This is a genomic window from bacterium, assembly GCA_009926305.1.
Classification (GTDB): domain Bacteria; phylum Bdellovibrionota_C; class UBA2361; order UBA2361; family RFPC01; genus RFPC01.
Window position 1 is genome coordinate 1 of the sequence record RFPC01000013.1, and the last position, 44520, is coordinate 44520.

The following is a 44520-nucleotide window of genomic DNA, read 5'->3' on the forward strand; positions in this document are numbered from 1 at the left end:
CAGAGGCCAGGTCATCAGAAGGACTTGCCTCAGCAGCCTCTACACTTTCCGACCGGTCTCGACTTCGCCGCCGAATGACATTCCCCTTGCGCCGCTCAACAACTGTCTTCGTCTCGCCTGTATCTTTATCGACACGACGACGAATTACTTCGCTAGACTTTTTCTCTCCCGCCGCACTCCGGAGCAAAGCCCGTCGAATCTGATCGGCATCAAGCGGATCGAGCGAATTCGAGTGTGAGCGCACTCCGGCTATTCCTAGCTCCTGCGCTTTCGTAATAACTACCTTATTTTCTACTCCAAGCTCTTTTGCAAGCTCGTATACACGCATCTTTGCCATATTAGTCCATCGCCTCTCTTTTTATCTGTGCATTTTCCCTGAGCTTTACCTGACTACTGACATCAAATCGTGTCGTTGCAGACGTTGCGTTGTCGTATCCTTCCCCCTTTACGACAATCAGTTTTAGTAAGTCTTGTGCTCGTTGTTCAGAAATATTTTCTCGAAAAGCTCGCTGCAAGCGTTGGGGCAAGCAGGCACGTTTGGTGCATTCTATTGAATCATGCACATAGGCCGTTCGACCTGTTACCCACGGTGGACGTCTCCATGTAACAGATGGTCGGAGCACTCCCCAAGTACGGCCGCTGCATGACGATGCTCCGAACTGAAGCTTGCAATCATTCTTTGACGGCATGGGCTGATAGTTGTTCTGCTTCAGCTGATCCAGAGAAATTGAAAAAATCTGTATCAGACTGCCCTGTTCAGCCCTTTCTCGACAGCCGAGGCACATGCGAGTAGGCGGTTGAGCTAACGACGCACCTCCATATGGCGATACCCGAAAAACGCGTGGGGCGTTTCCTCCAGACACTGCCAGCACGGGTAACTCCCGTTCATCTCTGTCCAGAGTATAATCGATTGCTTGTTTCGCCATCCTACCCTTCTAAATCCGCGCTTCGTTCTCACGATGTCCGTACCACTCAGTGAACTATCTCGATGCTACAGCAAACGAGAGGTTGAGCCTGAGCGAAAGAACGTATTCGTGGCTTCCTTGATTTCTTCTAGCTCTTGTTCGCCGACGACTCCTCTTTCCAGCAGCTCCTCATAATCTGCACTTACAAGACTCTGAATGGTTGAGTACCCAGATTCAACGAGCTTTTCCTGAAGCTCACTCCCCAGCATAAGCCGATCAAGATCAGAGAGAGTTTCCAATGGCTCCGAGGTTTCGCCCAGCTCCAGTGGGTCTGTGGCTGCATCTACCAGCTCTTTTGCCGAGGCCGAGACTGCCTCGGCAAGCTCTTGTGAAAATCCATCGATTTCTGCGATGTCTTCAATCGAGGCCTCAGCAACTTCTCGTACCGTCCTATATCCTTCTTGGAAGAGGCGCTCAGACTGCATAAAATCAAGGCCTGGTATCGCCTCTAGAGCGGTACGTGCCCTCTTCGCTTCCTCCTCTGCTACGGAAACGCTCCGAACATCTATTCTCCATCCACTGAGCTTGCTCGCTAGCTTCACGTTCTGACCCCGACGACCGATGGCAAGCGACAGCTGATCATCTGCCACAATGACCTCCATCGAGTGCTCATCTTCATCAACAACAACCCGGCTGACTTCAGCTGGAGAAAGTGCTCGCGCAACAAACGAGGGTTCATCGGGAGTCCATGTAATAATGTCGATTCGCTCTCCGCGAAGCTCCTGCACTACCGCCTGTACCCGAGATCCCTTCACACCAACACATGCACCGACTGGATCAATGCTCGTTTCGTTCGAATGTACTGCAATCTTCGCTCGTTCTCCCGGCTCTCTAGCGACGCCTTTGATCTCTATGACTCCCTCACTAATTTCTGGCACCTCTAACTTGAAGAGCTCTTTAAGAAAATCTGGATGCGAACGAGTAAGAATAATCTGTGGTCCACGAGCAGATGGATCAATATCAAGAATCATTCCTCGAATTCGGTCCCCTTGACGGTATCGCTCCCGAGCAATCTGTTCTCTCCGTGGGCACACCGCTTCCGTACGACCCAGATTGACAATAAGGTTTCCACGATCATATCGCTGAACGATACCGTTTATGAGATCTCCCTTGCTGTCTTTATACTCTTCAAAAATAACTCCACGCTCTGCATCACGTACTTTCTGGATGATAACCTGCTTCGCAGTTTGCGCCGCGATACGCCCGAGCAATTCAGTATCAAGCTTACGCCCGAGTTCATCACCAACCATTGCATCGGGGTCATATTCGGCTCGAGCTTCCTCTAGCGTAATCTGAATATCAGGATCTTCGACTTTTTCCACCACTGTCTTAAAGACCAACACCTCAACCGTACCCAGCTCCGCATCGTACTGAGTCTCTAGGTTTAGGTTGTGTCCGTAATGTTTGCGAGCAGCTGAAAGCATCGCCGACTCGATTACTTCGACCAGTATTTCCTGATCTATGCCTTTATCTCTTCCTAGCTGCCCAATAACAGCTCTTAGATCATACGTCATTGTCTCTTTCCCTTTTTCTCAGGTGTAGAAAAATCAAAATCTATTCTTGCTGACGAAATATCAGCAAATGGAATCTTCCAAACTTCGGCGTTCGACTGCTCCTTCAGTTCAACCGTCTCAGAATCTGCAGCTAAAACGAATCCAGTAATTGTGCGGTCTCGTCCCTCTGCATCAATAAACGCCTTTATTCGTACACGTTCTCCGATAGCCGCCTTAAAATGTTTAAGCGTCCTAAGCTTTCTATTCACTCCCGGACTTGAAACCTCCAGAAGCGAATGCTCTCCCAGAAATTGATCAAACCGGTCTAACGCCGACAGTTTTCGTGAAATCGAAGCGCAGTCATCCAACGTTACGCCCCGATCCCCTTCAAGGGGAGCGCGCTGTGGTTGCCTGTCAGATGAGCATTCAACCTGAACCCTATCAGACGCCTGACCATCGCCAGTTGGACGACAAAGATAGACGCGAATAACAGTTCTTCCACCAGATGAGGACGGGGAACTCCGCTCTATGTCATAGAGCTCAAGACCCTCTTGAAGCACTACTGGCTCCACAAGTTCCCACAACTCTTGAAATGTATGGCCTACCTGATTCATCTCCAAACTTCTTTTGTACACGACTCCCATTATGCAACGTTCGACAGCCGCCTCCTTCTCCTCGCGACAAAGATGCTCCGGCAATGGGGAGTTAGCGGCACTGTTTCGCCTCTCACTCACCCTTCCCAGACAAACCTCAGCGAAGAGAAAGAGGACACCTAAGCCCTCAGATTGTATCTTGAGAATTCAGGGTCCAGCTTATGCGATTCAAAAGTAGTAACAGCCTCCAGAGTGACAAGGTCCCTGGCCACCTACCACGCTCAACCCGACATCTCTGCGAGTTGAAATCCCATAAGCTTGGCTTGCTTATCGAACAGCAAACCGGTGATGCGTACGAGAGTAAAAGTCCTCTCCATCACCACGAAATTCTAAACAAAATAGGGAACTTGTCAATAGAATCGAAACTTTCGGTGCGGTCGCTCTCCCCTCTCAACGATGAGACTTCCAGCATTCATCGCGTTGCCCGCTCATACCTCTTCATGAACAGACGCTTGCACCGTAAAATAACACATTCAACTGTATTTCCAGCATGTTAGAGCCGACTTGCAAGCGCGCTCACGGCTGGCCACAATGACTGCTCACAACTACTCAAGTACGAAAAGAACCTCAACAACTACTTCTCACCAGCCCATTCAGTATGAAAGACACCTTCTCTATCCACTCTCTCGTATGTATGTGCCCCAAAGTAGTCTCGCTGCGCCTGAATCAGATTTTGCGGCAAAAATGCAGTCGTAAACGACTCTAGGTAGCTTAACGCAGAGCTCAATCCAAGAACGGGAACGCCTGCCAGTGCGGAAGTGGCGACAACTTTTCTCAATCCAGCTAGGGAATCCTCGAGCTGCTTTTGTAGGGTCCCTGCAAATATCAAGTTTGAAAGCTTAGGAGATTCTCTAAAAGCTTCAGAGATTTCAGAAAGAAGTGCAGCGCGAATGATGCATCCTCCTCTCCATAGCTTCGCAATGCGATCTAACTTCAGGTTCCAGTTATAAACTCGAGAGCTTTCCTGAATAAGTGCCATCCCCTGTGCATACGCTATCACCTTACCAGAGAAGAGAGCCTGCTCTATGCAATCAACTTCAAGCGATTCCAGATCTTGATTTGCCAGATCTTGATTTGACTGTAATTTATCAAATCGACTCGCACCCTCGACTCTCAATTCCTTTAACGCACTCATTCCGCGAGCATCCACTGCCGCAGAAATTGTCGGGATTGGGACCCCCAACTCTAAACTTGCCTGAACAGTCCATCGACCAGTTCCCTTTTGCCCTGCCTTGTCAAGAATCAAATCAACAAGTGATTGAGACGAGTCCTCTGACTTCTTTCTTAAAATATCTACGGTGATCTCCATCAAATAAGAATTGAGTCTCCCCCTATTCCATTTGCTGAAAAACGAGGCTATTGATTCATTATCAAGTCGCAATACCTCTTTCATAAAAAAATAGGCCTCGGCTATCAGTTGCATATCTGCGTACTCAATGCCGTTGTGTACCATCTTTACAAAATGCCCAGCTCCTCCAGGCCCAACATAGTCAGTGCATGGTTCACCATCGACTTGTGCCGCAATTTTTGCAAAAAGCTCTGAGCAGTGCTCCCAAGTTTTTTGACTGCCTCCCGGCATAATCGAAGGTCCACGCAAAGCGCCTTCTTCTCCCCCTGAAATTCCGACTCCTAGAAACTCAATGCCGTTTTCGGCACAGGTTTGCACCCTCCGCTCAGTATCAGTGTACAGAGCATTGCCCCCATCGATTATAATATCTCCTTTTTCAAGATGTGGTATCAGCTCATCAAGAACATGATCCACTGCAGGGCCCGCCTTGATCATTAAAATAATACTCCGTGGAGAGGCAGTCTTTTCAATAAGCTCCTCAATCGAAAAAGCACCGATAAAGCGTTGATCTGGGAATCGATTAAGGAATTCCTCTGTAACCTTCGCGGTACGGTTATAGATTGTTACCGGAAATCCTCTGCTTTCTATATTACGGGCGAGGTTTTCCCCCATTACCGCTAGTCCGAATACTGCTACGTGGGGAAATGGAGTTGTTGTCATGATTCTCCTACGAATGAAAGCCACTACCGTACGTGTGTCCATACGGCCTAATTAAACTTGCACAGATAGCACCTCGAGTATACTCCTAGCCAAAATTTTTTTCATGAGCGACTACCAAACCCAACTACGGTAATGGCCAATCAATTCCCTCTTCAACAAATGAGGCTACCTTCACTTCGCTTTTTCCGTATTCTATCTGATAGAGCTCCCCTTCGCTTAACTCTATTGCGGTGAGTTTACTGCCATATACAAGTCCAGTGTCGATCCCTATTTTATAAGGCAAGTGAAACTTCACCTGTTCGAATGGGGTATGTCCGTAAATAATTATTTTGCGAAACGAATGAATATTACTTATGAATTCGTTCCGTATCCAAAAAATATCATCGTCAATCTGATGAGAGAGTGGACGTAGCGCGTTCAGTCCCGCATGCACAAAAACAAACTTTTCTGATACAATATACCGAGTTAATTGCTCGAAAAATTGCATATGGCTCTTAGGAATCTGAGTAAGAGCATCCTCTGGTCTTGGGTCACTCTTCAGGCCATAGCTTTCAAGACACTCTCGTCCACCGTTGTGAAGGTAGGAGGAGGCTGATTCACTCCCCTCTTCAAAGAGCCAATCGAGAAGCATCTCTTCATGATTTCCCTTCAAGAAGTAGTTATCTGACTTCAGACGACTTTTCAAACTCAAGAGGCATTGAATAACCTCCTTGGATGCTGGGCCTCGGTCAATATAGTCACCAATGAATATTAAAGCATCGCCAGCGCCGAGATCTTTCTCTCTCTCGATAAAATCTACAAGGGTGTTTAGCTCGGCAACACAACCGTGCACATCTCCTATAACAAACACTCGACGCCCATTAAAAGAACAGGTGAGGTGCTCCGCATCAGCTTGAAGATCGCTATCTTGATCATCTACGTCCGAGTATGAGCCCTGCTTTTTGCGCCCTTTTGAAACGTTTGTTTTGCCAGCGGTCATAAACCCCTTCCAATGAGTAACGATCACAGATTCTAGCTGCCGCACCTCCAGCATATGCCGATTGTAGGGATATGAGCTAGGGAAGAATACTAGCCGTCATTCAGTTTGAGTACAGCAAGAAATGCCTCCTGAGGAATACTTACTTTCCCCACCTGCTTCATTCTTTTCTTTCCGCGTTTTTGCTTTTCTAAAAGCTTTCGCTTCCGAGTAATGTCCCCACCATAACACTTAGCAGTCACATTTTTTCTCAAGGCCTTCACTGTTGAACGTGCAATAATCCGAGTTCCGATTGCAGCTTGAATCGCCACATCAAACATCTGACGCTCAATGACCTCTTGGAGCTTCTCTGTAAGCAATTTTCCGCGTTGATAGGCGGCTTCACGATGAACGACAACACTCAGGGCATCCACCACATCACCATTGAGCATTACATCGAGCTTCACGAGCGGAGCAGCTTCATAGCCTACCATTTCATAATCGAAAGAGGCGTATCCTTTGGTCGCACTCTTCATCCGATCATGAAAATCAAGCACTATTTCACTCAAAGGAAGATTGTAATGAACTACTGCTCGGTCAGCTACTGGAAAGCTGAGATTTGTCTGACGGCCGCGCTTCTCCTCACAAAGTCCTAAGACGGCACCAAGATACTCTTTCGGACAATGGATAGTAGCATCAACACGAGGCTCTTCGATTATGCTCATCTCCTGAGCTGGAGGTAACATACTTGGATTATCTACAAGAATTATTTCTCCTGATTCTGTAGTCACACGCAGGACGACAGAAGGAGCCGTAGTAATAAGATCGAGTTCAAACTCTCTCTCAAGCCGCTCTTGTATAATCTCCATGTGGAGCATACCTAGGTATCCACATCGAAATCCAAAGCCAAGAGCTACTGATGTCTCGGGCTCAAAAGTAAATGAAGCATCATTTAATCGGAGCTTATCAAGAGCGGTACGGAGTGATTCATAATCGGCAGCATCAACCGGAAACAAGCCACCAAAAACCATAGGCTTTACTTCCTTAAAACCTGCCAGCGGCTCCGCAGCCAATCCTTTAAGATGCGTGACGGTGTCTCCGATCTTTACGTCCTGAAGGGTTTTTATTGCGGCTGAGAAATATCCCACATCGCCAGCAGTGAGTTCTGGAACTTCAACCGGGTGCGGCGTAAAGACTCCCATTTTATAGACTTCATACTCTGCTTTCGATGAGAGAAACTGAATCTTATCCCCAGGACGCAATGTTCCAGAAACAATACGGACTTGCACCACGACACCTAAATACGAATCAAACCATGAGTCATATACCATAGCTCGAAGAAGTCCGTCGTCGAATGGCTCTTTCGGAGGAGGAACTTTCTCTACAATAGCCTCAAGCAAATTCTCTACGCCCAGACCTGTTTTGGCGCTTACATGAATTGCTTCTGTTGCATCTAACCCGATGACATGCTCAATTTCCTCACTGACCTTATCGACATCGGCACTCTCAAGATCAATCTTATTGAGCACTGGCACTATTTCGAGATCGTTCTCAATGGCAACAAAAACATTGGCAAGCGTTTGAGCTTCAACCCCCTGAGTAGCATCGACCACTAGCAATGCGCCCTCACATGCCGCAAGACTGCGAGACACCTCATAGTGGAAATCAACATGTCCCGGCGTATCAATGAGGTTTAATGTATAGATGTTGCCGTTTTTTGCTTTATATGGAATTCGCACTGTTTGCGCTTTAATCGTAATCCCACGCTCTCGTTCGAGTTCCAATTTATCCAAGAACTGCTCTTGCATTTCTCTCTGTTGCAGGGCTCCAGTACACTCAAGAAGCCTATCCGCAAGAGTAGACTTCCCATGATCAACGTGGGCTATGATGCTAAAGTTTCGTACTCTTTCTCTTGGGGTCACCCTACTGTCTCCGTGCAATGATGAGCTTGGCTTTTTGCCATCATATTTCGCTTAAGCTTTATCACGAGTAGGCTCCTTTTCATGACTTATTGCGCGTTGTCTCTCGATGTATACGATTGAAGTGTCTGACTCAAGCCAGAATGCAACGTTTCCCTCGTGCTCCAGCCAAGCATATCAGCTGCAGCTCTCGGATCGATCGCACTCCTGCTCTGTTCACCCTCTCGCGCAGGGGCAAAAATAAGCTCCGAATCGCTGTTCGCCACATTTTTCATGATGGCAAACAACTCACTAACCGACGTTTCAATACCAGTTCCGATATTAAAGCACCCTGCATCTCGTCTCTCTTGAATGGCTGCTATAACTGCCTCAACCACATCTCCAACATATATGAAATCTCTAGTCTGGGAACCATCACCGAAAATTGTACACGCCTCTCCCTTTAATAAGCGTTCAGCAAATATTGCAACAACCCCGGCCTCTCCATGAGGATTCTGTCTGGGACCATAAACATTTCCCAGCCTCAATACAGTGTACGATAGTCCGATTAGACGGTGCCAGAAATCAAGATAAAGCTCTCCGAATCGCTTGTGTAATCCATATAAGCTCTCTGGCAATATCGGCGCACTCTCGTTCGTTGGAACGGAGTCAGTATCTCCATATATTGCACCCCCAGTCGAAAGAAACACCACGTGGGGTGCCTCGTTTGCCAGCTGCTTGAGCGCATTGAGCATTTTCAAAAATCCGACTACATTCACCGCCGCATCGAGGCCGGGATCCTCCATACTGGTTCGCACTGAGATTTGGGCAGCTGCATGGATCAGAATCTGCGGTTGAAATTCTAGAACTGCTTCAATCGCAACAGATGAATCAATTGATGCCTCTAACAAGCGCACATCTTGAGGGACATTGCTCCGAAATCCAGAGGAGAGGTCATCAATGACAAGAATATCGTGAGAGTCCGACAACAGTCGGTCTACAATATGAGAACCTATAAATCCAGCACCACCGGTCACAACAACTCGCATTCCTCACTCCTTCTGAGACTCTTTTCTTTAAGACTCATGCACAATGAGCCAAACCACACAGTTGGTCCCTATCCCGACCAATCTCACCTCTCTCCCAAGCCAGAACTCTCCTCAAGAAATTGCCATTCCGCTTTCCATTCATACTGAAAGGCGATCTCGAAAATCTGAAATAGTCTTCTTCAGCCCTTCTTCAACGGTCACGAGAGGCTGCCAATTCAACTTTTCATGTGCCAGAGAAATATCTGGTCTTCGTCGCGTTGGATCGTCTTGCGGAAGCGGCTTGTTTTCTACCTGCGAGGAGCTACCAGTAAGATCAAGAATCTTTCCCGCGAGATCTTTGATGGTAAACTCCTCCGGATTCCCAAGATTCACAGGGCCGAAGAATCCATCTGCATTCATCATCGCTATCAATCCAGACACAAGATCACTAACGAAACAGAACGAGCGGGTTTGTTGTCCATCACCGAAAAGAGTGATTGGCTCTTGCTTCAATGCTTGAACAATGAAGTTTGAGACTACTCGTCCGTCATCGAATAACATTCTCGGTCCATAGGTATTGAAAATTCTTACAATCCGAGTATCCACTCCATGCTCAACTCTATAACACTCGGTTAAGGTTTCAGCTACTCGCTTCCCCTCGTCGTAGCAACTCCGGGGTCCTATCGGGTTCACATTCCCCCAATACTCCTCCTGTTGTGGGTGCTGATGCGGATCGCCATATACTTCGGACGTCGAAGCAAGAAGAAAACGGGCACCCACCCTCTTTGCAAGACCCAACATGTGTATGGTCCCTAGGACATTCGTCTTAACCGTTTTTATCGGATTGTGCTGATAATGAACTGGTGATGCTGGGCAAGCGAGATGGTAGATTTCGTCAACCTCTAATAAAATCGGCTCGGTGACATCCGCACGAATCACCTCAATTCGATCATCCTTGGTGTGATGACAGAGATTCACCTTACGACCCGTGAAGTAATTATCAAGCACGACAACATCATGCTTTTCCTCGACTAAGCGATCGACTAAGTGTGAGCCTATAAACCCAGCTCCGCCGGTTACAAGAACTCTTGCCATCTCTCCTCCTTGCCCACTAAATCACTTTCCTTAGGATGAATGATTCAATATTCGCCCTAACCAAGCATTCTTTTTCTCTTAGGCACTAGCATCCTACCCCTGGACGCCCAACCGAGTAATAGGTAAATTCGCGAGCCCTCATCTCCTCTAGACTGAAAATATTCCTTCCGTCGAAGATCATGCGCTCTGTGAGACTCTCGGCAATCCTATCAAAGTTCGGATGGCGGAACTCATTCCACTCGGTACAAATGAGAAGCGCGTCCGCGCCCTTCAGTGCAGCATAGCTTGAGTCTGCAAACTCTAGCCCTTCTCGAGGCCCAATAGCTGCGGAGAACGTCTCAACGGCTTCCGGATCATACGCTGAGACCTTTGCTCCAGCCTCTAACAGGCTGCGAATGGTGACGAGAGCCGGTGCCTCACGAACATCATCGGTCCGAGGCTTAAAAGCGAGACCCCATACCGCGAAGTGCTTCCCCTTCACCTCGTTTATGGAGCCATAATGCGCCTCTATCTGTTCTACCAACCACATTTTCTGAGCCGCGTTCACTCTTTCAACAGCCTCAGAAACATGCAACGGCACTCCATGCTCTTGAGCCGTCCGAACAAGTGCTTGAACATCCTTCGGAAAACACGATCCCCCATATCCGATCCCTGGAAACAAAAAGCTCATGCCGATTCGAGAGTCAGTACCAATCCCAACCCTAACGTTATCGATATCTGCACCAACCTTTTCGCACAGCCGAGAGACCTCATTCATGAAAGAAATTCGGGTCGCCAGCATCGCGTTTGCGGCGTACTTCGTCATCTCAGCAGATACAACATCCATTACAATAATTGGATTATTCGTACGAACAAAGGGAGCATATAACTTTCGCATGACGGTAGCTGAGCGCTCACTCGGCACCCCAACCACAACCCTGTCTGGTTTCATGAAGTCATCAATAGCAGCCCCCTCTTTCAAAAACTCGGGATTGCTCACGACCTCAAATTCATGATTGGTTTCCTTTGAAATCGCCTCGGTAACAAGAGCGGCAGTTCCTACCGGAACAGTTGACTTGTCCACGATAACTTTGGGGCCATTCATGTACTGGCCGATCCCTGAAGCGACTGCGAGTACATGCGAGAGATCTGCGGAACCATCCTCTCCCGGCGGGGTCCCCACTGCGATAAAGATAACGCTCGAGGCCTCCACGGCGTCCTTTAACGATGTCGTAAATTTTAATCGACCATTCTTCGTATTTCTCTGAACTATGTCGACTAAGCCTGGCTCATAAATTGGTATCTCACCATTAAGCAGGGCTTCTATCTTTGCCTCATCCTTATCAACACAGTGCACATCATTTCCAGAATCAGCAAAGCAGGCGCCTGCAACGAGACCGACATATCCTGACCCAACTATCGCTATTTCCACATGAACTCCTATCCCTTGCTCATCAACTGCCGCTAGACTAGCGCACAGGGGAGAAAAACTAAACCCTTTAACCCTTAGAGAACAAAGGAAATTGAGCTCTTGTCGCGTGAGATTGAAGCTCAATACGCGTTTCGGTTCCTGAAGCCTCGGAAGATGGTGAGAAAGAGAATTTTTAGGTCAAGGAGGAGTGACCAGTTCTCGATGTAGTACAGATCACACTCTATTCGCTTATCGATAGAGGTATCACCTCGCCAGCCATTGATTTGCGCCCATCCAGTAATACCCGCCGGCACCTTATGTCTTAACATATATCGAGGAATATGCCTCCGAAACTCTTTGATAAATACAGGCCGCTCCGGTCGAGGACCGACCATCGACATATCCCCACGAATAACGTTGACTAACTGCGGAAGCTCATCAAGACTCCACTTACGAAGCAAACCTCCGATTACTGTCACCCGACTATCCCCCTCTTTAGTCCAGCCAGGCCCTTGCTCCTCCGCGTCCGTTCGCATTGTTCGAAACTTCAAGATTGAAAAATGAGACCCATCCACGCTCACTCGTTCTTGCTGGAAAAAGATTGGTCCCCGAGAAGTAACTTTCACAAGAATTGCCAATACGAGCAAAATCGGAGAAAAGAGAACAAGCAGCAGGGAACCGAGTAAAACATCAAGAGATCTCTTCGCAACAAGATTGATTCCCTCGAGTTGGGTAGAACGAAGATTGATGACAGGGAGCCCCTCAAACTCTTCAATTTCTCCGCCAAGTGTCACAAATTGATAAATATCAGGAACAATCTTTACGTCCACCAATGAGTCTCCAATCTGCTCCATGACACCTGGGAGAAGAGCATTGTCCTCCAAAGGTAAGCAGACCATCACCTGATCAATATCCAGTTTCTGAATAAGTGGTGCCACATCATCATAGCCACCTAGTATTGGAACTCCTTTTGGTCCACGTGACTCTTCACCAGTCTTTGATAAACATCCCACAAGTTGAAACCCAAGCTCCCGATGTAAGCGCAGTCTTGTCGCTATATCCCCTGCCACATTACCCGCTCCTACAATCAGTAAGTAACGCAAATTATAGCCGCGACGACGAGCCTCTCTTAACAGAAAGCGAACAAAAGAACGTTGGAGGACAGTAGCAACCGTGGCTAAAACGCCAAAGTAAACGAAAACCAGACGCGAATATGGCACACTCTTTTCGCGGAGAAGGTAGGTAAAGGAAAGTAAGAGTAAAATCGATAACGCATTGGCATTCAGCAAAAGCCAAATCTCACGAATTCGACGCACCCCTCGCATTGGTCGATAAAGACCCATGCGTCGAAAGACAAAGGCCCATATCACCCAAATGAAAAGCAACATCATGAGGTAGCTGCCGAAATCGGGCACACCCTTATCTACTGGAATAACTCCCGATTCAAATCGAAGCCAGTAGGATAAAATCCACGCCACGGTAATCGCTATAAGGTCGGTACCGAGAAACAAGATTTCAAAGAGTTGTCGTTTCTGCTTCAACATCTGTTCAATACCTTTCTGATAGGGGCTTCAATCTGTTGGACATCACTTGTTGAATCCGCTCTTGTCATTGCTTGCTCTTCATCACATTGCTCAAAAGCTTCAGGGGCTGCTATTCCCTTCTTTTTGAGTAACTCAATCCATCCCTGTTGAAAAGCTGTAAGGGAGAATTTGCGTCCATGATGAATGGCTGTTTCAGCCTTACACTCTCCTTCAATCGAAATAAATTGCCTCAGAGCACTCACAAGAAGTCTTGGATACTCTGATTCCTCTAATCGCTGACCATGCTCCCGAATTGGAAAAAACACTCCTGCATGAACCGTAGAGTTCCAAGCCTCACCAAGCCACCATCTCCAACCCGGGATGGTCTCGCGCGTTGCTCCATGATACCCAGCAATTACAGGAGTTCCACTCAAAAGAGCCTCTATAGGTATAATCCCAAAGTCTTCCTTCGCGGGAAAAATCAACGCCCGAGCCTTCTGATATAACTCCCCAAGTTCACAATCTGTAACTGCACCGAGAAAGGAGACATTGTCACCCGCTTTTCGCTTGAGTTCTTCCTCAAGCGGACCAGAACCAACACACCAGAGCGGTAACTGCAACTCATTAAATGCTTCAATAATATGCTCCACCCCTTTGTATGGCACGAATGCACCGGCATAAAGGAATGGCCGCTGCTTCAGGTCTTGCATCGGTACCGATGTTTCCCATTTATTCATAACCGGCGGATATAAAACATCTGCTTTTCTCGAATAGAACTTTCTTATACGAGCTGCAATGAATCGACTAATACCAACAAAATGATCAACTTGAGACGCACCACGCCTGTCCCACCCCCTTAACAGTGCAATGAACGGTGCACAGAGGATTGAAATCGTCCGTCCAAGGTAAAAGGGCGCCATGTCCCAGATATAACGCATTGGGGTGAAACAGAAGCAAACATGGCAGCCAACGTTTTTATACGAAGCATTTTTTGCAATCGCATGGCTTAACGAAATTACGAGGTCGTAGTCTTGGACTTTGATAGAACGCGCCAACAGTGGAAATAAAGGGAGGAAGAGTCGATAGCGCTTTCGAAGGCGTGGAAATCTCTGCAACCACGATGTGCCACGTACTCGTCTATCAATTTCAGGAGTTGTTACACCTGGCTCATGCACCAGAGTATAAATATCAGCGTCCGGATACATCGAAAGGAACTCGGCAAGACACCGCTCCCCGCCTCTCATTCCAGTGATCCAATCATGTACCAGCGCTACTCTCATATCGGCTTAAACCATTACGTTGAATGTCATGAAAGTGGCTTCGTGACATTCATGGCGAATCTCCTATGCTACCTCTCGCTCTTCTAACACGATTTCTGAATTTGATTTATCATCTCGTTGCGAAACACATTCTGCATAGTGTGTGACGAGTTTATCTCCAATACGAATAGGATTTACTCGTTCCGCAAAATCTCTCCTCCAGTGACTAAGAACACCTTCGAGGTCGGCTCTTTCCGGACTCTCCTCATCAGCCATGAACTGCTCGATTGCTCCTATGAGGCTATCAAGTGAGAAATCATCGCATACGGTATCTTGCGGTGAGAGATTCTCCAACACCGCTGGAACCGGGCGTGAAATTACTGGTGTCCCTACCGATTGCGCTTCAATAACTGGCAGACAGTATCCCTCGCGAAAAGATGGAACAATCAGCGCTCGAGCCTGTTTGTAGAGTTGTCGAAGCTCGCCCTGTGAGACCGCTCCCAAAAGACGCACATCCCTTAATTCATCTGCGGAGCGCAAGAGCTGTTCTACCTTAATCAGATTCTCAGTGCCCTGCCCCACCAACACAAGTTGTGGGCGCTTTTTCTTGGATTTCTCCGCGCGCAATTCCAGGGTCTTAAAGGTCTGCAATAAATCCTCAACCCCCTTATGCGGCTTAACAGTAGAGAGCACACTCAGAAAGTACGGAGTTGTCAGACCAAAACGTGAGCGCAAGAGATCTGGCTGATTCTTTAGCTCCTGAAATGTGGGCGAGAGCGCATTTGGAATGACGACTGCCTTTCGCTTTACCCTCGGATGAAAGGCACAGAGTCGAAGGACATCATCTCGGGTTGCCCGACTAACGCACACGAGACTCTTCGCGCGCATTGCCGACGAATAGAGAAGAGGTGCCGAAAGGAATGGGTACGATGCTTTCTCAGGGTGTCGAATGTGAATCAGATCGTGGACTGTCACGACACACGGGCAAGATATACCGAAGGGCAACAAATAATTAGGAGTATGAAAGAGGTCAAAGCCGCTCCAGTCGAGTTCAAACTGAAGGGTAAATAATTCCGAGAAAGAAAATGGCCTCGCCTTCACCGTCAAGACGGTGAAATCTTTTGGCCACTGAATGCCCATACCACCGAAAGAATCGAAGAATTTGTCGGGATCAGCATCGTTAACAAGAACGGTGAGGCGCACGTCATGGTGCAGCAATCCGAATATTGCGTTTCGGATATAGACCCCGATGCCCCCGTCTTGGTATTTACGAGCATCAAAGCAAATATGAAGCGGTCTCCTTCGCGTCATTCCATTAACCCACTGTTGGTTTTTACTAAATCGTCAGTTCGTCAGGCTTTCCAATGGAAGTGAACTCTCCCCTTGCGACCTGAATCGCCTTAACCGTCGGACGTGATAAATCGGCTTCTCCTGGGACTCATGATAGGTGCGGGTAAGCACTTCTGCCAGCAATCCAAAAGCGAGAAATTGCACCCCTAAAATCAACAACAAGATCCCCAGAAGCAGGATTGGACGGTTCCCCAAAGGCACATGAAACAGAAACTTCTGGATAGTAATCAGTGCGAGAATAACGCCACCCGTCAACCCAGAGAGCAATCCGATTGAACCGAATAAGTGTATCGGACGCTTCGCAAATCCCAATAAAAACTTCACGGTAAGTAAGTCAAGAATAACTCGTATCGTTCGAGAGATTCCATACTTTGACGAACCATGAATTCGAGGTCGATGATTCACGGGCACTTCGGCAATCTTAGCTCCGAACTCAGCAGCCAGCGCTGGAATAAAGCGATGCATCTCCCCGTATAACTTAATACTCTTCGCTACATCACTCCTCATAACTTTCAAGGAACATCCATAGTCATGAAGGGAAACGCCCGTTGCCCACGATATGATACGATTCGCTATCCTACTGGGAAGCTTTCGGCTGATGAACGCATCCTGTCGATTTTTTCTCCATCCCGCTACGAGATCATATCCTTCATCTATTTTCTCAATCATCTTTCCGATTTCAGCGGGATCATTCTGCAAATCACCATCCATCGGCACCACAAATTCATATCGGGCGTGCTCAAAGCCTGCTGCCATCGCGGCGGTTTGTCCAAAGTTCCTTCGGAACTCAATGAGAACTACATTTCCATTGTTTTGAGCTGCTTCGGTCAGAATTTCAGGGGTACCATCTGAAGATCCATCATCAATAAATATGATTTCATACGGCTCCTGCAGGGGCGAAAGCACTGATATGAGCTCCTCAAGACACAGAGCTATGTTCTCAGATTCGTTATAAACTGGAACGACAACGGAAATTCCACGCATGGCATCTACTCCTTAAGGCCTGCTCAATGAATGCGACGACCTTGTTCTCACGCCACAGTATGCCCGTTCGTGAGATCCTAGCCAACCAGACATGAAAGAAATACGCCCAGTTGCAAAATTTACTCTTCTAATTCAGCACTTTAGCGCATAGCTGCTCGTAAGCGTCCGTGATCGTATCCCAGTTGAATAACTCACTGGCTCTACGCTTGGCCTCTTTACCAAAAGCGCTAACGCGTTCAGGAGAGCTGGCCAGATAGTGCATCAAGTCCGCTAAGCGCTTAAAATCATTCTTCGGATAGTAGAGACCCGCCCCGCCGAGAACCTCAAAGTGTTCCGGGACACCATTCGCCAGAATAGCACTTCCATAAGCCATCGCTTCAATCAGGGCAGGATGAGTACCACCCACCTCAGTCGCCTGTACGTACAACAGACAGTTATTTTGCAGCGCTCGATACGCATCTCCAAACTGATACCCCGTAAAGACAACTCGCGGACCAGCCGCTGATTTCACTCTTTCGATATACTCCGCCGCGTACGGGGCATCTCCCACGACTACGAGCGGTATCTCCACTCCTGAAGCTTCATAGGCTTGAACGACCCCAAGTGCATTATTTTCTGGCTCAAGACGGCTCACATACAAAATATAATTCTTTGGCAGCAAGCAAAACTCTTCAAGGATATCACTATTCTCTGCTGGAAGACCCTTGGCACCGTACGCAATCCGCTCTACAGAAAAACCATAGTGCGTTGCATAATAATCCCCTATCGAATAGGCATCAGCGACAACCTTCGAGCCAAACAACAACGAGCTGACCTCTCCCAGCCGATACCACCACCTTCCAAGGATGCCCCACTTGCTCCGCTTCCGCTCAATGCCATCAACATTAATAATCACTGGCATTCCGAAAAGTCGGGCGATAGAAGCAAAGACACTATTTGCGGCATTGCAAAGGACAATGACATCAACTCGAAAAAATATGAGGTAGATAAATGCCGTTAAAGAACTCAAAGGAGTTTCGGCATGTTTTCCAAACCAGGTCCACGTATTAACCCGCTTCACTCCATCAACATCACGAACTCGTTCATATGGGAAACATCTCGTACGGCCAAAGACGGTCACTTCATGACCCCGACCAACCAAACGCTTTGAGAGTTCTTCAGCGAAGGTTTCGAAGCCTCCGTAACGACCTGGTATCCCTCGAGTCCCAAGAATTGCTATCTTCACGAAATCCCTTTGTATCGGCTCAATGAGCCCTTTGCGAGTAAAATAAGCAACTAGAGCTCCCTTATCAACACCCCTTACCCCCTCTTGAATGAATTCTCTGGCAACAATGCGAGAAATTCGCTACGATTTTCGAGGGGTGCGCGTTGCTATGACAGGTTCCTCAAGCAAAGGGAAAACACCAAGTTCTAGGGGTCGTAAGACCCGAGCCCCAGAGCTTGCTACTCCAGCGCTCGCTTCTGATGGGCAGCCCAATTCTCTTCCTGAGCACAGTCCTGCTGGTTCTCTTCCTGAGCAAAGTCCTGCTGGTTCTTTTCCTGAGCAAAGTCCTGCTGGGAAAAACCCTACTGGAGAGAAGAACTCCACTGTAGAGAAGAACCATTCGTTGATAGGTGCGTCTTCACGCCCAACTCGCCATACCAGTCATTCAATTTCTGAAAGCGCGATAACCGAAGGCTCGGTGAAGGCGGATAGTGCTCCAAAATCCATCTCAAAGCTCCCTCATACTCAGCCCACACCATCCAAGCAGTCTCTGTCAAAAAGATTGAAATCGCCAAAACAGACCGCCCCTTTGACCAAAGAGCACTTCAGGCTCACACAACAAGACTCTACTCTCGCTCCGAGCACTGCAAGCCAAGCTCTTTCAAGTGAGAGAAAGGAAGAAATTTCATCCACAGGCCCCCCTGTTATTTCTTCTCGCTCGAGTGGCTCTAAAAAATTCATTTCTCGAGCGAGAGATAGGGAGACCTTAAGAGAATTATCCCGTGGCTATACAAAAACGCGCTCATATCTCGGACAAGTACCATTTTCAGCCTTACAACTCGCCATTCAAACCGCTCGCAAAACGGGCTCTTCCGTTCCTTCCCCAATGTTTCACTTGCCAGAGATTCTCTCCTACTGTCTTTCTTCAGACCTCTCAACGCTACTCCATTGCTCTGGTGATACCGAGGCAATCTTACGTATTCCAGAACAACAACTCAGAACTCAGGGCGGGCTACTCCTTCGCCATGTGCATTTTGATGATCGCTTCCGTGTTTTAAATACCTTAGAAGAAACTCTTCTTTCTGGGACCCCGAAAGTTTTTGCCTACCGATGGACCCCCCCAGATCCCGACACATCTCAGCTCTTAATTAATCACTGTGTTGCCAGCCAATCCGACATAGGAGAAGTCCTCACTGGTACGATTTTTAGGGTGTCTCCTGAACTCCAAGATGAACTAAACCTCCTGTTAGAAAAAAACATAAATTTCAACAACACATTCAATGACTCTAAGGAGGAATCACTTGGCCCCATCATAAACTCTCTGTTGCTTGGAGACGACTTAAGACCTATTTTAGGTCAAACAAGAAACGGCCCCGCTCACGCCCTCTTGCATCACATGAAACGGGTAAATGCGCTCTCATCTGAAGCACAGAGCCTGGAATCAGAACCCAACCGGGGAGTACCCTTCCTCCCAGAAGAGCGAGAGAGAGTCCTCTTCCGACAACTCGCGGACCGCGTCTCACGCAACCGAACATCAGCTACAGACACTCCGCCATCGGCAAAGGAGCACCTATTTTTCCGCGACAAAGTCTATCTCGCCTCATTAGAACGAATCGTTGAAAAGACCTTTTCTCCTCACTTTTTATTTACACTTAGAGATATCACCGCCAACTTCCTCAACTCGCACGAACTGAAAAGTTTACGATACTTGCGTGATTCATTGAGCACCGCCAAAACCTCTCTAGCAGACATAGAAAGAGACGTAGAAAGAATTCTCGCTTCACCTCTTTTAAGTTCTCAGCTAAGGATTGAAATGACCGACTTAAAGGAGGATATCTCGGCATCATTAAGCAATTTAACTCGTCAGGTGCTTACTCCATTTGTATCTGGTCAGGATCTCTTGCTGGAGAGTTTAGGCACGCTTTCGGGCGAGATCGGATGTGAAGTCGAACTCAAAGTCCAAGTAAAGCAACGTTCAATGTACATTTGGCGAAGTATTGCTGATGTTCTGATTGCGTATTTACAGAATATCAGTAAAGAACTCCTCCCCCTCGCAAATAAATCAACACAAACTGAAATCATCCTCAGTAGTATTAGCGGGAATGATATCCAGCTTCAATTTTCATTTACCGTTATTGGCAGTTCGGAACAGGCTCTCAATCAGCTCATGCAAACAATCGAGAGTTCACAAGAAAGAGATGCTCTTCATCCTGCACTTGCTCAGGAACTGGAACTCGTTCACGAAGAGGGCCAAAAGAACACAGCCAAAACGAGTAAAAACACTTATATCGTTAGAATGAATATCACCGCCATCGGAGCTATACATCCGAGAGGAACATCCCACGAGTAGTCCTCCACAAGTGGTTTCAGTGGGCGCCAAGAAAGTCAGAAGAACACGCCAATTTGAGGTAAAATAAAGATGTTGGTTGTTCTTTTATGCCAATAAAACGCTAAGGCATTAGAATTGCTCTACTTTACCAGCGATAGTCGAAGCAATTCTTTCGTAAAGTTTTAGCACATTATAAAAATATCTCCCATAACAATTTATGAGATAAGCCGCTGATTTTATGGTAAACTTTCGTAGTTTTCTCATTTTTAGAAGCGAACAAGCGCGTGAGGCTGACTTGTGAGTGGAGAAGGAGAGTTTTATGCGTAAGACTCTCCATCTGCTAGGCGAAAAAGAATTAGGTTATGCTCCAGTTACTTGAAATAGCCCTTCTTCAAGGTGCTCAGGTCTTCTTCGGACTCCCATGGCTCACGAGTGTCGTTGTGTTCGGTGTGCCTGCCGCATATCTTCTCATTAAGCAAACGAGCAACCAAGACAACTATCTTTGGGGAATTGGAGCCGCTCCGTTAATGCTTCTTATCGGACTCCATGTAGGCGCCAGTGGATGGACAATCTCTGAAATTGACTTACTCATTCGAACGATTCGGACACCCCATCCGCAGCCCCCAATTCCTCTGCTCGAACCACTCTTCTCATTGCTCGTAGCACCAGCTTCTCACCGGTTTGTATACGAAGAAATCTTTATAGTACTCCTATCAGGGTACCTCGTTTCCCTGGTCCTCTGTTCACTCAAAGAATACAAGTATACTGGTTCTGTTCTTGGCGATTTCTCTGTTTCTAGTCTTCTCCAAAATAACAACCGCCGACCGAAAAGGTCTGAGTCAAATGAGCTCGGTTCAGCAGATCTCGCGACCAGAGATGACATACTACGCTGGACAAAAGAACGCACCGACCACACACACTTCCCTCCGTACACGAAGTTAAATGTCTATGATCTTCAAGGAAGCGATGGTATTTCGCTGAAAAAAGGCCACATCATGATACCTCAAGGGGAGCGTAACCGACACATGCTCATGGTTGCCAAGACTGGTGGTGGTAAAACAACAAAGTTTATTCTTCCAATTCTCTATGATGATTGTCTATGCCCACACCGGTCAACCATCGTACTCGATTCCAAGCCAGAAATGTGGTCAAAGCTCGCGAACTTCACCCGCAAGTATAACCCAGAGAAAGAACTGGTTCTGTTCAATCCTCTTGATACCGTGAGAAGTCTGAGTTGGAACATCCTCTCAAAGATTGACGATGATACGGATGCGAAGTTAATTGCAAACACTATTATCTCGGCAACCGATCAACCAAACGCAAAGTCCGACAGCCCCTTTTTCCGCAATAATGCGCTAGCTATCCTGAACGCGATCATGGTCGGGCTCCTGAACGATCCTGAAGATACGATGTCCATGCCACGTATTCACGAGCTGGTCCAATCAGGTATGAAAGAGTTAGGGAACTGGATCGAGGCTCATCCACATGCATTAAGAACAGCCAAGACCTTCGTTGAACTTGCTCGCTCTGGATCTCAAAACGCGGACACCATTATGTCCGAACTCTCCATGCGTCTTGCAGCGTGGGACCTTAAAGCGATTCGTTCTACCACCTGGCTCAATGAATTTGATCCGGAACTCCTCGTTGAAAAGCCCACTCTGATGGTCGTAGAGCTTAGAGAATCCGAACTTGAGATGCTACGTCCCATGGCGAACGTAATCATCGTTGAATTACTTCGCTTTCTCACTAAAAGAGCGGAATCTTGCCCAGGACACAAACTTCCACGTCCAGTTGGATTCGTTATTGACGAATTTGCCAGTGCCCTCGGACGCTTGCCCGATATTCATGTGAAGCTCAACACCCTGCGTTCTCGTAATGTAAGTATTGTTGCGGCAATTCAATCGATTGCCCAGGTCAAAGCCAACTATGGAGATGATTCCGACTCTGTACTTGCTGGTTTTAGCACCAAAATCTTCCTTCCTCCCCTCGATCTTCAAGACTCCGAGTGGGCCTCGAAGGAAACAGGTCAGATGACTATTCGCTTCACGACGCAATCGACTGGCAGCAACCGAAAGAAGGTTGAATTTTTTGCGAGCCAAAACGATGGGACGCAAGAGCAAGTACAGCAACGAGCGGTTCTTACTCCAGATGAAATCGGACGTCCTGCAGATAAAATAATGACCTTTTTCCTTCCAGAAACCCGACCCTTCCAAGGTCATATGGAGTTCTATTTCAAGATTCCAGAGATGCTCCGCCGCATTAATGAGTCTGAAGAAGCTCCTGAGCTCAAGCTTCGGGAAGGGCCGATTGAATTTGAAGAAACACTTCCCACTGCGAGTAGTGGAGATGGACAGCCCTCAACTGGTGGTGCAGGCGGGAATAGTGGAGGCCTCCCAGCCGGAATATCAGACACCCGAGGGTGGAATGATGAACAAGTGAACGAAAAGCTCACCGAAATTAAGGCGAAACTTGACTGGGAAAATACTACTGGAAGTGCGCGAAAATGGTGGGAAGCATTCGAAAATGAGAATAAACATCGCATGGCACTGGTACTTCGGCTTGCAGAGGAATTGGCAAATCGGAATGCCACGATCACCGAGTTCTTTCTCGCCTATGTCTACTCGAACACAGATAATATTCAAGCAAACCTCTTTTACCTTGACTACACTCGGTTAAAGAAAGACGAAGAAAAAAAGAAGAAAGAGGCTGCTGCCCAAGCAAACGGTGACTCTGATAACTCTTCAACATCAGCTGCTGGCTAATCTCATACCGCTGGGTCATCTCATACCGTGAAAATCTCTTCCTCAAAGCCAAGGAATACCATGCTTTTTTTCCTTTACGGAATATGGGCTCTCAAGTTGCCTAGGAGATTGTTTTCTCTCTGTTTTTCTTCGGTTCCACATTCACAATAGAGAAGCTGAATTCGAAGAGAAAAAGGTGCTTAACGATTCCACTTCTGCTAAAACGTTAAGACATCGCAGGAAAGAAGAATTCGAAAAACACTCATTAACCTCTGCCTAAAGGCATTGAAACGTCATGACACTGCTTAAAAAAAATCTGAAGAAGGCGCCTACGGTAGTGAGAAAGGCTTCTCTCGGAGCTCTCATACTGACTCTTTCTCTTCTTTCTCTCTCAGTAAAAGCAGAGGATATCACACTCTTAGGGGGAGAGCTTACCTCTTTCTCCGAATCTTCCTCGGTTCTTCAAGTTACTGCGCCGAATGTTGTTGGGACTCAAAGCCAGGAGAGACAACTCGAAGGATTTAGCCTGTTTCATACGAAACGAATTCCAGCTACTGGACTTGGACCCAGTTTTATCCATAACAGCTGTGGTGCGTGTCATGTTCAGAATGGCAGAGGCTCAGTAGAGGTAAACAGGGGTCGTAAGAGTGCGATGGTGATTAAGCTTGGCTTCAAAGGTGTAACCGAGAGTGGGGCACCGAGACAAATCCCGGGCTTTGAAGAACAAATGAAAGTTCAGTTCACCTCACAGAGAAAAAAGCAGCGGCAACTCCGTTTTCGGAGACTCCCACGGCTCCGCTGGCGGACATATGTCGGAACCTACCCCGATGGAAATGCCTTTTCACTGAGAAAACCAGTCTTAGGATTCAGACTCAGGGGGGTGCGGAAGCGTAACATGGTACATTCGCTGCGAATGAGTCCTGGATTAGTAGGTTTAGGGTTACTTGAAGCAATACCTGAAGAACAGATCCTCGCATGGAGTGATCCAGAAGATGCAAATTCAGACGGAATCTCTGGAGTCCCTCAATATGTACCAAATCGCGCCAATGGAAATTTTGAGCTCGGTCGATTCGGAGCGCGTGCCAGCCATCCGAGCCTTAGACAACAAACCGCTGCTGCAGCCTTTCATGATATCGGGCTCACGAACTCACTCTTTCCCGATGAAAACAGTCAAATTGACTTAGGAGACTTCGACTTAGATACCCTTACTCTTTATCAAGCCCTCAGTGGGGTGCCCGCGGCAAGGGATCAAGAGCAGCCCGAGGTTCTCGCGGGTAAGAGCTTGTTTCAGATCATTGGATGTAGTGATTGTCATAAAATGACGGTTACGACCAGCGAAGACTTTCCATTGGCACCTCTTCGCAGCCAGACCATTCACCCTTTTACCGACTTGCTGCTTCATGATATGGGGGAGGGACTAGCTGATGAGCGTTCAGAGTTCTCTGCTAGTGGTCGAGAATGGAGGACCACTCCTTTATGGGGGTTGGGGCATCTTGAGAGAATCTCAGAGGTCGAACAACGATATTTGCATGACGGAAGAGCTCGGAGTCTTGAAGAAGCGATTCTTTGGCACGGAGGAGAAGCATCTCCCTCACGGGGTAAATTCATGACCCTGACCAAAGAAGAGCGAGATAATCTTGTGGCATTTCTTCAGTCACTCTAGCCAAAAATCTCTGTATAGCGTAGCGAAGACCTTCTCTCTTACTGAACGAGCAGTGAGAGATCGTTCGGAGCAGAGATATGGGAAATGATATCACGCGAAAGATCGTCATTCAGAATCATATTAAGCTGCTCTCTTCGAATTGGCTTGCCGAGAAGAGGCACTTTACAACCTAGCCTCTGACGCACCAGATCTTGGTCGCTCTCTTCAGCTGCACTGATTGCTATGAGTGTAACATCATTTTTATAGAGCATTGAAAATTCCGAGAGCGTTCTGATACCCACCTCCTTGCTGTACTGATACTTGTCGGAGTCAGATTCGAGTGTGAACGGAATATGTAAATCGCAGAAAATGTAATCAAAAAGCTCTTCATGCTCCAAAATTTCAAAGGCTTCAGCCGTTGAACTTGCCTGCCAAACAGCACAGTTTAACTCTAAAAGCATGAGCGAGAAAATTTCCCGAAATTCAATATCATCGTCGACAACAAGAACTGTCTTCATACCCCTCCTCACATGAACGAACTCTTTTCTGGCATAACGGTGTACATCTCGCCCCATACAACGGACGCTGGCTTCAAAGGCGTGAAGTACACTGAAGAAGTTCGACCACTTTCCCCTCTCTCTGAAGTGATTTTTGCCTTGTCTGATATGAAATCTGGACGTTCGATAAAATGGTGGTAAGGCCCTGTAATCACGTGACTTACTTATAAATCTCTCTCCCCCTGTTCCTGCTCGCAAGTGTGAAGTCATTCGCTCTGAACCTGCATCTAAATGAGGGTGGATGCTCTCTAGGAACTCGTTATTTATGCTTAATATCTTTCGATCCCTCCTCTCATTTGGACGACGATGTATGGCGAGAATCTGGCCAACGGAGAGTCCTGTATTCCATCCTGCTGACGAATCTCTTTTCCTGAAAGAGACTCAAAGAATTGCAAATATCGGCATCTGGGTGCTAGACGTTCAAACTCAAGCACTAGAGTGGTCAGAGCAATGCTATAATATTTTCGATTATCCTATCGGACGGCCCGTGCCTGACTTCTCAGCGCACGAACAGTTGATAGCGAAAGAGGATAGAGCTTTATGGCGCGCCCAGATGCAAAAAGCATTAAGAGGAGAACGTATAGAGTTTGGATTCCGTCTCGCAAATCCTAACGGAGAGAAGAAACACCTCTATTTCCGAGGTCAGACAAGACAACGTCAACGAGATGGAAGACCACTCATACATGCATCCATCCAAGACATAACGGCCTTAAAAAAAATTGAGTTTCGAGAAAAACTGAGCAAAGAGCGATATCAAGCGCTCTCTTCACTTGCACCCGTGGGGATTTTTCAGACAAATGAATTGGGCGAATGTCAGTATGTAAATGAAAAATGGCGAGAAATTACTGGTCTGTCCGATGAAGGCAGCCTATCTCATCTCTGGACGAAGACTATTCATCCCGACGACCTTCCTCGGATTCAACAACAGTGGAATGAAGCTTTGAGGAAGAATTCTACCTTCCAAGCAAAACACCGATTTCAACACACATCAGGGAGCATTAAGCACGTCCTAACAACCGCAAATCCTTACTATGAACAAGGTGCCCTTGTGGGATACCTCGGTACGATTCAAGACATAACTACGGAACAGTCAATTCAAGAAAAGGTGACACGTTCAAATAAGCTGCTTCAAATTATTACCGAGGCGCAACTTCGCTTTTTAAACTCCCGAAAGGATATTGATGAATTCGATCAGCTTTTAAAAGATCTTCTAAGAATCACTGATTCCTCTTATGGATTCATAGGTGAAATTCGTCACTCTGAAGATGGAGCTCCGTATCTTCAGACATATGCTATTTCTGATATTAGTTGGAATGAAGAAACACGGGCGTTCTATGAGCAGAATGCTCCTAATGCTTTTGAGTTCAGAAATCTTCAAACTCTTTTTGGAGAGGTCATTCGCTCAGAAAAAGCACTTTTGACCAATAGTCCTCAAGAACATCCAAGTAGTGGAGGAACTCCAGAGGGTCATCCACCACTGAACTCCTTCTTAGGCCTCCCATTTTACAGTGGTGAGAAAATGATCGGGATGGTCGGTATAGCAAACCGCCCTGGAGGATATGATTGGGAAATGGTCGAAACCCTAGAGCCCTTCCTCACTACCCTCACAAGCCTGCTTGAGGCATATAGGGCAGAGATGAACAGAAGACGAATTCAAGAAGAGCTCAATCAATATCTGATGGATCTAGAGGAATCGAAAAGCCAAGTTGAACAGCAAGCAGAAGCTCTTGCGAGACAGTCTGAAGAGCTGGCCTATTCGCGTGATGAAGCCCAAGCCGCTACCACTGCCAAAAGCGAGTTTTTAGCAAATATGAGCCATGAAATCCGAACACCAATGAATGGAATCATTGGGATGGCAGATCTTGTTCTTGACGGAGAACTGAATAAAGAACAGCGAGAACTGATTGGTATCGTCAAAGACTCTTGCGCCTCTTTATTAACAATCATTAACGATATTCTCGACTTTTCAAAAATCGAAGCTGGTAAGATGGAGCTCTCTCCGATTGCTTTTAACCTTCGTGAACTCATTCACGACCTCTCAAGACTTCTAACAGTGAAGATGAAGAGTAAAGAAATCCTGTTCGAAGTAAAAATTAGCGATTCTGTTCCAACATATATCTTTGGCGACCCGCATAGACTTCGACAGGTTCTTGTCAATCTTCTCGATAATGCAGTCAAATTTACAGATTCTCATGGCGCAATTTGTCTTGAAATTATGCTGCAAAACCAATCTGCAGAGCATGTTACTCTTGAATTTTCTGTCACCGATAATGGAATAGGGATACCCAAAGAAGAACAACAAGCCATTTTCAATGCCTTCTCTCAGGCTGATGCAAGTACAACACGAGTGTTCGGCGGGACAGGTCTGGGACTCTCTATTTGCTCACGCCTGATTGATCTTATGGATGGCTCAATACATCTCGAGAGCACTCAAGGGTATGGAAGTCGATTTTTCTTCACCGTTGAATTTAAAACCTCAGACAGTGATGCGGCTGCAAGATCACTGCCTCGAGCAACAACCATGGCAGGAGATACACAAAGCACCACGCACATTCTCCTTGCTGAAGATAACGAAGTGAATCAACTCCTCGCACAAAAGCTTTTGGAGAAAAAGGGCTTTACTGTCACCACCGTACAGAATGGAATTGAGGCGGTTGAAACCTGCCGGCATAAGAGCTTCGATCTTATACTTATGGATATTCAAATGCCCCAACTTGATGGTGTAGCAGCAACTCAAGCCATTCGCCAGTTAAAAAATAGCTGTTCACACATACCAATCATCGCGATGACAGCACATGCAATGAAGGGAGACCGTGAAGAGTATCTCGCTGCCGGCATGGACGGCTACATCACAAAACCGATAGATCGCGCAGTTCTCTATGAAACCATATCAGAACACCTTGCTTCTTCAGAGGAAGGCGAGCCCAGATAACAGGCAGTACGCTCTCGTTTTATTCTGTGAATTTCCCCCACGACTGGATTTTCTACACATATCCTCGGTAGAATGAATTGCATTCATTGGCAAGGATTGTCCTTATGGTTCCAGACCCCATAGCTCTACGACGCGAAAGTTCGCTGAGTGTGATGGTCTTCTTTATCATCATCGTGACCGCACTTTCTCTCTGTGTTCTCCTTCCCGCGTCATCTGCTCCGTTCATTTCTACGGGTGAGCCGAGGGAAGCGGTCGTGAGCCAGAGCATGCTCCTTCATAACGACCTTTCCTATGCCGTCCGATATGGTGATGATATTGCGACAAAACCTCCCCTGCTTCACTGGCTTATAGTATTTTCGGCCATGGTGCATGGCGAACTCACAGAGCTTACCTCTCGACTTCCCTCTATTATTTCCGCAGTTTCAATCCTCTTGACATGGGGACTTGTTGTAAGCTCTCTCATGGGCATATCGATCGGCGTCCTCACGACAGCGATACTTCTGAGTTCCTCTGAGTGGCTAAGACACGCGTCGCTTGCACGAGTCGACATGCTGCTCGCGGCTACGAGCAACCTAGCGCTTATTGCCCTTTTTTACTGGATAAAAGAAAGAAAAGTGCTCTTCCTTCTTTTGAGTGCCATTCCACTCAGCCTTGCTGCCCTTACAAAAGGACCTATTGGAGTGCTGCTTCCTCTTTTTCTCGTTTTCACTCTTCTCATCATTCGGCGTGAATTGAAATTCGGAATGCTGATTCAGCTTGCTATACTGAGCGTATCGGCACTTACTCCCCTTCTTTTCTGGTATTGGAACCAAATGGAAGCATCCGATGGAGCCTCGTTCAATATTTTTCTCTCGGAAAATATTGATCGCCTGCTCGGTCGAATGTCTAAGGGAGAAGATCCTCATCTTCATGGGTCGTTTTATCTGGCAGGAAGTCTTCTTACCGGCATTCTTCCCTGGTCCCTTTTCTGTATACCACTTCTCTTTTCCGTAATACGTAAAAGGAGCGATATTCAGAGGAAGTATAATGAGCTGGGATCTGCTCAAAAACAGCTTTTGCAATTCGCGTTGGCTACTACCATAATCTGGTTCTGCTTTTACCTGCTACCCTCCAGTAAACGGGGCGTCTATCTCTTACCAGCGTATCCATCAATAGCACTTCTTCTGGCGATGAGCGTCTCGTATCTTGAATCGAAGTGTCAGAAGCTTCTCCGGCGTTCAGCAGTAATATTTGCAATTTTTTTTCTTGTGCTCTGGCTCCTGGTAACTCTCTTCCTTTTAAATCCAGCGTCTCTTGAAGCGCTCATCTCATCACCGAAAGCACTTGCGAAAACCCAATGGTACGGGCAGCTTTTAGCAATAAAGAGTGACGCACTATCAGCAGGAATACTCCTCTCTTTACTCCTCCCCGTTTTCTTAATAGGGAGCTTGCTCCATTTACACCGAAAACAGCTGCTTCCTCCATCCCTTCTTTTTTGCTCTTCATTTCTTGTTGTCTATGTCGGTGTCAAAATACAAATTATCCTACCTGTGGCTCAGGCACTTTCTCCAGAAAACGCATTGCGCTCTCTGTTTTCTGAACGCAGGCCAAAAACGGTAACTCTGAATGATGCACGGTTGTATGCTCCAGTCTTTTATCTCAGAAGAGCATATCCTGAGGTGGCAGTTACCGCAGTAAGCAGTCCACAAGCAGTAGTGCTGGGAGTGATCAAAACAAATGAAGAGAGGAAACAGTCCCAAATAATAAGCGCGGCTCCCTCGTTGAAACCTGACCGACATCTCTATATCGAACAAGAAAGCTTGTCTTCGATTTCAGAGCAGGAGGCTCACATCACCTACCTAAAATGACCTTCAACAGTAACAACGAGAGGACCTTGCTTCCAAGAGCTATGCGGGGAGAAATAGCCCCGGCCCAGTATCAATCTCCGGAGCATGGCGCATCCGTGCTCCCTCACTGGCAGCAAGCCCCATGAAGAACAACGCTGAGATGACTCCTGCCATCGTTAGGTAAAGCAAAGAATGAGATACTTTAAGGCCGAAACAAAAACACAGCGCAGTTAATCCCGACAGCAACCCCACACCGATAGCGATTTTTACTGCCAGCTCCCCAGCTTCTTCGTGCTCTTCCAGTTGGTGGTGATCAATACCCGATAACTCTTCGACAAACTCCTCTGCCTGTTCCCCAGCAAATCCTATTGGGTATACGGCTATCCCACTCAGGAAAATGCCAATGAGCGCTACTTGGCGAAGCTCGGCACTGCGTCGCATAACGCTGAGTACGAGAAGAACGAAACAGAGAGCCATTCCCACCAAAGGTAGGTGAACCGTAACGAGATGAATATGAGCCCACGTCATCGAAATCCTCCCTCATGCCGACTGAGCACCAGAGCTCATTGAATCATCAGCGCTAGCAGGGTAACAGAAATTCGAAGGATTGAGGAATACCAGTATAACGACTCTAACATGTTGCTTTTACTGGGACTCCCCCATTTTAACACAACGAATTGTAAGGAAGTGAAAGCGCGCTCGTCTCTCACTAAGGAGCTTCTCTCTGGAAACGTATCTGTTAGGAGCTTGCGAGTAGTACCCGATTTAGAACATTCAAAAGGAGCTTCCTATGGCGACAGAAACAACGACAGTGACACATTCTTCATCACCATCCCTATCACTTGGCAAGTTTTGCGAAGTAGCAGGATATTTATCCATTTTAGCCTCTATCGCTATTTGGTACTTTGCCCAAGGGGATGGCTCGTCAGTCGAAGCGGTAGCGCACGCAGAGCGGTTTGGGCTCTTCGTCGGGCTCTGGGCTCCAACATTTTTTATACTGTCGATGAAATACTCAGACGATAAGAAATAGAGCAGTTACATCAGGATTGAGGTGAGCTTCGAGCTCACCTCACAGTCTATTCGAAAATCCCAGCCCATTCGAAAACCCCATAACCTTCGAATCAAACAGTACAACATGCAAATAGAGTAGTGTCTGACGCGGTAAATTCGTATACCGTGGCGACATGAAGAAGAAATCCGATTTAAAACCTGATCGCGCCATCCATTCCAAAGCGCACCCCTGGCATGGTGTGTCAATAGGCGCAGGTAGCCCCTCTACTGTCAATGCCTACATAGAGATGGTACCTACAGACACGGTCAAATATGAAATCGATAAGGTGTCAGGTCATCTGAAAATAGACCGGCCTCAAACGTACTCAAACTTCTGTCCCACGCTCTATGGATTTATCCCCCAAACCTATTCTGGTGATCGCGTTGGAGAACGATGCTCTCGTCAAACGAACAGAAAAAATATCCGAGGCGATGACGATCCAATCGATATCTGCGTTCTCACCGAGCGGCCAGTGACTCATGGAGACATTCTCGTGACCGTTATTCCAATCGGAGGTCTTAGACTCATTGATCATGGAGAGGCAGATGACAAGCTTATAGCAGTTCTGGAGAATGATTCCCTTTTTGGTGAATGGAAAGACATCTCTGATTGTTCCTTCAAGTTACTCGACCGTCTGAAACACTACTTCCTTACGTACAAGCAGATACCAAATAGCTCAGACCTTCCAAAGGTAGAAATCGCTGAGGTTTACGGGGCAGAAGAGGCTCGAACGATTATCCAGCTCGCTTCTGAGGACTATAATGACAAGTTTCGTAGCCGAGAGACATCTTCTTCGCCAGCGTCATGAGACGAGAAGCAACTCAGCTAAAACTTAATGCCAAGAGCTGAGATCAGCCTCGTATCGTTCCTCAATTTGTTTTCAGCTGGCTCATTATCATAAAGATTCGTAAGCGTAAGGTGCAGTGCTAAGAAATCCGTAATAGGCGTCTCAATTCCGATATCAACTCTTACAAAGTAATTCTCGACATCATCGATCTGAAAAAACCCGCTCAGCGTTTCATGGAACTTTGCTCCACTATCAAAAGAATAGATACACTTTTGCTCGAATCGTGGCGCAGCGTAGTTCTCATCCAGCTCACCAATATGTTCAAAGACATAGGCAGGCCCAAGCCCGGCTGATAGAATCAACGGCTTTTCATTTGAAAAATAGTATCCGACGATCAGCGCTGGAATCTCTCTATATTTCACCGCAGCAATTTCATCACGGAAAAACTCATTCTGGGCATTTACATACCAATCTTTCGAAAATTTCCTTTCATAACCGAGCAATAACTTCGTGAAATCAACACTTTTCTCTGAATCTTTATCGCCGTATCCCTGCTCGTAATCAAAAGGAATAGAGTTCTTCTCGGATACCGAAATTTCTCCTGTCGCCTTCATGGTCAGGAGGGTCGTATCTGTATTGCCTCTGGCAAGATTAAACCCGACTTGGACACTTGTTTTCGCTTTGTTCGTATCAGCAGATGGTCCGCTCTGGGCACTGAGAGAAAGTGGTGCTAATAACAGAACCGTGAAGAGTAATATACTTTCAACTATCCTAAATCTCTTCTTATGCATCATCCCTCCGATAATAGATTCAATCCTGAGTCCACGGAGTTTCTTACCTAATTTTCAAAGAAATAGAAAGAAAGACGAGCGGCTTCAGATATCAATGAGCCTCTAACGATTGATTGAGGGATGATATTTCGAGCCTATCTGCCCGACATACCGAGATAGATTCTGGTTCAGCAAGCCCATCTCCTTGTCCACGACCAGTTGCCAGAAATACTTCACGTTCACCCACAGTAACCAGTAGGTGAAGCACCCATCCTCCATGAATTTCAGATTTTCCGAACTCGTAATTCAAGCAATATTCACCAAAAACTCTTTGCCCGCAAAAAGAGGACTCATTCGCTAATGGCTCTCTCCATTTCGGCGAGCTTTCTTGATGAGCAACTTTTTGAAGAGATGAAAATAGACTTTTATATTCTGGGGTGAGGTTCAAAAAGTTCGTTTGATCAGCCATAAACGTAGGATCTCTAACTCTAGGCCCATAGTCAAATCTAGCGTATAATCGGGGTGTTACTTAGTAAACATTAGACAACGTTGCGAGTGAACCCTTAAGAGGTACAGGCTTGAAATCCCCCAATTATCAACTTGCTCAGTCCCGTCTCTCTGACTTTATCACTCGGGCTGATAGCTATGAGCAAAATAGAGGCTTTATTCGAGACTCTCCTTCAACTGTCTCTCAACTCTCACCTTTTATTCGATATCGATTCCTTCATGAACGAGAAATCCTTCAGGCGTTGCTAGATGTGCATTCCTTTACGAGCGTTGAGAAATTTGTTCAGGAGCTCTCTTGGAGAACCTATTGGAGAGGATGGCTCATGAGAAATCCCAATATCTGGGAGCTATATACGAACAAAGTAAATTTGCTGTTGGCTGATGCCAAAGAATCTTTCCAAAGCTATGAACACGCTATTCGTGGAGAGACTCACCTTCCCTACTTTAATGACTGGATTCATGAATTAAAAGAGACTGGCTATCTTCATAATCATGTTCGTATGTGGTTCGCGAGCATTTGGTATTTTACCCTTCAGCTCCCATGGGAGCTTGGCGCACACTGGATGTATCAACATCTGCTTGATGGAGATCCCGCATCAAATACTCTTTCTTGGCGTTGGGTGGTGGGGCTGCATACACGGGGCAAAGTGTATCTTGCCACTCCCCAAAATATTCACCAATTTTCAGAAGGACGTTGGAGCCCTCTTTCCTCCGACCTTTCAACTACAGGGATTGCGGCACAAGAAGAAACCAGCACAATCGTGGGACAGAACGTCTTCTTACCAAAGGCGTTCGAAAATACCGACGCAACTCTGCCTCTCATACTCTGTAGAGAACAACTCACTCCGCCTCGGCTTTGGTCTGGCCCCCTTTTCTATCTTGATCTTGAGATACCCGATCCCGAGTTGAAACGGAATACGTGGTCAACAGCGCTTTTAAAGGAGGCGTGTGCTCATTATAGCTCTCAGAGTCCCCTTCCGCTTCAAGACCTCATTGTCCTTCTTCTTCAGAACGGCTACTCAAAAGTCTGCTTTCTCCGCCCACAACCAGGCGAGCACTTCACGCAGCTCACAAAAGGCATTCATTCCCTCAGTAAGCACTCTATCGAAGTCCAACTGATAGACGATCCATGGGACCAGGCGCTTTTCCCCTTTGCAGAAAAGGGCTTTTTCCCTTTTTGGAAACACGCAAAAAAATGGCTGAAAAACTGCTCGGGATAAGTCGTTACTCTTCTAGTCCGTATCGGAAAAACGCTTTCTCTACTTCTCGAAGCGTATCACTCGGAGTTACATAATCTCGCTCTCTTGGGTGCTTTGGTGCCCTATCACCTTCGCTTGGAACAATCCCCTGACGATCTGCCCGCCACAAACCAAAGTATCGTAGGGGTAAACGCTGCGCTAAGCCAAGTAACTCTTCTACCGCTCCGGTAGAAACTGCCGATGGAAGAGCCTGAGCATCATCGGCTGAACGATAGCCTGTTCCATCAAGAGAAAATGCATCTCCCGGACGCAAGAGATTCACGTTCTCCATTCCATGAAGCTCAAGAGGAACTCCAAGCCGAGAGAAGTCGTTACCAGGATAACATCCTATACAGGGATTTCTAACAATTGTCGCAAGGCTCCCTACTTCTCTTTCCGTAAGCTCTTTTATTGCCTGAAAAGCAGAAGCAGTAAGATTATCCTCTAACATCGGAACTATAAAGTTTTTGGATGACGAGTTCAGATCTCGATTTAAAATGAAAATTGGGATCAAACGACGAACCAGCTCGATATACTGTGCGCGAACTAAAGGATCAAATTGAATCGCTTCGCGAAAGCTCTCTGGCGAAAGTTGGGGAAAGCTCTCTCTAATCTCGGATTCCTCCAGTATTCTCTGGGTAGAACCATTCGAGACATACAGGGTGAGGGATAAACTTCTTCCCTCCTCAGCTGCTCTTCGAATGAGCATCTGTACATAGTCAGGATCCCAGCCAAAGGTCCCATCAGTAAGAATCCCCAGGTGAATTTGCTTAATCCTTGAAGCAAGAAGTATCTCCATTTCTGATTCAACAACAGCGCGAGCTTCCGGTCTCATGGCATAAAGCATTGAATAGCCACGCGCATGCCCATTCGGAATGACCAACAAACTCTGTTGATTATCTGAATCACTTTCTGACTCGTTCAGAACTTCTTTTTGGGGGCTGACATTGAGAAAATCTGTACGGGACAAACTGCGAACTCCTACCCTATTCCTCCGTTGTTGAGCCGCTGTTTTCTCTGCTCCAGCATTTGAGACTTCTTCAGAATTGACAATCTCCCCAGCACCTCCAAAGTTCGGTTCGATTGATGGAGCTGGCTCTAGCTTATGAAACAGGAATTCAAGGTGTTGCTCATTCTGGGAAACGATAGCCAGTTCAGCCTCTTGCTCACGGTCGTGATCGGCAGCTTGTTCTTCTTTCGTTGCCTCCTCTCTCGGTGGCCCTACCTCAAGATCCGCAACCTTTATGTTGTCAATCCCTGCTAGCATCGTAGGGTCAAAGGTCTGCTGCGAGAGCTCGCCCCCCCTTGAAACGCTCAGCGCAGGACTACTAGCGCTCCTCTGCGTCTCCTCATCGTCGGACTGGTCCTCAATGGCGACACTCTTTATCATATTCGGATTCCACATTTTAACCGAAGCAGCTTCAGTGCGCTGAGTGCTCTGGTCATGCGCTGGTAGAGTACCTGCAACCGTGACTTCACCTTCTTTACTGTACAACGGAGCTTCTTGATCCGACACGTTCGAGCCTAAATATCTCCAAAGAGCTGCAAGAGAAAGGAGTATCAGCACTCCGCTTACAAGAGTTATCTTCATAGAATTTCGCGTTATATTCTTTTCGCTCATAGTCACAAATTAAAAAGCAAACTTCTTTGCATTAATTAAGAAGTATCCACCAAACGGCTATTACAAAAAGAAGAAGCAGCAGGAAAATGCCTAAGAAGACCAGCATTCGCTCATCGAATGAGCCATAACGTACTCCATTCATGGAGGCCGATTGGTTTTTCTTTCGTAAGGCACTACCATACAAAACACCTGAATCGTCATCGACTCCATCAGGATCATCGACTATCAAACGTCCGAAATGAGATGAAAGCGTTGGGCGCCTACCCAATGAACCGGAACTATCCCTCTCAGAACTATCCCATGCATTGAGCGACAACAGAGTATCATCATTATTACTATGACTATACATGATGGTTGCTCTGTCGTTCAGATCAAGTTCATTCATGTCAGAAAAAGAATTGAGCTCTGGCTCTGAAGAGAAAGTAGCCTCCTCATCAAGCCCCATGTTATCCAATCTCTGGGTAGCATTACTATCATGGGTTGAAGAATCTTCCTGCTGTTGAGACTCCATCCAACTTCTCAGGTCAGTCCTCGTTCCTCCACTACCCGAGGAAAATCCGCTTCCTAACGCACTTTGGTGTAGCACGGGCTGATCATTAATAATGATGGAATACCTTCCAGTATGAATTACATCTCGGTCCGAAAGCAGTGTTTTGTCGAGTAACAATTCCCCATTCAGAGTACTCTTGGATTCGGTCTCTCGACTATAGGCAACGAGCACATCTTGAATCTGCTCGATTATAACGCCTGCTTGTTCTGAAGACTGAGACCGAAGCGAAACATCCGCTCCAACGCCTCCCAAGCTGAGTTTCTTCCCCTCATCCGGAAGTGCAATTTGCTGATTGAACACTCCGTCACAGAAAAGGATCAGGGAGCGCGAACTCTGTTTATTCAACGACAAACCATGTGTGTTCAGCGAGACACGAGGCTGAGTTGGTCGTTCATCAGCCTGAAGAGCCGTTTCGTTACAATACACACGAAACACCCTGTCAGCTAACTGAATGTAATCATGGTCACGGATTAAAACCCACTCATCCGCTGAGACCGTTAATCCATTGAGCCAAGAACCATTCGTGCTCTGCAGATCCTTGAAGAACCAGTGATTGCCAAAGCGTGCTATTCTCGCATGCTCACGCGATATGGCAGCAAAAGGAATAACAATCCCTGCATCAGGATCGCGACCTATACACGCATCTCCCGCAGGGATTTCGACGTTCCACTCTGTCGATTCATCACCCACCATCTGTAGCGCAAGAGAACAGGTCATAGCATCGGATTCCAAAGAAATATACCTTACGTTGAGCTTTACACTGGTATTGAGACAGAGGCTTTTTTCGATTCTCTATCCGCACCCCCTGCCATCTTCTCGCGTTATGAGCTTATTGGAAAGACTTTAGCTCAGTAAGAATCAGCGCTACTGCCTCATACAGGTCTTCTGGTATTCTTTCATCAAGGGGAATTCCGTAAAGAAGCTCCGAGATCTCACTTCGTTCCACCACTGGCACACCAAATCGGCGGGCAATACGGACCACCTCATCAGCAGTCCGATCTTCCCCCTTCACCATTACTTGGGGAGCCTCATCATTCGTAGCCTCATAAGCGAGGCCGACGGCATATTGATATTGGCTAAGACCCTTCCTGCTTACCATAGCAGCCCCTCTCCTAATGCACCTTTGTTCGAAACCCTTCTTTTACATGATCCTGTTGAGTTACCTGCTGTTGGCCGAACTCCGATATCTTTTGATTATCTTCCGTTTTTTGAGAGAACTTTTTCTCGACTTGACGAGTTAGCTTCTTCCTCTCATCGGATTGGGAGCTATACGAGGAATCAAAGACGTTTTTCATAACTCTCTGAATCGCCCGAATACTCAGCGGCTTTTCAACAACCGTAGTCGCTGAATCCTCTCTCAAGGCGTCATACCAATGATTCCGAGAGACTGTCATAACAACAAATAACAAATTTTTCTCAGCTTGCCGTAGCGTATCAATGATCGACAAAGTAGATTTCCCGAGATAATCGGCATCAATAACTACTAGCTTTATTTCTTTCAACCTCTCGTCTTCAGCCAGGGTTTGCATCCCATCCATATCATGCATCACATAAGAATCGACCCCAAACGTCTCAAACATATTCTGCACAGCAAGGGCTGGAGAACCGCCTGGTAACAATAAAAGCACCCGCTGAGGCGTATGCGCTGCTAAAACCGTATCGTTTTCTACCGTGTTCACTGACTCTAGTAAGGGAAAAAAGAGGGAAAAGGTCGTACCCTCACCCACCACACTCGCAACAGAAATCATTCCTCCATGCTGTTGAACGATTGAGTAAGCAGAGGATAGGCCTAATCCTGCACCCGACAAGCTAAGTCCCGTACTTTCATCGAGGCTCTTACTCGAATAAAACGGTTCAAAACAGCGAGCCAGTCGCTCTTCATTCATCCCCTGTCCATTGTCTTTGATATCCAATCTTACATACTCGCCCGGAGACAGGCTCGGATCTACCTCTCCTGAGCTAACGCGCACTCGACGAAGCGAAAGTTCAACAACCCCCTCTTGAGCCTCCGCCTCGATGGCTTCTTTTGCATTCGCCAACAAATTCGAAATGACTTGCTGCAAAGAACTTACATCTCCGTCTATTTCCAAATTCATCTCATCCACATGTATGAGCAATTCAATGGCTCCTCCAAGCATAGAGGTGAACAGGTCACGAGAATTCTCTATCATCTGCGACAAAGACACTCGCTCACGAGGACTGACTGCACCGGATGCAAGCTCAAGAAGTTGTCGCACTAAAGCAGCTCCTTTCCCCGCTGAATCAATAATGGCAGTCGCGATATCTTGCATCGAGGACTTCTCCTCTGACTGCATTTGAATGAGCGAGGCATGCCCCATTACGGTCTGTAAAAGGTTATTGAAATTATGCGCGACACCGGAGGCAAGCATATTCGCGACTCTCATCTTATCAGATTCTGCGATTCTCTCTTCAAAATGACGGGCCATGAGAATTGTCGCCACCTGGTCTGTCATCCGTACGAGTAAGGGAAGCTTTTTCTGAATGTAGTCCTCTGAACCAATCACGGGCTCCAGGACAAGAACTCCCACCACTTGCTCAAGAGAGACGAGTGGGAGAATAACAAGTGTTCCGACGGTGATTTTCTGAAAGAATCTATTGAGGCCTGAACACTCCATCTCTGAGCCCTTAGGAAGAATAATAGGCTGCTTGCTTGAAATTGCCTCATCGAAAAAATCGTGTCGCAAGCCGAGTTCTATCTGAATATCTTTCACCGACTGACGCACGCTCGGACCTATCCCCGCCTGCCCGACTATATGCGTGCCTTGGTTATTCATAATCCCAAACCAAGCCCTTTTACACGCTACTTGTTGCTGGATATTATGAAAGAGATGCTCTCCGATCTCTTGACCTCGTGAAAGCTTGCTGAGCTCATGGGTTAATCGATACAAGGCTGATACCGCTTCGGTTTCCTTCTTCTCCGCGGTGTAAAATTCAGCTTGTCTTGCCGCAAAACTGATTTGACTTGCCGCTGCGGCCACAACCTGAAAATCAGCCTCACTGTATTTATTCTGCGTTGGTGAAAAAACAACCAGCGCGCCTAAAATTCTGGGGCCACTCGAGAGGGGCATAATAATCGAGCCCTTCACTCCTTCTCGACGGGCAAGATCTTGCGCTGCTCTAGAATCTCTCTGTATATTTTCGATTCGTAAACCCCTATTTTCTTCGATTGCATGTCGTAAAAGATTTGGCCCATCAAATATCTTTGAAAGCCCATCAATATACTCTTGGGATAAGCCTTCTGCTGCCACCATCTCAAGACTCTGTGTGTCCTGATCATAAAAGCAGCAGAGCCCGCCCGAGGAACTCGTAACTCGAATGAGTGCATTCAATCCTTTCAAGGCTACAAGTGCCGGATCCACATTAACACGGAGTGCTCTTGAGACCTCATAGAGCGCTTCAATCCGTTGACGCTGCATACGCAATTCACTTTCAACAAGCCGCCTCTCTGAAATATCAATTACGAACGCTTCCCATCCAACGCATACATTTTCAGCGAATACCGGAGTTGCCTTGACAAGTAGCCATCGCCACATATCCTCTCCATAGCGCCTGTAGCGAATCTCTTCGCCAAATTCTTGAGCGCGCTTTCCCATTCGCCGAATTCGAAGTGCCATTCGCCGAAGATCCACGGGGTCAAAGAGTTTCTCCCAGATATCGTCTCGCTCGACTATCTTTTCCTCTGACACTCCGAAAAACTTCTGACTATTACCACAGACCTCCGTAATACGAAGGTTAGTCGCTATCTTTAACAATATGAGCTGCCCATATTCGAGCAGTCGCTCAAAGTCGCGTTCCTTGAAAGACCTGGTAGATGTCTCGGACAGAGATATTTGCTCCCTTACCTTTGGAGCTTTCATTACTGCCTTATGATTATTTGCAGGAACAATCGCGCCTTGCTCTGGACGCGAGGCAACGCTTAATAATTGCTCTGCAATAGTATCAGCAATACCCTGTAGCAGCCGGCGTTCGGTAGCATCCCATGAGCTCGACTTGCCATTCAGTCCGACAACCAGAAGACCCTTTAATCGATTTCTTACGTAAATACCGATGAATGCACACGAGCGAATTTCCAGCTGCAAGAGAAGCTTTCTCAGCGCAGCATGCTCTCTCATTCCCCGCGTATGAAGGGCAAAAAGGGGAAGTGATAAACGTCTTCCCTGAAACAAAACATGTCCACGATGGACAGCAAAAGATTTGGGATTTCCGAGTACCTGTTTTAAAGATTGAGAGTTCGAAAAGGCAAGGTTTCCTTTCTTTCCAAAGAACACGATACCAGAGGATAGATAACCTCGTCTCTGCTGCAACTCGTCGAGCACTCGTGATACCGCGCTTGTTACATTAGACTCCTCTTTGAAAACTTCTTGAATCCAGAGGTTTCTATATGGAGAAGAGGAATTACGACTCATCTCTACTCAATTCCCTCCTCTTTACTACAACAACTCGAGTCTTCTTAATGCGGTTTATAATTTCACCTGTCGCGAGCTCCTGTTGAAGGGCTCGTCGATGACCCTTCACCTGAGGATCTCCTTCGCTGTCCTTCCACTCCCTTTTCATCTCCTCATCACTCATACGCTGTTCTTTCAAAAAGACAGCTCGCTTATATATTCGCTCTATTAGGCCTACTAATCCGAAAAAGCAGATCAGTTCTAGTCCAAAGAGTGTCGCTAAAGATCTGGCACGCCCTCCGATGACCTCGGCTGGAAGAAGCCACTGAACAGGAACATCAGCGAGATGAGCACGTACAGTAACAAACACAATTATTGCAGCTCCTAAAAATTTTACGATCAGAAACCAGCTCTCTTTCAGCTGTTTTCCAACTTTTTGAACTCCTTGAACAGGATTTAAGCGAGAAAAATCCAGCCGAAGAGGTCGCAAAGCCACGCGGATTCCCACCTGAAGCACTTCGCCAAAGAGCACTCCGAGTAAACCCATACCGAGGATCACTATGGTGCTCCAGAGAGCGCGGTCTCTCCAAAATGCACTCCAATCACCTATTCTGTGACTTTCAGGATATGCAGAATAGTGTAACACCATTTCAGAACTACTCCAGAAAAGATGTGCTGAGATGAAAAGACCACAAAAAACTCCAACTATCTGACATGATTGAGTAAATACTGGGCTTTTTGCTACCTGCCCTTCCCTCCTCGCCTTCTCAAGCTTCTGAGGGGTTGCTTCATGTTGCTTTGAGGCGGCACTACTCATGGGGTCGTCCTAGCCTCCAAAGGCTGAAATACTCTGCCGAGCCATTCGAGCTGCATTTTCAGCAAGTTCTATAGCAATATCCCGATGAAGGAGACTGAACGAAGTAATGAGTAAAATAAGGAGTATCCCGCTCTTTACAAAAAATAGCTCTCCAAATATCGGTAGCCCTGGAACAAGTTTAGAGAGAAACCCCACGCCAATATCACAGAGCATAAAGATAAATCCTATAGGAAGAAAAATAGTGAGGCCTGTTACAAAAAGCTGGAATGAATAGTGAAGAAACTGGCTCGAGAACTCTAAGAAACCTTGATGCCAAATAGTATGTCCAACCGGTAGCTTTTCGAAACTTTCAAATAAAAGTATGAGATAGTCAGTGTGAATTCCTGTGATAAATAATCCGCAGATAAAACTCATCTGCAACAAACGCGGAAAAGGATTTTCAGAAAACATGTCTGTCGATGCTCCATACATCATCCCGAGGTTCTGTCCCCTTGCTTGCTCCAGCAATTCACCAAGCGTGCGAAACACTTCCGCTACAAGAGAAATAGGAAATACAAGGCTTAATCCAATAAGTACTTCAATAGGATAAGAAACAGGCAGCGCTTGGAAATGTTCGTCAACAGACAAAGGCACACATATAAAAGCCAAGGAAAGTGCAAGGGAAACTCGTGCTGCTAGTGGGATAATTGCATAACCACCAGGCAATATCAGAACTCCACCAAAAATTCGGAGAAAGGTGAGAAGGAATTGTTCTTGGAGGATAGAGCTCATATCTTACTGTCCAAGATACCGAATGGAGTAATAGCTCCACGTCAGGTATTCAGTCAACGTCTGATACATAAGGCGTCCCGCTATCGCGAGAACTCCGGCTAAAGAAAAACCCTTTAACAAAAATCCTATTGATTGTTCCTGAATTTGCGTTGCAGCTTGAATCAGAGCGCCGATAAGACTAATCCCGGTTGAGACCAGGAGAGGTATTCCCGAAAGCACTAAAACGAGAAACAATCCAGTCTCAATCAGTGAGCCTATCATACTAAACTCCTCCCGTGAGACGATACGACTGCACAAGCCCCGTTGTTAACAACAGCCATCCATCAGCAAAGGTAAAAAGAGCTATTTTTAATGGCAAAGAGATCATTACGGGACTAACCATAAACATCCCAATTCCCGCAAGAATATTCGCAACGATAAGATCAATTACGAGAAAGGGAATCATGATTACAAACCCCATCAAAAAAGCCTCTTTGAGCTCAGTTACTACGAAAGCAGAAAGCAAAACCGTCCAACTATCGCGACTTTCCTTTTCGACGAGCGTACCTTGAGCCTCATTGTGTGACGGATTGTCATTCATATCAGAGAAGATCTTTAACTCTCGAGTTCCTGAGTGTCTTCTCAAAAAGTCTCTCCAGGGTGAAAAAAGCTCTGTCATCTCTTCCCTCGCTACAGTGAGAGGATCAGTTGACAGCCTTTCCACCGGAAACGTTTTTAACCTCGTATGGAAATCATCGATGGTCGGGTGCATAACGGAGAGGGTTAAAGCAAAAGAGATCCCGAGCAATACAAGCCCACCTGGCACCTGTTGTGCCCCGAGTCCCGCGCGAAAGAAGCTCAGGACAATGTGTATCTTCATAAAGGAAGTAAAGAGACCGACGAGCAGCGGGGTCAATGCTAGACCCATACTCACAAAAACGAGCCAATATGGATGTTGCGCTGAAGACATTTATTCCCCCTGCACAACACGAAGACTTTCGAGCTTGAAACCTGATGTTGCAAGTCGAGCACCTATTTTTACTCGCAGTCGTTCAAGAGGAATATTTTCTTCCCTATCCGCTATCAGGATCAGTGAGAGATGATTTTGCCGTCTCCGCTCTATGGCCACCTGAACATGCTCTTTTGCGCTCAGTGCGAAGTGAAACACAAGGTGATGATTCCCGTGCTCATCCTGCCAATGCTTTGCCTCTTCGAATGGTGCCCTCGGCTCATCTGTTGAGCGATCATCTTGCAGCACGGCGTTGTCTGTTCTTTCACTATCCTGTCCTGAATGCGAAGGATAATCCTTTGAATCCTGGAATTGACAATCAATTGGAGACGAAAAAAATCCGCTACGCGACCCGAAGTCAACAAGAGATTCTTTCCCTGTTTCTCCTATCATAGCCTGAGTCTCTTCCTGAATTTCAAGCTCCACATCTGCGCCTTCTCGAACGGCTTCTTTTTCCACAACTGGTAATGTGCTCACTTCACCTGACGATGTGTTGGAAAGAGGGATGCTCATTAGAACGGGCTCTGAGGCAGCATACGGTGAAGGCTGTTCAATGACACGAGAAGGCACTGGCATCACCCTGAACGTTTCTTGCTTTCTCTGCCTGCAAACAGCAAGCATTTGCATATTTTCTAATTCAGCTTCTTCTGCAATACCTTTTTGAAGCAGCTGATGGTCATTTTTTTTCTTCGCTACTATCTCTAGTTTCTTTTCATAAAATGCGAGCTGTCTCGCCAGACGATTCGACTGCCGTGTCATCCCATCAATACTCTTCTTCAATTCTCTCTGATGCTGCCGAGAGGCTCGAATTGTGGATACGAAATCAACAAACTTTCTCGGAGTTATAGCAAAGCGGTTTTCCAGAAAATCTGCTTTCAGGAGACGATGTGTTTCATGCGTCTTTGAAATATCTTTGCTCATGCGCGCGATTTTTCGCTCTATAGTATTTCTGAGCCTGCGCAGATCGTCTTGTCGCATCTCACCTTCACGTTGCAAAAAGTTCAGCCGGTCAAAGGAAAGGGTCATAACCGACTATCCCTGATTCTGCAGTCGTTTAAGGGAGGTGTTGGCACTTTCAGCAATTTTTGAGAGTAGCTCAACCCGCATTCCATACTGTCCAGCTCTAATCTGATAAAGCAAAAGGGCACGGGATGAGAGAGGAGAGCCTGACTCTATCTTACT

At 46.7% G+C, this 44520-nt stretch carries 36 protein-coding genes; 8 read left to right on the forward strand and 28 right to left on the reverse strand.

Features of this window, described 5'->3' with window-relative positions; all coding sequences use genetic code 11:
* The 15 genes from EBR25_03700 to EBR25_03770 all read right to left on the reverse strand — a co-directional run.
* Window positions 1-337: hypothetical protein (locus EBR25_03700; GenBank protein ID NBW40091.1), on the reverse strand; the 337-nt coding region annotated here is incomplete at its 3' end.
* A gap of 1 nt (window position 338) precedes the next feature.
* Entirely contained in the window at window positions 339-926 is a 588-nt protein-coding gene (locus EBR25_03705; GenBank protein ID NBW40092.1) for a DUF448 domain-containing protein, read from the reverse strand.
* 65 nt (window positions 927-991) lie between these two features.
* On the reverse strand, window positions 992-2479 hold the full coding sequence (gene nusA / locus EBR25_03710; protein NBW40093.1) for a transcription termination factor NusA: 1488 nt from the start codon (window positions 2477-2479) through the stop codon (window positions 992-994).
* Window positions 2476-3102, reverse strand: a complete 627-nt coding sequence (locus tag EBR25_03715; protein NBW40094.1) for a ribosome maturation factor RimP — start codon at window positions 3100-3102, stop codon at window positions 2476-2478. The genes nusA and EBR25_03715 overlap by 4 nt, the downstream gene beginning before the upstream one ends.
* Before the next feature lie 583 nt (window positions 3103-3685).
* Window positions 3686-5119, reverse strand: a complete 1434-nt coding sequence (gene gndA / locus EBR25_03720) for an NADP-dependent phosphogluconate dehydrogenase (GenBank protein ID NBW40095.1) — start codon at window positions 5117-5119, stop codon at window positions 3686-3688.
* Window positions 5120-5243: 124 nt separating this feature from the next.
* A complete protein-coding gene (locus tag EBR25_03725; protein ID NBW40096.1) occupies window positions 5244-6152 on the reverse strand; it encodes a serine/threonine protein phosphatase in 909 nt (302 codons plus the stop codon).
* A 35-nt stretch (window positions 6153-6187) separates the two neighbouring features.
* Complete coding sequence (locus EBR25_03730; GenBank protein NBW40097.1) at window positions 6188-8014, reverse strand: elongation factor 4; 1827 nt, start codon at window positions 8012-8014, stop codon at window positions 6188-6190.
* 68 nt (window positions 8015-8082) lie between these two features.
* Entirely contained in the window at window positions 8083-9021 is a 939-nt protein-coding gene (locus EBR25_03735) for an NAD-dependent epimerase/dehydratase family protein (GenBank protein NBW40098.1), read from the reverse strand.
* Window positions 9022-9159: 138 nt separating this feature from the next.
* Window positions 9160-10095, reverse strand: coding sequence for an SDR family oxidoreductase (locus EBR25_03740; protein ID NBW40099.1), 936 nt, complete (start codon window positions 10093-10095; stop codon window positions 9160-9162).
* An 85-nt stretch (window positions 10096-10180) separates the two neighbouring features.
* Window positions 10181-11506, reverse strand: a complete 1326-nt coding sequence (locus EBR25_03745; GenBank protein ID NBW40100.1) for a UDP-glucose/GDP-mannose dehydrogenase family protein — start codon at window positions 11504-11506, stop codon at window positions 10181-10183.
* A 119-nt stretch (window positions 11507-11625) separates the two neighbouring features.
* Window positions 11626-13029: an undecaprenyl-phosphate glucose phosphotransferase gene (locus tag EBR25_03750; protein NBW40101.1), complete on the reverse strand. Its 1404-nt coding sequence runs from the start codon at window positions 13027-13029 to the stop codon at window positions 11626-11628.
* Complete coding sequence (locus EBR25_03755) at window positions 13023-14288, reverse strand: glycosyltransferase family 4 protein (protein NBW40102.1); 1266 nt, start codon at window positions 14286-14288, stop codon at window positions 13023-13025. The genes EBR25_03750 and EBR25_03755 overlap by 7 nt, the downstream gene beginning before the upstream one ends.
* Window positions 14289-14351: 63 nt before the next feature.
* Window positions 14352-15578 (reverse strand): glycosyltransferase family 1 protein, encoded by a 1227-nt coding sequence (locus tag EBR25_03760; protein NBW40103.1) that lies wholly within the window; start codon window positions 15576-15578, stop codon window positions 14352-14354.
* A gap of 33 nt (window positions 15579-15611) precedes the next feature.
* The gene (locus EBR25_03765) at window positions 15612-16601 is read right to left on the reverse strand and encodes a glycosyltransferase (protein NBW40104.1); all 990 of its coding nucleotides are present in this window, start codon (window positions 16599-16601) and stop codon (window positions 15612-15614) included.
* A gap of 127 nt (window positions 16602-16728) precedes the next feature.
* Complete coding sequence (locus EBR25_03770; GenBank protein ID NBW40105.1) at window positions 16729-17826, reverse strand: glycosyltransferase; 1098 nt, start codon at window positions 17824-17826, stop codon at window positions 16729-16731.
* An 88-nt stretch (window positions 17827-17914) separates the two neighbouring features.
* On the opposite strand from EBR25_03770, the gene EBR25_03775 reads away from it, so the two are divergent.
* The 3 genes from EBR25_03775 (at window position 17915) to EBR25_03785 (ending at window position 24538) form a co-directional block, all read left to right on the forward strand.
* Window positions 17915-20155 (forward strand): hypothetical protein, encoded by a 2241-nt coding sequence (locus EBR25_03775; GenBank protein ID NBW40106.1) that lies wholly within the window; start codon window positions 17915-17917, stop codon window positions 20153-20155.
* Between the two features lie 341 nt (window positions 20156-20496).
* On the forward strand, window positions 20497-22896 hold the full coding sequence (locus EBR25_03780; protein ID NBW40107.1) for a type IV secretory system conjugative DNA transfer family protein: 2400 nt from the start codon (window positions 20497-20499) through the stop codon (window positions 22894-22896).
* A gap of 274 nt (window positions 22897-23170) precedes the next feature.
* The gene (locus EBR25_03785) at window positions 23171-24538 is read left to right on the forward strand and encodes a thiol oxidoreductase (GenBank protein ID NBW40108.1); all 1368 of its coding nucleotides are present in this window, start codon (window positions 23171-23173) and stop codon (window positions 24536-24538) included.
* Window positions 24539-24576: 38 nt separating this feature from the next.
* On the opposite strand, the gene EBR25_03790 is transcribed toward EBR25_03785, so the two are convergent.
* Window positions 24577-25284, reverse strand: coding sequence for a response regulator (locus EBR25_03790; GenBank protein NBW40109.1), 708 nt, complete (start codon window positions 25282-25284; stop codon window positions 24577-24579).
* Window positions 25285-25315: 31 nt separating this feature from the next.
* Here EBR25_03790 and EBR25_03795 point away from each other — a divergent pair, with 31 nt between their 5' ends.
* Window positions 25316-28006 carry a response regulator gene (locus EBR25_03795; GenBank protein NBW40110.1) on the forward strand — a complete coding sequence of 897 codons (2691 nt, stop codon included), beginning with the start codon at window positions 25316-25318 and terminating at the stop codon, window positions 28004-28006.
* 104 nt (window positions 28007-28110) lie between these two features.
* The gene (locus tag EBR25_03800; protein NBW40111.1) at window positions 28111-29853 is read left to right on the forward strand and encodes a hypothetical protein; all 1743 of its coding nucleotides are present in this window, start codon (window positions 28111-28113) and stop codon (window positions 29851-29853) included.
* Between the two features lie 39 nt (window positions 29854-29892).
* Here the strand turns inward: EBR25_03800 and EBR25_03805 are convergent, their stop codons facing one another.
* Complete coding sequence (locus tag EBR25_03805) at window positions 29893-30360, reverse strand: hypothetical protein (protein ID NBW40112.1); 468 nt, start codon at window positions 30358-30360, stop codon at window positions 29893-29895.
* Window positions 30361-30643: 283 nt separating this feature from the next.
* On the opposite strand from EBR25_03805, the gene EBR25_03810 reads away from it, so the two are divergent.
* Window positions 30644-30862, forward strand: coding sequence for a hypothetical protein (locus EBR25_03810; protein ID NBW40113.1), 219 nt, complete (start codon window positions 30644-30646; stop codon window positions 30860-30862).
* 154 nt (window positions 30863-31016) lie between these two features.
* Window positions 31017-31691, forward strand: a complete 675-nt coding sequence (locus EBR25_03815; protein NBW40114.1) for an inorganic pyrophosphatase — start codon at window positions 31017-31019, stop codon at window positions 31689-31691.
* Window positions 31692-31708: 17 nt separating this feature from the next.
* Here the strand turns inward: EBR25_03815 and EBR25_03820 are convergent, their stop codons facing one another.
* Both EBR25_03820 and EBR25_03825 read right to left on the reverse strand, forming a co-directional pair.
* The gene (locus EBR25_03820) at window positions 31709-32464 is read right to left on the reverse strand and encodes a DUF481 domain-containing protein (protein NBW40115.1); all 756 of its coding nucleotides are present in this window, start codon (window positions 32462-32464) and stop codon (window positions 31709-31711) included.
* Window positions 32465-32552: 88 nt separating this feature from the next.
* Window positions 32553-32909 (reverse strand): hypothetical protein, encoded by a 357-nt coding sequence (locus tag EBR25_03825; GenBank protein NBW40116.1) that lies wholly within the window; start codon window positions 32907-32909, stop codon window positions 32553-32555.
* Window positions 32910-33018: 109 nt separating this feature from the next.
* Here EBR25_03825 and EBR25_03830 point away from each other — a divergent pair, with 109 nt between their 5' ends.
* Window positions 33019-34167, forward strand: coding sequence for a hypothetical protein (locus EBR25_03830; GenBank protein NBW40117.1), 1149 nt, complete (start codon window positions 33019-33021; stop codon window positions 34165-34167).
* A 4-nt stretch (window positions 34168-34171) separates the two neighbouring features.
* Here EBR25_03830 and EBR25_03835 read toward each other — a convergent pair whose 3' ends face one another.
* The 9 genes from EBR25_03835 to EBR25_03875 form a co-directional block, all read right to left on the reverse strand.
* Window positions 34172-35806, reverse strand: a complete 1635-nt coding sequence (locus EBR25_03835) for a hypothetical protein (protein NBW40118.1) — start codon at window positions 35804-35806, stop codon at window positions 34172-34174.
* A gap of 31 nt (window positions 35807-35837) precedes the next feature.
* A complete protein-coding gene (locus tag EBR25_03840; GenBank protein NBW40119.1) occupies window positions 35838-37073 on the reverse strand; it encodes an FHA domain-containing protein in 1236 nt (411 codons plus the stop codon).
* Between the two features lie 112 nt (window positions 37074-37185).
* Window positions 37186-37455, reverse strand: coding sequence for a flagellar biosynthesis protein FlhB (locus EBR25_03845; GenBank protein NBW40120.1), 270 nt, complete (start codon window positions 37453-37455; stop codon window positions 37186-37188).
* A gap of 13 nt (window positions 37456-37468) precedes the next feature.
* Window positions 37469-40783, reverse strand: a complete 3315-nt coding sequence (locus tag EBR25_03850) for a GAF domain-containing protein (GenBank protein ID NBW40121.1) — start codon at window positions 40781-40783, stop codon at window positions 37469-37471.
* A complete protein-coding gene (locus tag EBR25_03855; protein ID NBW40122.1) occupies window positions 40773-41579 on the reverse strand; it encodes a hypothetical protein in 807 nt (268 codons plus the stop codon). Before EBR25_03855 ends, EBR25_03850 begins: the two co-directional genes overlap by 11 nt.
* 9 nt (window positions 41580-41588) lie before the next feature.
* Window positions 41589-42350: a type III secretion protein gene (locus EBR25_03860; protein NBW40123.1), complete on the reverse strand. Its 762-nt coding sequence runs from the start codon at window positions 42348-42350 to the stop codon at window positions 41589-41591.
* A gap of 3 nt (window positions 42351-42353) precedes the next feature.
* Window positions 42354-42611: a flagellar biosynthetic protein FliQ gene (locus EBR25_03865; GenBank protein NBW40124.1), complete on the reverse strand. Its 258-nt coding sequence runs from the start codon at window positions 42609-42611 to the stop codon at window positions 42354-42356.
* Between the two features lies 1 nt (window position 42612).
* Window positions 42613-43299: a flagellar biosynthetic protein FliP gene (locus EBR25_03870; GenBank protein ID NBW40125.1), complete on the reverse strand. Its 687-nt coding sequence runs from the start codon at window positions 43297-43299 to the stop codon at window positions 42613-42615.
* Window positions 43300-44364 (reverse strand): hypothetical protein, encoded by a 1065-nt coding sequence (locus tag EBR25_03875; GenBank protein ID NBW40126.1) that lies wholly within the window; start codon window positions 44362-44364, stop codon window positions 43300-43302. It lies immediately after the preceding gene.
* Between the last annotated feature and the right edge of the window lie 156 nt (window positions 44365-44520).

What these genes read in the sequence shown, in the direction of transcription:
- EBR25_03705 (NBW40092.1), bottom strand. Translation starts at nt 926, where the DNA reads ATGGCGAAACAAGCAATCGATTATACTCTGGACAGAGATGAACGGGAG.
- nusA (NBW40093.1), bottom strand. Translation starts at nt 2,479, where the DNA reads ATGACGTATGATCTAAGAGCTGTTATTGGGCAGCTAGGAAGAGATAAA.
- EBR25_03715 (NBW40094.1), bottom strand. Translation starts at nt 3,102, where the DNA reads ATGGGAGTCGTGTACAAAAGAAGTTTGGAGATGAATCAGGTAGGCCAT.
- gndA (NBW40095.1), bottom strand. Translation starts at nt 5,119, where the DNA reads ATGACAACAACTCCATTTCCCCACGTAGCAGTATTCGGACTAGCGGTA.
- EBR25_03725 (NBW40096.1), bottom strand. Translation starts at nt 6,152, where the DNA reads ATGCTGGAGGTGCGGCAGCTAGAATCTGTGATCGTTACTCATTGGAAG.
- EBR25_03735 (NBW40098.1), bottom strand. Translation starts at nt 9,021, where the DNA reads ATGCGAGTTGTTGTGACCGGTGGTGCTGGATTTATAGGTTCTCATATT.
- EBR25_03740 (NBW40099.1), bottom strand. Translation starts at nt 10,095, where the DNA reads ATGGCAAGAGTTCTTGTAACCGGCGGAGCTGGGTTTATAGGCTCACAC.
- EBR25_03750 (NBW40101.1), bottom strand. Translation starts at nt 13,029, where the DNA reads ATGTTGAAGCAGAAACGACAACTCTTTGAAATCTTGTTTCTCGGTACC.
- EBR25_03755 (NBW40102.1), bottom strand. Translation starts at nt 14,288, where the DNA reads ATGAGAGTAGCGCTGGTACATGATTGGATCACTGGAATGAGAGGCGGG.
- EBR25_03760 (NBW40103.1), bottom strand. Translation starts at nt 15,578, where the DNA reads ATGACGCGAAGGAGACCGCTTCATATTTGCTTTGATGCTCGTAAATAC.
- EBR25_03765 (NBW40104.1), bottom strand. Translation starts at nt 16,601, where the DNA reads ATGCGTGGAATTTCCGTTGTCGTTCCAGTTTATAACGAATCTGAGAAC.
- EBR25_03775 (NBW40106.1), top strand. Translation starts at nt 17,915, where the DNA reads ATGAATTCTCTGGCAACAATGCGAGAAATTCGCTACGATTTTCGAGGG.
- EBR25_03780 (NBW40107.1), top strand. Translation starts at nt 20,497, where the DNA reads ATGCTCCAGTTACTTGAAATAGCCCTTCTTCAAGGTGCTCAGGTCTTC.
- EBR25_03785 (NBW40108.1), top strand. Translation starts at nt 23,171, where the DNA reads ATGACACTGCTTAAAAAAAATCTGAAGAAGGCGCCTACGGTAGTGAGA.
- EBR25_03790 (NBW40109.1), bottom strand. Translation starts at nt 25,284, where the DNA reads ATGACTTCACACTTGCGAGCAGGAACAGGGGGAGAGAGATTTATAAGT.
- EBR25_03795 (NBW40110.1), top strand. Translation starts at nt 25,316, where the DNA reads ATGCTCTCTAGGAACTCGTTATTTATGCTTAATATCTTTCGATCCCTC.
- EBR25_03800 (NBW40111.1), top strand. Translation starts at nt 28,111, where the DNA reads ATGGTTCCAGACCCCATAGCTCTACGACGCGAAAGTTCGCTGAGTGTG.
- EBR25_03805 (NBW40112.1), bottom strand. Translation starts at nt 30,360, where the DNA reads ATGACGTGGGCTCATATTCATCTCGTTACGGTTCACCTACCTTTGGTG.
- EBR25_03815 (NBW40114.1), top strand. Translation starts at nt 31,017, where the DNA reads ATGAAGAAGAAATCCGATTTAAAACCTGATCGCGCCATCCATTCCAAA.
- EBR25_03820 (NBW40115.1), bottom strand. Translation starts at nt 32,464, where the DNA reads ATGATGCATAAGAAGAGATTTAGGATAGTTGAAAGTATATTACTCTTC.
- EBR25_03825 (NBW40116.1), bottom strand. Translation starts at nt 32,909, where the DNA reads ATGGCTGATCAAACGAACTTTTTGAACCTCACCCCAGAATATAAAAGT.
- EBR25_03835 (NBW40118.1), bottom strand. Translation starts at nt 35,806, where the DNA reads ATGAGCGAAAAGAATATAACGCGAAATTCTATGAAGATAACTCTTGTA.
- EBR25_03840 (NBW40119.1), bottom strand. Translation starts at nt 37,073, where the DNA reads ATGACCTGTTCTCTTGCGCTACAGATGGTGGGTGATGAATCGACAGAG.
- EBR25_03845 (NBW40120.1), bottom strand. Translation starts at nt 37,455, where the DNA reads ATGGTAAGCAGGAAGGGTCTTAGCCAATATCAATATGCCGTCGGCCTC.
- EBR25_03850 (NBW40121.1), bottom strand. Translation starts at nt 40,783, where the DNA reads ATGAGTCGTAATTCCTCTTCTCCATATAGAAACCTCTGGATTCAAGAA.
- EBR25_03855 (NBW40122.1), bottom strand. Translation starts at nt 41,579, where the DNA reads ATGAGTAGTGCCGCCTCAAAGCAACATGAAGCAACCCCTCAGAAGCTT.
- EBR25_03860 (NBW40123.1), bottom strand. Translation starts at nt 42,350, where the DNA reads ATGAGCTCTATCCTCCAAGAACAATTCCTTCTCACCTTTCTCCGAATT.
- EBR25_03865 (NBW40124.1), bottom strand. Translation starts at nt 42,611, where the DNA reads ATGATAGGCTCACTGATTGAGACTGGATTGTTTCTCGTTTTAGTGCTT.
- EBR25_03870 (NBW40125.1), bottom strand. Translation starts at nt 43,299, where the DNA reads ATGTCTTCAGCGCAACATCCATATTGGCTCGTTTTTGTGAGTATGGGT.
- EBR25_03875 (NBW40126.1), bottom strand. Translation starts at nt 44,364, where the DNA reads ATGACCCTTTCCTTTGACCGGCTGAACTTTTTGCAACGTGAAGGTGAG.